This is a genomic window from Bacillus sp. CH140a_4T, assembly GCF_008923725.1.
In the GTDB taxonomy this organism is placed as follows: Bacteria; Bacillota; Bacilli; order Bacillales; family Bacillaceae_G; genus Bacillus_A.
This window is the reverse complement of record NZ_WBPF01000005.1, coordinates 288,358-336,047: the sequence shown is the minus strand read 5'-3', so window position 1 is coordinate 336,047 and position 47,690 is coordinate 288,358. Positions and strand designations below refer to the sequence as shown.

Annotated in this window: 42 protein-coding genes, 4 pseudogenes and 3 other annotated features (1 of these 49 running past the window's edge); of the genes and pseudogenes, 40 read left to right on the top strand and 6 right to left on the bottom strand. The window is 34.3% G+C overall.

The window, feature by feature from the left end; genetic code table 11:
- Together F8162_RS28995 and F8162_RS02755 are read left to right on the top strand one after the other, a co-directional pair.
- Positions 1–492 (top strand): 3D domain-containing protein (locus tag F8162_RS28995; RefSeq protein WP_264158317.1); only part of this gene is annotated, 492 nt, incomplete at its 5' end.
- Positions 493–684: 192 nt separating this feature from the next.
- Positions 685–1,359: a hypothetical protein gene (locus tag F8162_RS02755; protein ID WP_151635115.1), complete on the top strand. Its 675-nt coding sequence runs from the start codon at positions 685–687 to the stop codon at positions 1,357–1,359.
- An 18-nt stretch (positions 1,360–1,377) separates the two neighbouring features.
- On the opposite strand, the gene F8162_RS02750 is transcribed toward F8162_RS02755, so the two are convergent.
- The gene (locus F8162_RS02750) at positions 1,378–1,902 is read right to left on the bottom strand and encodes a kinase (protein WP_151635117.1); all 525 of its coding nucleotides are present in this window, start codon (positions 1,900–1,902) and stop codon (positions 1,378–1,380) included.
- A gap of 100 nt (positions 1,903–2,002) precedes the next feature.
- On the opposite strand from F8162_RS02750, the gene F8162_RS02745 reads away from it, so the two are divergent.
- From F8162_RS02745 to F8162_RS28985, 3 genes and pseudogenes are all read left to right on the top strand, one after another.
- Positions 2,003–2,308, top strand: a complete 306-nt coding sequence (locus F8162_RS02745) for a YfzA family protein (protein ID WP_151635119.1) — start codon at positions 2,003–2,005, stop codon at positions 2,306–2,308.
- Between the two features lie 13 nt (positions 2,309–2,321).
- Positions 2,322–2,855: pseudogene (locus F8162_RS28990) on the top strand (GNAT family N-acetyltransferase); the annotation flags it as partial.
- Positions 2,856–2,870: 15 nt separating this feature from the next.
- Positions 2,871–3,401: a cysteine hydrolase family protein gene (locus F8162_RS28985; protein ID WP_225990145.1), complete on the top strand. Its 531-nt coding sequence runs from the start codon at positions 2,871–2,873 to the stop codon at positions 3,399–3,401.
- Between the two features lie 123 nt (positions 3,402–3,524).
- On the opposite strand, the gene F8162_RS02735 is transcribed toward F8162_RS28985, so the two are convergent.
- The gene (locus F8162_RS02735) at positions 3,525–3,968 is read right to left on the bottom strand and encodes a YndM family protein (protein WP_151635123.1); all 444 of its coding nucleotides are present in this window, start codon (positions 3,966–3,968) and stop codon (positions 3,525–3,527) included.
- Positions 3,969–4,149: 181 nt separating this feature from the next.
- On the opposite strand from F8162_RS02735, the gene F8162_RS02730 reads away from it, so the two are divergent.
- The 9 genes from F8162_RS02730 (at position 4,150) to F8162_RS02690 (ending at position 19,961) form a co-directional block, all read left to right on the top strand.
- A complete protein-coding gene (locus F8162_RS02730) occupies positions 4,150–7,629 on the top strand; it encodes a DUF4020 domain-containing protein (RefSeq protein ID WP_151635125.1) in 3,480 nt (1,159 codons plus the stop codon).
- 107 nt (positions 7,630–7,736) lie between these two features.
- Positions 7,737–7,973 (top strand) — a binding site (T-box leader).
- A gap of 54 nt (positions 7,974–8,027) precedes the next feature.
- Positions 8,028–8,264, top strand: a binding site (T-box leader).
- A 194-nt stretch (positions 8,265–8,458) separates the two neighbouring features.
- Positions 8,459–9,535 carry a bifunctional 3-deoxy-7-phosphoheptulonate synthase/chorismate mutase gene (locus F8162_RS02725; protein ID WP_001273578.1) on the top strand — a complete coding sequence of 359 codons (1,077 nt, stop codon included), beginning with the start codon at positions 8,459–8,461 and terminating at the stop codon, positions 9,533–9,535.
- A gap of 9 nt (positions 9,536–9,544) precedes the next feature.
- Positions 9,545–9,764, top strand: a binding site (T-box leader).
- Positions 9,765–9,817: 53 nt separating this feature from the next.
- Positions 9,818–10,990, top strand: a complete 1,173-nt coding sequence (gene aroC, locus F8162_RS02720) for a chorismate synthase (RefSeq protein ID WP_151635127.1) — start codon at positions 9,818–9,820, stop codon at positions 10,988–10,990.
- A gap of 18 nt (positions 10,991–11,008) precedes the next feature.
- A complete protein-coding gene (gene hisC, locus F8162_RS02715) occupies positions 11,009–12,109 on the top strand; it encodes a histidinol-phosphate transaminase (RefSeq protein ID WP_151635129.1) in 1,101 nt (366 codons plus the stop codon).
- Positions 12,102–13,202 carry a prephenate dehydrogenase gene (gene tyrA / locus F8162_RS02710; protein ID WP_076538399.1) on the top strand — a complete coding sequence of 367 codons (1,101 nt, stop codon included), beginning with the start codon at positions 12,102–12,104 and terminating at the stop codon, positions 13,200–13,202. Before hisC ends, tyrA begins: the two co-directional genes overlap by 8 nt.
- Positions 13,203–13,218: 16 nt before the next feature.
- On the top strand, positions 13,219–14,508 hold the full coding sequence (aroA, locus tag F8162_RS02705; protein ID WP_151635131.1) for a 3-phosphoshikimate 1-carboxyvinyltransferase: 1,290 nt from the start codon (positions 13,219–13,221) through the stop codon (positions 14,506–14,508).
- Positions 14,509–14,643: 135 nt separating this feature from the next.
- Positions 14,644–15,804 (top strand): enhanced intracellular survival protein Eis, encoded by a 1,161-nt coding sequence (gene eis / locus F8162_RS02700; protein ID WP_151635133.1) that lies wholly within the window; start codon positions 14,644–14,646, stop codon positions 15,802–15,804.
- A gap of 229 nt (positions 15,805–16,033) precedes the next feature.
- Positions 16,034–16,600, top strand: a complete 567-nt coding sequence (locus F8162_RS02695) for a TetR/AcrR family transcriptional regulator (protein WP_061666510.1) — start codon at positions 16,034–16,036, stop codon at positions 16,598–16,600.
- A gap of 244 nt (positions 16,601–16,844) precedes the next feature.
- On the top strand, positions 16,845–19,961 hold the full coding sequence (locus F8162_RS02690; protein WP_151635135.1) for an MMPL family transporter: 3,117 nt from the start codon (positions 16,845–16,847) through the stop codon (positions 19,959–19,961).
- A 28-nt stretch (positions 19,962–19,989) separates the two neighbouring features.
- Here the strand turns inward: F8162_RS02690 and F8162_RS02685 are convergent.
- Positions 19,990–20,238, bottom strand: a pseudogene (locus tag F8162_RS02685) (stress protein); the annotation flags it as partial.
- A gap of 309 nt (positions 20,239–20,547) precedes the next feature.
- On the opposite strand from F8162_RS02685, the gene F8162_RS02680 reads away from it, so the two are divergent.
- Positions 20,548–22,173 (top strand): ABC-F family ATP-binding cassette domain-containing protein, encoded by a 1,626-nt coding sequence (locus F8162_RS02680; protein WP_000633871.1) that lies wholly within the window; start codon positions 20,548–20,550, stop codon positions 22,171–22,173.
- 530 nt (positions 22,174–22,703) lie between these two features.
- Positions 22,704–24,677 (top strand): LTA synthase family protein, encoded by a 1,974-nt coding sequence (locus F8162_RS02670; RefSeq protein ID WP_151635137.1) that lies wholly within the window; start codon positions 22,704–22,706, stop codon positions 24,675–24,677.
- Between the two features lie 58 nt (positions 24,678–24,735).
- Here F8162_RS02670 and F8162_RS02665 read toward each other — a convergent pair whose 3' ends face one another.
- Positions 24,736–25,407: a TerC family protein gene (locus tag F8162_RS02665; RefSeq protein WP_064475602.1), complete on the bottom strand. Its 672-nt coding sequence runs from the start codon at positions 25,405–25,407 to the stop codon at positions 24,736–24,738.
- Between the two features lie 338 nt (positions 25,408–25,745).
- Positions 25,746–26,573: a peptidoglycan-N-acetylglucosamine deacetylase gene (locus F8162_RS02660; protein ID WP_151635139.1), complete on the bottom strand. Its 828-nt coding sequence runs from the start codon at positions 26,571–26,573 to the stop codon at positions 25,746–25,748.
- A gap of 215 nt (positions 26,574–26,788) precedes the next feature.
- On the opposite strand from F8162_RS02660, the gene F8162_RS02655 reads away from it, so the two are divergent.
- From F8162_RS02655 to F8162_RS02615, 9 genes and pseudogenes are all read left to right on the top strand, one after another.
- Positions 26,789–27,049, top strand: a complete 261-nt coding sequence (locus F8162_RS02655) for a hypothetical protein (protein WP_120340984.1) — start codon at positions 26,789–26,791, stop codon at positions 27,047–27,049.
- Positions 27,050–27,736: 687 nt separating this feature from the next.
- A complete protein-coding gene (locus tag F8162_RS02650; RefSeq protein WP_088092449.1) occupies positions 27,737–28,558 on the top strand; it encodes a hypothetical protein in 822 nt (273 codons plus the stop codon).
- Between the two features lie 205 nt (positions 28,559–28,763).
- Positions 28,764–29,153 carry a VOC family protein gene (locus F8162_RS02645; protein ID WP_151635141.1) on the top strand — a complete coding sequence of 130 codons (390 nt, stop codon included), beginning with the start codon at positions 28,764–28,766 and terminating at the stop codon, positions 29,151–29,153.
- A 166-nt stretch (positions 29,154–29,319) separates the two neighbouring features.
- A complete protein-coding gene (locus F8162_RS02640; protein ID WP_151635143.1) occupies positions 29,320–30,285 on the top strand; it encodes a PLP-dependent cysteine synthase family protein in 966 nt (321 codons plus the stop codon).
- 222 nt (positions 30,286–30,507) lie between these two features.
- Positions 30,508–31,191, top strand: coding sequence for a DNA alkylation repair protein (locus F8162_RS02635; RefSeq protein WP_151635145.1), 684 nt, complete (start codon positions 30,508–30,510; stop codon positions 31,189–31,191).
- Positions 31,192–31,207: 16 nt separating this feature from the next.
- Positions 31,208–31,909, top strand: a complete 702-nt coding sequence (locus F8162_RS02630; RefSeq protein WP_151635147.1) for a nucleotidyltransferase domain-containing protein — start codon at positions 31,208–31,210, stop codon at positions 31,907–31,909.
- Between the two features lie 15 nt (positions 31,910–31,924).
- Positions 31,925–32,471, top strand: a pseudogene (locus tag F8162_RS02625) (GNAT family N-acetyltransferase).
- Positions 32,472–32,505: 34 nt separating this feature from the next.
- On the top strand, positions 32,506–33,006 hold the full coding sequence (locus F8162_RS02620; protein WP_151635150.1) for a GNAT family N-acetyltransferase: 501 nt from the start codon (positions 32,506–32,508) through the stop codon (positions 33,004–33,006).
- A 15-nt stretch (positions 33,007–33,021) separates the two neighbouring features.
- Entirely contained in the window at positions 33,022–33,546 is a 525-nt protein-coding gene (locus tag F8162_RS02615) for a DinB family protein (RefSeq protein WP_151635152.1), read from the top strand.
- Between the two features lie 34 nt (positions 33,547–33,580).
- On the opposite strand, the gene F8162_RS02610 is transcribed toward F8162_RS02615, so the two are convergent.
- Positions 33,581–34,066, bottom strand: coding sequence for a hypothetical protein (locus F8162_RS02610; RefSeq protein WP_225990136.1), 486 nt, complete (start codon positions 34,064–34,066; stop codon positions 33,581–33,583).
- Between the two features lie 283 nt (positions 34,067–34,349).
- Here F8162_RS02610 and F8162_RS02605 point away from each other — a divergent pair, with 283 nt between their 5' ends.
- From F8162_RS02605 to ssuD, 15 genes and pseudogenes are all read left to right on the top strand, one after another.
- Positions 34,350–35,288, top strand: coding sequence for a multidrug resistance efflux transporter family protein (locus F8162_RS02605; protein WP_151635156.1), 939 nt, complete (start codon positions 34,350–34,352; stop codon positions 35,286–35,288).
- Positions 35,289–35,342: 54 nt separating this feature from the next.
- Positions 35,343–35,753 (top strand): GNAT family N-acetyltransferase, encoded by a 411-nt coding sequence (locus F8162_RS02600; protein WP_151635158.1) that lies wholly within the window; start codon positions 35,343–35,345, stop codon positions 35,751–35,753.
- 311 nt (positions 35,754–36,064) lie between these two features.
- Positions 36,065–37,255, top strand: a complete 1,191-nt coding sequence (locus tag F8162_RS02595) for a DUF418 domain-containing protein (protein WP_151635160.1) — start codon at positions 36,065–36,067, stop codon at positions 37,253–37,255.
- 180 nt (positions 37,256–37,435) lie between these two features.
- Positions 37,436–38,047, top strand: a complete 612-nt coding sequence (locus tag F8162_RS02590; RefSeq protein WP_151635162.1) for a hypothetical protein — start codon at positions 37,436–37,438, stop codon at positions 38,045–38,047.
- Positions 38,048–38,067: 20 nt separating this feature from the next.
- The gene (locus tag F8162_RS02585) at positions 38,068–39,315 is read left to right on the top strand and encodes a glutathionylspermidine synthase family protein (RefSeq protein ID WP_151635164.1); all 1,248 of its coding nucleotides are present in this window, start codon (positions 38,068–38,070) and stop codon (positions 39,313–39,315) included.
- A gap of 203 nt (positions 39,316–39,518) precedes the next feature.
- Entirely contained in the window at positions 39,519–40,319 is an 801-nt protein-coding gene (gene aacC / locus F8162_RS02580) for a BA2930 family N-acetyltransferase (RefSeq protein WP_151635406.1), read from the top strand.
- Positions 40,320–40,331: 12 nt separating this feature from the next.
- On the top strand, positions 40,332–41,021 hold the full coding sequence (locus F8162_RS02575) for a phosphopantothenoylcysteine decarboxylase (protein WP_151635165.1): 690 nt from the start codon (positions 40,332–40,334) through the stop codon (positions 41,019–41,021).
- 137 nt (positions 41,022–41,158) lie between these two features.
- Positions 41,159–41,632 (top strand): tetratricopeptide repeat protein, encoded by a 474-nt coding sequence (locus F8162_RS02570; protein ID WP_151635167.1) that lies wholly within the window; start codon positions 41,159–41,161, stop codon positions 41,630–41,632.
- Between the two features lie 12 nt (positions 41,633–41,644).
- The gene (locus F8162_RS02565) at positions 41,645–42,700 is read left to right on the top strand and encodes a hypothetical protein (protein ID WP_151635169.1); all 1,056 of its coding nucleotides are present in this window, start codon (positions 41,645–41,647) and stop codon (positions 42,698–42,700) included.
- Positions 42,693–43,178: pseudogene (locus tag F8162_RS02560) on the top strand (NUDIX hydrolase). The gene F8162_RS02565 and the pseudogene F8162_RS02560 overlap by 8 nt, the downstream one beginning before the upstream one ends.
- Positions 43,179–43,347: 169 nt before the next feature.
- Entirely contained in the window at positions 43,348–43,860 is a 513-nt protein-coding gene (locus F8162_RS02555; RefSeq protein ID WP_151635171.1) for a DUF402 domain-containing protein, read from the top strand.
- 181 nt (positions 43,861–44,041) lie between these two features.
- Positions 44,042–44,797, top strand: coding sequence for an ABC transporter ATP-binding protein (locus F8162_RS02550; RefSeq protein WP_151635173.1), 756 nt, complete (start codon positions 44,042–44,044; stop codon positions 44,795–44,797).
- Between the two features lie 18 nt (positions 44,798–44,815).
- Positions 44,816–45,802, top strand: coding sequence for an aliphatic sulfonate ABC transporter substrate-binding protein (locus tag F8162_RS02545; protein WP_151635175.1), 987 nt, complete (start codon positions 44,816–44,818; stop codon positions 45,800–45,802).
- 16 nt (positions 45,803–45,818) lie between these two features.
- Complete coding sequence (locus F8162_RS02540) at positions 45,819–46,667, top strand: ABC transporter permease (protein ID WP_151635177.1); 849 nt, start codon at positions 45,819–45,821, stop codon at positions 46,665–46,667.
- Positions 46,668–46,887: 220 nt separating this feature from the next.
- Positions 46,888–47,690: the 5' portion of an FMNH2-dependent alkanesulfonate monooxygenase gene (ssuD, locus tag F8162_RS02535; RefSeq protein WP_151635179.1), read on the top strand. It continues 310 nt past the right edge of the window; the window shows 803 of its 1,113 coding nt (coding positions 1–803); its start codon is at positions 46,888–46,890; its stop codon lies off the right edge, out of view.

Genomic DNA, 47,690 nt, shown 5'->3' with positions numbered 1-47,690 from the left:
GAAGAGAAAGCAAGAGAAATAGCAAAAGCTAAGGAAGAAGAGAAAGCAAGAGAAATAGCAAAAGCTAAGGAAGAAGAGAAAGCAAGAGAAATAGCAAAGGCTAAGGAAGAGGCCAAAGCAAGAGAAATAGCGAAGGCTAAGGAAGAAGCAAAAGTAAAAGAAGAGTCTAAAAATAACATACAGTCTGCTAAACGTGAATTAACGGTAGTAGCGACAGCATATACAGCGGATCCAAGTGAGAATGGTACTTATGGTGGACGTGTTTTAACTGCGATGGGGCATGATTTAACGGCTAATCCGAATATGAGAATTATTGCAGTTGATCCGAAAGTAATCCCATTAGGATCTAAAGTCTGGGTAGAAGGTTATGGAGAAGCTATCGCTGGTGATACGGGAAGTGCTATTAAAGGAAATCGTATTGATGTTTTAATGGGTTCAAAAAGTAAAGCTATGAATTGGGGAAGACAAACTGTTAAAGTTAAAATTCTTTAATAAATATAGTTATATAGAAATAAGTCAGTTCTCTTTATTGAGACTGGCTTTTATTTTTGAGTGAATATGATTGATTGAAAGACTATGCACTTTCACTCGTAATAGTGTAATTAAGTTTAAAGGATAGGTGTATTCTAGTGTTAATTTTTTTATAATGAAGTGGATCAGATTTATATAAAGCGAGGATAGAATATGACAACAAAATTATATGGCGCACATTGCAATGAGTTGAAAGGGTATAGAGTAATTGAAGGGAAAGATTCCTATAATCATTACTTTGGTGGTGAAGATTGCAATTTGCCAGTATGTAAGTTATGTAGTGAGAAGATGCATCAAATTCTCTGTTTTGATTTAAAAGATGGGAGACTTGCTGAACTTAAAAGTAATGAACTAAATATTTTACCATTCGTTTCATGTTTGAACTGCGCGATGGTGTGGGAACCGCAATATTTTCAGTTAAGTGATGGAGGTAAAACAGTTCAAATCATACAGCAGCAAAATACAGAAGAATGGATAATGGAAAAGGAATATAAGTTACCAGTTTCATTACCAAGAACGACGGTAAAGCTTATAAATATGAAAAATGGAGATATACCTACTGATGAAGATAGTTACTGGGAAGCTTTCGACTTGTTCGGTTCTGAATATGTATGTAGATTATTAGGGGCACCATTATATGATGATCTTCCAGAGAATTTGGAGTGTCCAACTTGTTCTAAAGATATGAAGTATGTTGCCACAATTACACAAGATATTGAGGAACGTGGACTTATTTCAGTAGTTGATTTCCAGTTTGGGGAAATGAATATATACTATTATTTATGTAAAGATTGTTCAATTATAAAAACTGAAATACAAAATACATAACAAGACTAACATATTATGTTAGTCTTGTTTTTCGATCGCAACATTAGTAAGAATCGCATTAAATATATCTTTTTGCGTGAAGGTATCTGTAAAAATAGTTTCTCTAGCAACTTCAATTGTATCGTGCGGATTATACCATTTTTCTAGGGAATCTTCACCAAATTCATGGCGCTTTTCTCTTGTATTGTGTCGTCGAATCGTTTCTTTTAACAATAAATCAAAGTAATATGTATACGCGTTTCCTTCAAAAAAATGTATTAATTCTTTCAGCATATCACCGTATCTATGACTGTTTAAAATGCCTTCTAAAATAACAAATTCACATTTTCCTTTTCCGTACTTTGTAATTTCAAATAGTAAATCATGTGATAAATTCCCCATCGTGTCGTCTACTTTCAGCATATCTCTACGTACAACATCCTGTGATACGAAAAGTGTATCTTGTCCGAAATGTTCTTGTAGTTGCTTTGCGATTGTTGTTTTACCACTTGCGGAGTTTCCTCTAAGAATGATTAATGTTGATTTTAGAATAGGATTAGACATAATGTATTCCCCCAGCACGAATGATCATATAGAAAATTTTAACAAATAAACTGTGGAAAGTGTATAATTAATAGGGTGGAAGTAAAAAGGTGGGAGCTAGATGGAACATAAATTAAATAAGGCGCAGTCGATTTTGAAACGGACATGGTTTCGCTATCTAGGGGCATTTATTATTGTTCAATTGTTGTTTATTATTTGTGAGGTTACTGGATGGGCACCAAATTTTAAACCAAGTGGGGAATTTTTAAGTAGAATTTTACATTCCAAATTTTTTACGGAATGGTTCACTCCATATGAAATCCCTCATTTTAATATGTTTACTGCTCTTTTTGCGGTTACATTGTTACCATATGCACTAATAGGTGCAATGAAAGATTTCACAACAAGGAAAAATATAAAAAATTAAAAAGAGGTATTCTATGTTATTTCAAAAAGATAATGTATCGGTACGGTACGTAAAAGAAGAGGATGCACAGATCATTTCAAAATGGTTAACTGACCCAGAAGTCTTACGGTATTACGAAGGGCGAGATAATCCGCAATCTGTAGAGATGGTACTCGATCATTTTATACATAATCCAAATAGTCATGAAAAAAGATGCTTAATAGAGTTTGATAATATGCCAATTGGTTATATTCAAATGTATCCAGTTGATTCTGAGTGGAAAGCATTATATGGCTATGAAGAATCTCAAAATGTATGGGGAATGGATCAATTTATCGGTGAGCCGAATTATTGGGAAAAAGGAATTGGAACGAAACTCGTTCAGGCAGCAATTACATATATTATGGAGAACACGGGAGCAGAAGCAATCGCAATGGATCCGAAAGTAAATAATGGGCGTGCGATAAAATGTTATGAAAAATGCGGATTTAAAAAGGTGAAGATATTAAAGGAACATGAGCTGCATGAGGGGAAATTAGAAGATTGTTGGACGATAGAATACAAACAAAGGGAGCTGCGCGAAATGAAAAAAGCTTTAATAGTAATTGATGTGCAAGCAGGTATGTATACAGCAGGAATGCCAGTACATAATGGGGAAAAGTTTTTAGAAATATTGCAAGAGCTTATTGGGGAATGTCGTTCAAATGATATTCCAGTTATTTTTGTACAGCATAACGGGCCAAAAGATCATCCGTTAGAAAAAGGTACAGCTGGTTGGAAAGTGCATGAGGCAATTGCCCCGCAAGAAGGGGACAGTATCATTGAAAAGACGACGCCAGATTCATTCTATAAGACGAACTTAAATGAAGTATTACAAGAAAAAGGCATTGAACACGTTATTATTTCAGGAATGCAAACAGAGTACTGTGTGGATACGACAACGCGAAGAGCGTTTAGTGAAGGGTATAAAGTAACGTTAGTGAGTGATGCACATAGTACGTTTCATACAGACGTGTTACGTGCGGAAGACATTGTAAAGCATCATAATGTAGTGTTTGGAGCGTTTGCTAATGTTGTTGCGTTAAAAGATTTGAAAGTGACTGCCTCTAAATAAGAGGCAGTTTTTTATTATAAGAACGATATCTTGAAAACATCGTTCTTATAATTTCACGTACCATAATGAATACATAAAAAAGGAGCACCACATAATTAAAAAGGGCGCTCCTGCATCAAAATGTCATTTCTTCTTATTCTTATCTTTATCCAATATATTCTGCTCTTCAGCAAATTCCGTACCATATGCAAAGCGGCGATTAATATGAATGTTATCATTGTTGTGCCTTGTGTGTGAGTTAGAGAAGCGATGAACGATTACTTCAGATAATGTAAAGACAATGGCAGAAAGGATGCTACCCCATGCAATTTGCATATAATTGTCTAATAAAATATTACCGAAAATCCATACGCTTAAATACGTTAGTAAGAAATCCGACATAATGGCACCAGTATTGCCTATTCGGTTTAATATGATTTTATCAACGAACATATAGGATACGATTGTAACAAAAAGACTGAATGAAATAATTTGGACGAACGTTGCAGGGAAAAATAAAGCGAGTCCAATACTAAATGCGATAACGCACGATATAAACTTGATAAGTACTACAGTAAAATCATTCAATATTTACACCTCCGATTTATACATAGTTTTGCAATAAATTCAGGAGTTCATACATTATTACGGATTTATTTACATAAAACTTTTTCATGTTTGAATTGTAGTCTAAATATTATAAAAATAAAGAAAAAATGTTATAGTAAAATGAGAGTATATGACATTTTTAGGTAAGGGGGAATCCTAGGTGTGGATTACTTCAGAAGTAGAAATTCCAGATGAGTTAATCGATCATCTTGAACAAGGAAAGTTAGTACTATTTGTTGGAGCGGGAGTTTCTATGAAAGGGAAATCAAACTTACCGAATTTTGATGATCTAGTTGACGAAATTGCGAAAACCTTATATGTAGAAACGCGTGAAATAACAGAACCTCATGATTATTATCTTGGTAAAATTGCGAAAACAAAAGATGTACATCAAGTTGCAAGAGGTTTAGTTCATAATGAAAAGTCAAAGCCGAATCCGCTTCATTATGCGATTCCAAGGTTGTTTCCTTTAGATACAGACGTCCGCATTGTAACGACAAATTTTGATCGACATTTTACAACTGCGATGAAAGAAATGAATAGAGAATTAAACGTATATTATGCACCTGCGTTACCTACAGGTAGAGCGTTTAAGGGACTCGCTTACATACATGGCAATATAGAACAAGAGAAAGAAGCATTAATTTTAACAGATGGTGATTTTGGAAGGGCTTACTTGACGGAAGGATGGGCAAGAAGATTTTTAGTTGATTTATTCTCGAATTATACCGTTTTATTCGTTGGATATAGCCATAATGACCCGGTAATGAAATATTTAGCTACTGGTTTACCACCAAGTACAAGGCGTTTTGCCTTTGTTGCACAAGGGGAAAATACGTACCATTGGGAGCATTTAGGAATACGACCGATTGTGTATCCGAATAAAGGAAATAATCATCAATCTCTCGTTAAAGCAGTGAAGCGATGGGCGGAATTAATGGGCGATAATTATATTACAAAACGAATGCGAATTCGTGACATAGTAACAGTTCCGCCGTCAGTAGAGCAGGAACAATTATCATACATAAAACAATCCATAAAAAAAATTGAAACAGTCCGTTACTTTGTTGAATTTGCTCATGATTATGAATGGGTGGAATGGCTTGAAGCAGAAGGGAAATTACAAAATTTATTTTTAGTTACATCAAACGATAATGAAGTAGATGAACTACTTGCGGAATGGTTAGTGGAACAATTTCTTTTTAGTCATCAAAAAGAATTATTTCAATTAATTTTTAAAAATCATTCTAAACTATCTCCGTTATTATGGAGAACAATTTGTAGCTACCTAAACGAAACGAAAATTAAAATGAACCCGTTATTGTTTGCAAGATGGACACTTCTTTTATTAGAAACAGCTGAAAAAGGTAGTAAATCAATTGAAAAAATTTCTTATTTACTGCAAAAATGTTCTTTTCCTGAGCATAAAGAAATTGCTTTATTATTACTAACGTTTATTTTGGATGGAAAGCTTAAGTTGAAGCGGGAGAGAAAATGGGGAAATGACACGCAAGAATCAATAGAACTTGAGGAATCGAGTCGATTACCAGTGTCTACATTTTCTTATGTGGAGCAAATTTGGAATGAGAAGATGAAACCGCATATTTCCTATTACGCCGTACCAATTATGATGATGGGAATAGAGAAGATGCGAATGTTATCATTAAGACAAACGGCATTGAAAAAAAAGGATAAAGAAAATGTAGAAAAAGAGTTTCAGCAAAATGATCTTACATTTTTAATTCAAATTGTAAAAGAGTGTTTAGCTTATTTATGTGAAAACAATGAGAAAAAAGCAAATTATTATATTACAGAAATGATAGAAGCAAACAGCATACTGCAACATCGAATTGCAATTGATGCGATGAATAAAAATATATTCTTTAGCGCTGATGAGAAAATGAAATGGTTGTTACAGGAAGGACTTCTTTTAGATGTCACGTATAAACACGAAGTTTTTCAACTTATAAAAAATCATTTCGCATCTTCTTTAGAAAAAACAAAGGAAGAAGTCATTCAAATTGTACTGAAAGACCTTGCAGAGGAGAGGGCATTTGATGTTTGCTTAGTATTAGATTTATTATTCACTTGTGATCCAAATAGTCCATCTACAGCAAAAGGTTATGAGCTAATGAAGCAAAAGCATCCTCACTTTCATTCTGAGCGATACAGTGTACAAAAGAAAGAAACCACAGAACAAAGTATTACTTGTAATGTAACTGCTGATGGATTATTACATCTGAAAGACGATGAAATTATGAAACAAGTTCGGCAATTTTCTCAAGACGGAGTTTTTGAACAACGCCATTTTTTAGAGATGTTATCGAAAGCATGTAAACTGAATACAGAATGGAGTATTTCATTTGCTTACCAATTAGTTAGCATGCACGAAATAAGTAATGAAGTATGGTTTGTTTGTATTAGAGAATGGCGAAATAACCGAGTACTGACAAATGAACAAATTCAAAAAGTTATTCCGCTATTACAGAAATTTGTTAGAAATACTGCTTTTCATTGGTTAATTAGTAGCTTTTTATATGAAATTAGTAATCGATTAGAAGAGTTAGAGGAAAATAGCATACGTAATGTGAAACGGTTTGCTTTTTCAGTATTCCCTCAAGTAATGAAAAGCGATACAGATTTTAAGCTTGGAAAACAAGATTTTTACAATGAATCGATCCAGCATCCTGTTGGGAAAATGACAGCTGTATTATTAAAACTGTTATCATATGATCATTTATACGATCGTAACGTGTATGAATATTTATTTTTATTTGAAGAACAAGTAAGAGTTAGTTCAGAGCGGACAAATTACATGTTAGCTCGTTTAGTAGCAGATATTACATTTCTTAATCACATTGAGAAGCAATGGTGCCGAAAATATTTGTTACCGTATTTAGATTTAAAGAAGGAAAATGAGATTACGAAATATGCATGGGCAGGCTTATGTTACACGCAAATCAATTTACCTTTATTTACAGAGATGAAGCGATTTATTAAATATGCGGTAGAACATTTGGAAGTATTACATCCACATACGAGGGAAGCTTTCTTGAAATGGCTTAGTTTTGTATTTATTAAATGTGTACTATATTGGGAGCAAAAAACAGATTGGTTATCCCCGTTACTTATACAAGAAAATGAAGAAAATAAAATTAAATTTATGCAGTTTTTATGCTATTACGTCAAAACGCTAAGTGCAAAAGAACAACAAAAATTTTGGACATCTTGGCTCAGTGTATTTTTGCGAGAGCGACCGAAAATGGGTGAAATCACAGCTAGAGAATATGTAATGCTTTTGCGTATTATTTTATTTATGGATGAAATAGCAGAAAGAGGATTATCTATAATAAAAACATTTTCAGATGTGATTGGAAAAGGGAATCAAACGGAGTTAAAACAGTTGTTTAATGAAATACTTGAAAAGACAGAGAGTATAAAAATGTATAAAAAATTGTATGCAAATGTATTTTTTACTTTATTACAAACGCTTCAGGAAGCCGATTTACTTGAAACTGAAATTATTCAAATAAAAGAAATATTAATCCAGTATGGAGTAGAAAAATATGTATTAAATGCAATAGATAATGAGATAATTCGCATCGGAATTGTTATGGAGAATTTACAAGAAGAAATGTAGGACGGAAGTGGAATTTTAAAAAATATATAAAAAGTTGTTGACAGTGTTTTGAAAAGCGTTCTATAATACGAATCATACTTATTCAATTTCAAAAACATTTGAATAAACAAAGTGCAATGAAGAGATCACAGTAGTGGTTAGTCTTACTGTAGCAGAGAGCTGGTGGTTGGTGTGAACCAGTACAGGGATAATCATGAATTACAGTCTTGGAGCATCTTTTTCGTAGTAAAGATAGTTTCGTCTTTATGAAGAAAAAGCGGTCAATTGATCGTTAACAGTGAAGAGAGGTAGACGGAAAGTTAGTCTACAACTAGGGTGGTACCGCGATAAATATCGTCCCTACTGATTTATTCAGTAGGGACTTTTTGTATTTTAGTGGTCCAACTTGAAAATTAAATATATATGCGTTGAAAGGAAAAGCAGTAGTTGTTGTTTCCCTGTAACAGAGAGCTGGTGGTTGGTGTGAACCAGTACAAAAACAAGAGCGAATTACAGTCCTAGAGCATCTTTTCCGTAATAAAGATAAATATTGTCTTTATGAAGGGAAAGACGGTCAGATGATCGTTAACAATGAAGAGAGGTAGACGAAAGAAGTCTACAACTAGGGTGGTACCGCGATAAATATCGTCCCTACTGATTGGATCAGTAGGGATTTTTTGTACAAAAAAGTGGGTTTTTATCTAGTCGATAGTGTCCTTATAGTAAATATTCGTTTAAGATAAGAAGAGGTATCGATTCCACTTAAAATTTGTATAATTTATCAGTTCAGAAAATAGAGAATTTTTCATTCTCTTACTATACTTTTAAAACATTAGAGGAGGATTTCCAAATGGCAAATCATGAATTAGATCAATTACGTAAACAGGTAGATGAAATTAACTTACAACTATTACACCTTTTAAACAAACGTGGTGAAATCGTTCAAAAAATTGGGGAACAGAAGCAAGTACAAGGTACGAAACGATTTGATCCAGTACGTGAGCGTGAAGTGCTTGATATGATCGCAGAGCATAACGAAGGACCATTCGAAACGTCAACAGTTCAACACATTTTCAAAACAATCTTCAAAGCTAGCTTAGAATTACAAGAAGATGATAACCGTAAAGCATTACTAGTATCACGTAAAAAGAAACAAGAAAACACAATCGTTAATGTAAAAGGTGAATTGATTGGAAACGGAACACAAACGTTCATCATGGGACCTTGTGCGGTAGAAAGCTTAGAGCAAGTTCGTCAAGTAGGGCAAGCGATGAAAGACCAAGGTCTAAAATTAATGCGCGGTGGTGCTTTCAAACCAAGAACATCTCCATACGATTTCCAAGGTTTAGGAGTAGAAGGATTACAAATTTTACGCCAGGTTGCAGATGAGTTTGACTTAGCGATCATTAGTGAAATTTTAAATCCGAACGATGTTGAAATGGCATTAGACTACGTTGATGTAATTCAAGTTGGTGCACGTAACATGCAAAACTTCGATTTATTACGAGCTGTAGGTAAAGTTAACAAGCCAGTATTATTAAAACGTGGATTAGCAGCAACAATTGATGAGTTCATTAACGCAGCTGAGTACATCATTGCACAGGGTAACGACCAAATTATTCTATGTGAGCGTGGTATCCGCACATACGAAAGAGCGACACGTAACACATTAGACATTTCAGCAGTACCGATTTTAAAGAAAGAAACACATTTACCAGTAATCGTTGACGTAACGCATTCAACTGGACGTAGAGACTTATTATTACCAACAGCGAAAGCAGCACTTGCAATTGGCGCAGATGCAGTAATGGCTGAAGTACATCCAGACCCAGCAGTTGCATTATCAGATTCTGCACAACAAATGGATATTCCAGAATTCCATAGATTCATGGATGAGTTAAAAGGTTTCAAAAATAAATTATCTTAATTCCATATCATATATGCGCTGAAGAGGAAACAGTAGTGCTTATCTCACTGTTAAAGAGAGCTGATGGTCGGTGTGAATCAGTACAAAGATAAGCATGAATTACAGCCTTGGAGCATCTTTTCCGCCAACTTTTGGAGGGAAAGACGGTCAAACGATCGTTACAGAAGAAGAGAGGTAGACGATAGTTGTCTACAACTAGGGTGGTACCGCGATAAACATCGTCCCTACTGAGCGCTCAGTAGGGACTTTTTTGTACAAAAAAATAGTAAAGGGGCAAGAGAAATGAGATACATTACAGCTGGAGAATCACATGGACCGCAGTTAACAGTTATTTTAGAAGGTGTACCAGCAGGTTTAACATTAACAGCGGAACATATTAACAAAGAATTATTAAGAAGACAAAAAGGGCACGGACGCGGAAGACGCATGCAAATAGAAACTGATACAGTTGAAATTGTAAGTGGTGTTCGTCATGGGATGACACTTGGCTCACCAATAACGTTAATCGTTAAAAATGATGATTTCAAACATTGGACGAAAGTAATGGGTGCAGAGCCAATTTCGGAAAAAGAAAGTAAAGATATGAAACGTACAATTACAAAACCACGTCCAGGACATGCGGATTTAAACGGCGCAATTAAATATGGACATCGTGATATAAGAAATGTACTAGAGCGCTCATCTGCAAGAGAAACGACAGTTCGTGTAGCTGCTGGTGCAGTTGCGAAACAAATTTTGAAAGAATTAGGCGTAGAAATTGCAGGGCATGTTCTTGAAATTGGTGGGGTACAAGCGAAACGAATTTCAAACTTACCAATAGAAGAGATACAAACGATTACTGAAAATTCACCAGTTCGATGTTTAGATAAAGAAGTAGAACAAGAGATGATGGATGCGATTGATAACGCAAAAAGTAGCGGAGATTCAATCGGCGGTATTGTTGAAGTCATTGCAGAAGGCATGCCGATTGGCATTGGTAGTTACGTTCATTACGATCGTAAATTAGATGCAAAACTTGCTGGTGCGATTATGAGTATTAATGCATTTAAAGGTGCTGAAATTGGCGTTGGTTTTGAAGCGGCAAGACAGCCGGGAAGTAAAGTGCATGATGAAATATTATGGGATGAAGAAAATGGATACACGAGAAAAACCAATAATGCCGGCGGTTTAGAAGGCGGTATGACAACAGGAATGCCAATTGTCGTAAGAGGTGTTATGAAGCCAATACCTACATTATACAAACCGTTAGCAAGTGTTGACATTGATACGAAAGAAGCATTCCAAGCGAGTATTGAAAGATCTGATAGTTGTGCAGTACCAGCAGCAGGTGTAGTAGCTGAATCTGTTGTAGCATGGGAACTTGCACATGCGCTAGTCGAACAATTCGGAAAAGATCGTATGGATTTAATTCAGCAAAACATCACACAACATAACAACTACGCAAAAGAATTTTAATAAAAAGGTGGTTTTAACATGCAAGTAAAAGATCAACTATCATCATTACAACCATATAAACCAGGTAAATCACCTGAACAAATGAAAGAAGTGTACGGAGATCATGCATTTGTGAAATTAGCATCGAATGAAAATCCATTCGGCTGCTCACCACGTGTTTTAGATGAGTTGCAAAAATCGTGGTTGGAACATGCTTTATATCCTGACGGAGGTGCTACAATGCTCCGTCAAAAAATTGCAGATAAGTTACATGTTCAAATGGAACAAATACTTTGCGGTAGTGGATTAGATGAAGTCATTCAAATAATAAGCCGTGCAGTACTTAAAGCAGGAGATAACATCGTGACGGCTGGTGCAACATTCCCTCAGTACCGTCATCATGCAATTATTGAAGGTTGTGAAGTGAAAGAAATCCCTTTAAATAACGGTGTATACGATTTAGATGAAATTTCGTCAGCAATAAATAATAATACGAAAATCGTATGGATTTGTAATCCGAACAACCCGACAGGCACATATGTGAATGATCGAAAATTGACTCGATTTATTGAAGGTATTAGTGAAAATACGTTAATTGTCATTGATGAAGCGTACTATGAATACGTAACAGCAAAGGATTTCCCAGAGACATTACCGCTTTTAGAAAAACATAAAAACATTCTTGTACTTAGAACATTTTCTAAAGCGTACGGATTAGCTTCTTTCCGCGTTGGATATGCAATTGGACAGGAAGAGCTAATCGAGAAATTAAATGTCGTACGTTTGCCATTTAACGTATCTTCATTAGCGCAAAAAGCAGCGACGATTGCTTTTTGTGATGATGAGTTTATTGAAGAAATAGTTCGTGTGAATACAGAGGGATTACAACAATACGAGAGCTTTTGTAAGGAAAATGAAATTCCATTTTATCCATCGCAAACAAATTTCATCTTCTTGCCAGTTGAGAATGCTGGAGAGATTTATGAAGCTTGTGCACACGCAGGGTTTATTATACGTCCATTCCCGAATGGTGTCCGTATTACCGTCGGAACAAGGGAGCAAAATGAAGGAGTGATTTCAGTGTTAAAACAACACTTTGAAAATAAAAAAAGAAAGTCTCGAGATGAGGCAAATGCGTAAAAAGGTAGTATTAATTGGAACAGGTTTAATAGGAGGCTCTCTCGCATTAGCAATTAAGAAAGAGCACGATGTAACGATAACAGGTTATGATATATTTCAAGAACAAGTAGAGCGTGCAAAAGAGTTACATGTAGTAGATGAAGTAGCGATAGATTTACAGCATGCATGTGAAGAGGCGCATTTAATTGTTTTTGCTTCTCCAGTTGAAGAAACGAAGAAGTTATTACACAAATTAGCGTCATTTCGTTTACGAGAAGATGTTATTGTAACGGATGTTGGTAGTACAAAAGGAACGATTATGAATGAAGCGGAAGCTTTATTTTCAAAGAAAGTATCTTTCATTGGTGGACATCCGATGGCAGGTTCTCATAAGACTGGAGTTGAAAGTGCAAAAGCGCATTTATTTGAAAATGCATTTTACATTTTAACGCCGATGAATCATGTGCCAAATGAACATGTGGAAGAACTAAAGCGTTGGTTACAAGGAACAGGATCTCATTTTCTCGTTTTAAATACGGAAGAACATGATTATGTAACAGGGATCGTTAGTCATTTTCCGCATCTTATCGCAGCAGGATTAGTGAAACAAGTGGAGAAACATGCAGGAGATAATCCACTTATTCATCAACTAGCTGCCGGAGGGTTTAAAGACATTACACGTATTGCATCTAGTAGCCCAAAAATGTGGAGTGATATTGTTAAGCAAAATCGGGAGCATTTAATGGTATTATTAAAAGAGTGGATCTCTGAAATGGAAGATTTATATGATACAGTTTCTACCGGAGATGCGGGCGAGATTCAAAACTATTTTGCAGACGCGAAAGAATACCGTGACTCTTTACCAGTACGAAAGAGAGGGGCAATTCCTGCCTATCACGACTTATACGTCGATGTTTTAGATAAAGTAGGGGCATTGGCTCATATTACGAGTATTTTGGCACGCGAAGAAATTAGTATTACGAACTTGCAAATATTAGAAGCACGTGAAGGGTTGCTTGGGGTATTACGTATTAGTTTCCAAAGAGAAGAAGATCGTATGAAAGCAAAGCTAGCGCTCGGAGAAGAAAAATACCAAACTTATGAAACAATTTAAATGAGAAGGTGAAAACATGAAGGAAAGAACAATAGAACCTGTTAATAACGGATTAAATGGTGTTATTACAATTCCAGGAGATAAATCCATTTCACACCGAGCTGTCATGTTCGGCGCGATTGCAGAAGGAAAAACAACAATTAAAGGTTTCTTGCCCGGTGCAGACTGTTTAAGTACAATTTCTTGCTTTAAAGAAATGGGAGTAGACATCGTGCAAAACGGTGATGAAGTCACTGTAGTTGGTAAAGGATTAGAAGGCTTACAAGAACCGAAAGCTGTATTAGATGTTGGTAATTCTGGTACAACAATACGTTTAATGTCAGGAATTTTGGCAAATACACCATTTTTCTCTTGCGTACAAGGTGATGCATCTATCGCAAAAAGACCGATGAAACGTGTTACAAATCCATTAAAACAAATGGGTGCAAACATTGATGGCCGCGAAGAAGGGACGTTTACACCGTTAACAATACGTGGTGGAGATTTAAAAGCAATCCAATTCACTTCGCCTGTAGCAAGCGCACAAGTAAAATCAGCTATTTTACTTGCAGGACTTCGAGCAGAAGGTGTAACAGCTGTTACAGAACCACATATTTCCCGCGACCATACGGAAAGAATGCTTGAAGCATTTGGCGTTAAAGTAATTCGTGAGGGAAAAACAGTGAAACTTGCAGGTGGACAAAAGCTAACAGCAACAGACGTTCAAGTACCAGGTGACGTATCGTCAGCAGCATTTTTCCTAGTAGCAGGTGCGATTATTCCAAACAGTAAACTAGTATTACAAAATGTAGGAATGAACCCAACTCGTACAGGTATTATTGATGTTTTAGAAAAAATGGGTGCTACGTTTACTGTAGAGCCAATTAACGAAGGATCATCAGAACCAGCTGCAAACATTACGATCGAAACATCTTCATTAAAAGGAATTGAAATTGGCGGAGATATTATCCCAAGATTAATCGATGAAATTCCTGTTATCGCCTTAGCGGCAACGCAAGCAGAAGGAATTACAGTAATTAAAGATGCGCACGAATTAAAAGTAAAAGAAACGAACCGTATTGATACAGTCGTTGCGGAGTTAACGAAACTAGGAGCTCGCATAGAAGCAACTGATGACGGGATGATTATTTACGGAAAATCAGCACTAAAAGGCAATACAGTAAATAGTTACGGTGATCACCGTATCGGAATGATGCTTGCAATTGCCGGCTGTCTAGCCGAAGGAAAAACAACAATTGAAGACGCAGGAGCAGTAGGCGTATCATATCCTACATTCTTCGAAGAACTTCAAAAGTTAGCTAAATAAAGTAATAAAAAGCAGATACGGGATGTATCTGCTTTTTATATTGGATTCGTGTCGTTAAGTCCATATAATTTCATTCACCGCACCGGAATATTGAGAATTATGGTACAATTCAAACAAGGAATGGAGGAGAAATAGATGAACGTTATACAATTAAAAGAAGATAGATTTAGAGAAGCATTACGCTTATCGGAATACGCTTTTCAATATAAAGTTGATGGGGAACGATTGCAGCAACAACTTACAAAGATGAAAGAAATTCATGAAATATACGGTATTATGGAAGGTGAAGATGTAGCAGCAAAACTGCATCTTATTCCGTTTCATATATACATAGGCAAAGAGAAATTTAAAATGGGAGGCGTTGCAGGGGTAGCGACGTATCCAGAGTATAGAAGAAGCGGGTACGTGAAAGAATTGCTTCAACATTCACTTCAAACGATGAAAAAAGACGGATATACAGTATCGATGCTACATCCATTTGCTGTTTCATTTTACCGTAAATACGGCTGGGAACTTTGTGCGAATCTCCTTGTATGTCATATGACAAAGAGTGATTTAGTTATGAAAAAACAAGTGAATGGTACTGTGAAACGTTACAATAAAGAAAATCATCCAGAAGAAGTTGAGAAAATTTATGAAACATTTGCAGAACGTTTTTCCGGTATGCTAGTTCGCGGTGAAAAATGGTGGTTACAGGCTGTATATGATGATTTAACATTAGCGATTTATTACGATAAAAATAAAACGGCAGCTGGCTACATGCTATATAAAATAGAAAACTATAAAATGAAAGTAGAAGAATTTGTTCCGCTGCAAAACGAAGCACGAAATGGCCTGTGGAACTTTATTTGCCAGCATGATTCTATGATTAAAGAACTTGAAATGACAGTAAGTGAAAACGAACCGTTATTATATACACTGCAAGAGCCACGCGTGAAAGCAGAAATAAAGCCATATTTTATGGGCAGAATTGTAGATGTGGAGCAGTTCTTAAAACAATATGAGTTGAATTGGAACAATGCACAGCAAGAAGTAATTTTACATATTACAGATTCATTTGCACCATGGAATAACGTAACAGTGAGACTTGCAAATCATGAAATAACAATTATAGAAGAAGAAATAAAGGATAAAGGAATTAGGCTAGATATAAATGCATTATCTACAATAATGTTTGGATACAAACGTCCGTTACAACTTAATGAACTAGAATTAATTAGCGGAAGTGAAGAGGAAATACGAGCGTTGGAGAATATAGTCCCGGTACGTAAAGCATTTATTTATGATTTCTTTTAAGTTTTAAATAGGAAATTGGGCTGTCCCAAACAAAATTTTGGGACGGCTTCAAATTATACTGTCAGTTTTTGTCGGTAAGTCGATTTATCTTGAAAATCGCTGATATAATGTTTTCACAAACAAGGGATTAAAACCGAACCGATACTGGTCATGCACTTGACTTTTAATCGATGTAATTTATAATTAAAAACGGAATGAATTTTCATTCCTGAAAATAGAGGTGGAAAAAATGGCTAAAAACAAACAAGAGGATATTTTTGATGCTGCGATGCAACTTTTCGCAGAGCGTGGTTACGATGGTACGACAATTCCAATGATCGCTGAAAAAGCAAAGGTCGGTGCGGGTACTATTTATCGCTACTTTGAAAATAAAGAGGCGCTTGTTAACTCATTATTTTCAAAAAGTATGTTAGAGCTTTCTGAAATGATAAAAACGGATTTTCCTGTTGAAGCAAATATTCGTGAACAGTTTAGTCATACGTACAACCGCTTATTTGAATTTGCGAGAAACAATGTGGACGCTTTTTTATTTACAAATTCTCACTGCGATAGTTATTTTCTTGACGAACAGAGTAAGAAAATATTTGATGATTTTATAGGCTTCTTTATGAATATTATTGAAGATGGAATCGCAAAAGGTTTTCTTCGTCCATTGCCTCCAGTTGCTTTAATTATTATTGTATATCAACCGCTAGAAAAACTAACGAAGGTAATTGCAACAGGGCAATTAGAATACTCAAAAGAATTAGTAAAAGAATTGGAAGAAAGTTCTTGGAACGCTATTAGAATCATTTGATTCTATAGCTAATAGGTATAGGAATGAATATTCATTCCTGAATATATTTAAAACATGAGAGTAGGAGAGGATATTTGTGTAACAATAGGAATGAACATTCATTCCGGAAAAGGTAGTTTAATAAAGTTTAAAAAATAATGCAATAGAATGATAGGAATGAACGTTCATTCCGAAAAAAGTATTTTTAAAAGGATAGGAATGAATATTCATTCCCTTTTAATTTTCAAAATGGGAGATGATTAAAATGAGTAAGCTGAAAAATTGGAGAAGTTTATCTTTTCTATTATGGATAGTTATTACTATTGCAATGATCGTAACGATGCCTAATATGGATAAATTAGTGAAAGAAAAAGGGCACATTACGATTCCTAATACAGAACAAAGTAGTATTGCTGATAAAATGATAAGAGAGATGAATAAAGACGGGACTGAAAAGTATGAAATTATAGCTGTTTTTAATAGTGAAAGTAAAGAAGCTTTAACTACTGAGCAAAAAGAAGAGATAATAAAAACAATCCATGCTTTACAAAATGAAAAAGAGCAATTAGGAATTAAGGAAGTTGTTTCACATTTAGATAATAAAGATTTGGAAAAACAGTTGATATCTAAAGACAATACGACCATTTTAACGCAAATCTCAGTAGATAAAAAAAATGGTGAAATATCAAAAGTTGCAAATGATCTTCATAAAAAAGTGCAAACGAAGGGTGTTAAAACGTACTTAACAGGAAGTGATTTAATAGCGGGTGATTTCCTTACATCCTCTCAAGAGGGAGTGAAAAAGACAGAAGTTATTTCTATCATTTTCATTTTAGTTGTATTAATCATTGTATTTCGTTCACCAATTGTTCCAATCGTTTCTCTTCTTACAGTTGGTGTATCCTATTTAGTTTCAATGGGGATTATCGCCCATTTAGTTGATCGATTTAATTTTCCGTTTTCCAACTTTACACAAGTGTTTGTAGTTGTTGTCCTGTTTGGAGTTGGAACAGACTATAACATTTTATTATATACAAGATTTAAAGAAGAATTAAGTAAACAAGAAAATGCATTTTTGGCTACGAAAGAAACGTTTAAATCAGCAGGAAAAACCGTTTTATATAGTGGGATAGCAGTACTAATCGGTTTTGCATCTCTTGCTTTAGCGAGTTTTAAATTATATCAATCTACTTCAGCCGTAGCAATTGGTGTCGCAGTATTATTACTTGTATTAACTACATTAAATCCATTTTTTATGGTGCTTTTAGGAAAAGGAATGTTTTATCCAGTTAAAACATTTAAAGGTCATGAGGATAGTCGCTTATGGGGATTTCTTGCGAAAAACTCAGTAGTAAGACCATTCGCAGCTTTAATCATTGTATTTGTGATATCGATTCCTTTCGTAATGAAATATTCTAACACACTAAATTACAATGATTTATTTGAAGTAGATAATAAATATGATTCGAAAATGGGGATTAACGTTATAGAAGATCATTTTCCACCTGGTTTTTCTTCACCAAGTACGTTAGTCATTCAATCGGATAACAAGTTAGATGAGGCGAGTTCGCTTCAAACTATAGATGAAATAACTGATAAGATTTTGAAAGTGAAAGGTGTTTCAGAAGTATATTCACCGACACGACCAACTGGTGAAAGGATAAAAGAACTATATATAAATAAACAAGCTGGAGAACTAAATACAGGTTTAGGAGACGCCAATGGTGGTATTAAGGAAATTAATGATGGATTGACTACTGCGAAAGATAAAATGGGTAGTAAAGACTCAAATAGTCTTGCAAACGTTCAAAAACTAATAGATGGAACAAACGAAGCGAAAAATGGAGTAACAGCATTAGGAACAGCTTTACATCAACTATCAAATGGCATAAATGACGGAGCACAAGGTGCGCAGCAAATTGAGAGTGGATTAACTTCAGTAAATGAAAATATAAATGTTTTATCTAATGCAACGTCACAACTTCATGCTGGTTATTCGCAGTTAGAAAAAGGCTTAAGTTCTTACAATCAATACTTCGGAAGTATTTCTCAAGCGATTGATGGGGCGAAAAAAGGTTACGAACAAATTGAAATGTTAATGACCAATTTCATTCAAACGAAACCAGAATTAGCAAATGATCCGAACATACTACAAACGATAGGAATTGCTAAAGAGGCTCAAAAGCAATTAAGTGTGCTTTCAAATGAATTAAATCAATTAGCAACACAGCATAAAGCGGCGATGGGCTCATTTAAAGAAGCAAATCAATCGTTATTGAAAGTGGATAACGGCTTAAAAGAAATGAACAATGGAGTTACTAAATTACAAAAAGGAGCAGCTGATCTTAAAAATGGATTAGATGAAGGTGCTTCAGGTTCAAAACAAATTGCAAACAAGTCATCTGAGTTACAAACCGGATTAACGAAAATAAATGATGGGCAAGGCCAGTTATTAACCGGGCTGAAAGACTTGCAAGAACAGATGGGGCAATTACAATCAGGATTATTTAAAAGCACAGAAGGGCTCGAAAAGGTAAGTAACGGACTAGGAGATGCCCAGAAATATTTAGGAGAACTGAATGAATCAAAAAGCTCTGAGAAATTTTATATTCCAAAAGAAGTTTTAGAGGGAGCGGATTTCCAAAAAGCGTTGAATACGTACATGTCACATGATAGAAAGACTGCTAAAATGACAATCATTTTAGACGTAAATCCGTATTCAAAAGAAGCGATGCCAATTATTGAAGAAATTAATAAAACGATAGACGGTACTTTAAATGGTACAGAATTAAATTCGGCGAAAAAAGCAATCGGAGGTACAACGGCTAGAAACGTTGATTTAAAAGAAGTAACAGGTCAAGACTTCTTACGTACAGCTACGATTATGTTAATTGGAATTGCGATTGTATTACTCGTTATTACACGATCATTTTTAAATACACTCTTCATTATTGGATCTTTAATAATAGCTTATTTTGCATCACTTGGTATAAGTGAACAAATTAGTGCACACTTACTAAATGTAGAGTCATTAAGCTGGAATGTACCATTCTTTAGTTTTATTATGATTGTCGCTTTAGGTGTGGATTATAGCATTTTCGTAATGATGCGATACAATGAGCTAGAGGGAGACCCAGCAACGAAAATTGTAAATGCCTCTCGTCACATAGGAGGAGTTGTATTATCGGCCGCGCTTATTTTAGGTGGTACATTTGCTGCATTAATCCCTTCAGGTGTATTGACGCTTATACAAGTAGCATCTGTTGTTGGTGTTGCACTGTTACTATTAGCTATCATTGTAATGCCAATATTGCTACCTGCTTTAATAGGGTTAACGAGTAAAATGAAAAATTATACGAAGAAATTAAGCAAAAGAAAATAAAAGAATCCCCTTTTAAAAGGGGATTCTTTTATTTAATAAACTTGTCCATTACATCTTTATATTTTGCAAACTCTTCATCTTTCATATCGCCATTCATTTGTAAAAGAAAATTGCCTTTTTCGTGTGTATGAGAGAATAACATAGGAGCATAATTTCCTGATTCATCGTAATATTTCTTAACTTTTTCTAGGTCTTCTTTCTTTGTAATTTCGAATAAACGACCACCTTTATCTTCACCAAGAGCAGGTACGATAATACGTTTTCCTTCTTCTCTTATTTTGATTCAGTAGGTGTTTTTACATTGTTATTACTACATGCGGTTAAGGAAGTAAGAGGTAAACATAATGCTCCAATGATAAATATTTTCTCTTTACATTATGAAATTTGCTTCTATATAATATTGTTTCGTTAAAAATATACATTTTATTCAAGGTAGAAAAGGGATGAATAGTAATCAACCGTTGCTATTCATCCTTCTTCTACTATATAATAGCTATAGTCTACAATAATTGAGTCGTAATATGCGATTTTTTAAGACAATCGGTGAGAAAACGCTGAAATAAGCGGTATTAGTAGGAGGACACAAATGATTACAGTAAGTAACGTTAGTTTGCGTTTTGCGGATCGCAAATTATTTGAAGATGTTAACATAAAATTCACGCCAGGTAACTGTTACGGTTTAATCGGAGCAAACGGTGCGGGTAAATCAACATTTCTAAAGATTTTATCTGGAGAAATCGAACAATCAACAGGTGATATACATATTACGCCAGGTGAGCGTCTGGCAGTATTAAAACAGAATCACTTCGAATATGAAGAGTTCCCAGTATTAGAAACAGTAATTATGGGTCACACGCAACTTTATAAAGTAATGCAAGAGAAAAATGCCATTTACATGAAAGAAGACTTTAGTGATGAAGATGGTATGCGTGCTGCTGAACTTGAAGGTGAGTTCGCTGAGCTTAACGGTTGGGAAGCAGAATCAGAAGCTGCAATCCTTCTTAAAGGTTTAGGTATTGGTGAAGATGTTCATGATAAGAAATTGTCAGAATTAACTGGGGCAGAGAAAGTAAAAGTATTACTTGCTCAAGCATTATTTGGTAAACCAGACATTCTATTACTAGATGAGCCTACCAATCACTTGGACTTAAAAGCGATTCAATGGTTAGAAAACTTCTTAATGAACTTTGAAAATACAGTAATCGTTGTATCCCATGACCGTCACTTCTTAAATAAAGTTTGTACGCACATGGCTGATCTTGATTTCGGTAAAATTCAACTTTATGTTGGTAACTATGACTTCTGGTATGAGTCAAGCCAATTAGCTTTAAAATTAACACAAGATGCTAATAAGAAAAAAGAAGAGAAAGTAAAAGAGTTACAAAACTTCATTGCACGCTTTAGCTCAAACGCATCTAAAGCGAAACAAGCAACTTCTCGTAAAAAATTATTAGATAAAATTACATTAGATGATATTAGACCATCATCACGTCGTTACCCATTCGTTGGCTTTACACCTGAGCGTGAAATAGGAAATGACTTATTAACTGTTGAAGGTCTTTCTAAAACAATTGATGGTGAAAAAGTGTTAGATAATGTGTACTTCACTTTAAATAAAGGTGATAAAGTTGCATTTATCGGTCGTAACGATATCGCGATGACAACATTATTTAAAATCCTTATGGGTGAAATGGAGCCAGATAGCGGTTCATTTAAATGGGGCGTTACAACATCTCAATCTTACTTCCCAAGAGATAACTCTAAATACTTTGAGAACAGTGACTCCAACTTAGTTGATTGGTTACGCCAATTCTCTCCACAAGATGAGTCAGAAAGTTTCTTACGTGGTTTCTTAGGCCGTATGTTATTCTCAGGTGAAGAAGTTAAGAAGAACGTTTCTGTATTATCTGGAGGCGAAAAAGTTCGTTGTATGCTATCTAAAATGATGTTAAGTGGTGCGAACGTAATCACACTTGATGATCCAACGAACCACTTAGACCTTGAGTCTATCACTGCATTAAACAACGGTTTAATCGCATTCAAAGGTACAATGTTATTCACATCTCATGACCATCAGTTCGTACAAACAATTGCAAACCGCATTATCGAAGTAACGCCAAACGGTGTAATCGATAAAGAGGCTACTTACGATGAGTTCTTAGAAAATGAAGAACTTCAAAAACAAGTAGATGCAATGTACAAAGGTCAATAATAAATGATGAAAAACCTCGCTCTCTTTATGAGAGTGAGGTTTTTTTATAATCATTGTTTTTATGAATTGTGAATAATTATACAGAAATAACTTTAGCGGTGGAAAGTTATTTTGATGTTGCATATAGAGAAATGGCTACAGCATGAATAAACTATGAAATTCATGAAGGGATGTAATATACACCCAAAAAAACTAATTCTATCTATTATTAAATTCATTATATTACATTAATGTTCCAGAACTGGAGACATATTTATTTGCGAAGCAGTGAATAAAAGTTTATAGTATGTGGTGTCATAATTAGTGGATGGGACATGGGGGAAAACAGAAAATGTTACAAATTTATTTTATTAAATAGAAACCAAGGTCAAAATGTCTAGAAAGAAATAGTTGAATAAATACTAGCTTCAAATTATAATTACTAATATTCTTCATTTAGTTAAACAAACAAAATCTATTTGAAGATAAAAAATTGAATAGAGACAGACTTATAGAAAAATAAGCCTTGGATGATCAAAAGAGGTGGAGAGATGAAACAATTACTATTAAAGAGTAAGCGAGTGTTAAGCAATCACTTTGGATTTTTCGTGTTTGCCATTATTTTATTCTGGTTAAAAACATACGCAGCATATGTGACAGAATTTAATTTAGGGATATCCAACACAATCCAAAAGTTTTTACTGTTTTTCAACCCGTTAAGCTCAGCAGTTTTATTTTTAGGGCTCGCATTATTCGCAAAGGGGAAACGTGCTTACATTTGGTTAATTGTTATTAATTTGTTAATGTCTATACTGTTATACGCAAACGTAGTATATTATCGCTTTTTCAGTGACTTTATTACGTTCCCGACATTAACACAAACGAATAACTTTGGAGATTTAGGTGGTAGTATTTTTGCATTGCTACACGCATATGATCCACTATATTTCTTAGATACAATCATTTTAATTGTTTTAGTTGCAACAAAATTCGCAAACCCAAAACCAATTCGTGTTGCCAAACATAAATTATCACTAGTATTTGTAGCAGGTATTTTATTATTCAGCATTAACTTAGGTCTTGCAGAATCCGATCGTCCTGAATTATTAACAAGAACATTTGACCGTAATTATATTGTGAAATATTTAGGGGCATACAACTATACGATTTATGATGGCATTCAAAGTGCGAAAGCATCAACAGAACGAGCGTTAGCTGATGGAGATAATATGACAGAGGTTAGAAATTATCTTGCATCAACATATGCAAGTCCAAATCCTGAGTACTTTGGTAAAGGAAAAGGAATGAATGTAATTTATATTCATTTAGAATCATTCCAAAACTTTTTAATTGATTATAAATTAAATGGGCAAGAAGTTACACCGTTCTTAAATTCATTTACAAAAGATGCGAATACGTTATACTTTGATAACTTCTTCCATCAAACAGGACAAGGTAAAACATCTGATGCGGAGTTCATGTTAGAAAACTCAATGTTTGGATTACCACAAGGATCTGTTTTTACAAATAAAGCTCATAACACGTTTCAATCAGCACCAGCTATTTTAGGGCAACAAGGATACACATCAGCAGTGTTCCACGGTAACTATAAAACGTTCTGGAACCGTGACGATATTTATAAATCATTTGGTTTTAATAAATTCTTTGATGCGTCATACTATGATATGAATGAAAAAGATGTAGTAAACTATGGATTAAAAGATAAACCGTTCTTTAATGAATCAATTCCGTTATTACAAACATTGAAACAACCGTTCTACACGAAGTTCATTACGTTATCGAACCATTTCCCTTATCCGATTGATAAAGCGGAAGCAACAATTGAACCAGCGACTACAGGTGATTCATCAGTAGATACGTATTTCCAAACGGCACGTTATTTAGATGAGTCTGTAAAAGGTTTCTTGGATTACTTGAAACAATCTGGTTTATACGATAACTCAATTATCGTTATGTACGGTGACCATTATGGTATTTCAGATAATCATGGCGCAGCAATGTCTCAAATAATGGGTAAAGAAATGAACTCATTCGAAAACGCACAGCTGCAACGAGTACCATTAATCATTCGTGTTCCAGGAATGAAGGGTGGCGTACAACATCAATACGGCGGAGAAATTGATGTTCTTCCGACACTATTACACTTACTAGGTACAGATACGAAAAATTATGTCCAGTTCGGATCTGATTTACTATCACCAGAGCATAAACAAGTTGTTCCATTCCGTAACGGAAACTTCGTAAGTCCAACAGTTACTGCATTGAATGGAAAATACTATGATACAGCTACTGGTAACGCTGTAGAATTAACAGACGAAATAAAACAAAATGAACAAATGGTTCAAAAATCACTAAAATACTCTGACCAAGTCGTAAATGGTGACTTATTACGATTCTATACACCGGAAGGATTTACACCGGTCGATCGTTCGAAGTACAACTATAACAATCGTGATAAAAATAAAACGAAGGTAAAGACGACTGAAGACGGAGAAACGAAATAAATAGTAAAAAGCGCTACTCCTATGAGTAGCGCTTTTGTTTGTACATAGAACGTTGTCATTATATAGAAACATCTTTCTTTTTTTGTTTCATCTTTCCAAAGAATACTACACCGGCAATGATAATAATGATAAATGCCCATTTTATGAAAGGGTTACTTTCGAAAAATCCAGCGAACCATTTTTCATCTACAATCATTTTCGCAGCAGTATAAGCTAAAACAGCTGCTCCAATCGTAATAATGACAGGGAATCGGTCCACCCATTTTAATATTAATGTACTGCCCCATACGACTACTGGAATAGATACTAATAGTCCGATGATGACTAAAGAAAAGTTGCCATGCGCAGCTCCTGCAACAGCGAGAACATTATCTATACCCATTAACGCATCAGCAATAATAATGGTTTTAATAGCAGACCAAAACCCTTCTTCGGCCTTAATATCATGATCTTTGCCTTCAGCAATTAATTTGTAAGCGATCCATATAAGGAGTACACCACCAATTAGAAGTAGCCCTGGTATTTTTAATAACCAAACGACAACTAAAGTAGCGAGAGCTCTAATGGCGATTGCCCCGATAGTTCCCCATATAATAACTTTCTTTTGTTGATCTTTCGGTAATCGCCTTGCTGCTAACCCAATTACAATGGCATTATCACCGGCTAATACTAAATCAATTACAATGATGGCAAGTAAGGCAGACAAATATTCGGCTGAAAGAAAATCCATATACACATCACCCCTTAAGAGTAATATGTGCTAAAGTGTTGATAATATAAAAAATAGAATTGAATTTGTATATTCAATCCTAAATTTCCTGATATATTTTAATATGTATATGTATTTTAAATTGGAATCAATCACTCTTGCGATATTTTTTGCTTTTCGTTTCTCTTTCTTAATTTCCGATTCATCTTTTTAATACGATTTTCTCTTCTATTGTCCCAGTTATCACTTTTATTTCTATTGATACAAAGGAAGGAGGGGGGATAGAATTTACGAGAAGTACTGCACAATACGATAAAAAAAGACTCAATAACCTACTAGAGGAAATAGAGTCTTTTTCATTACATACGATTATCGTGCCAGAAGTTTAATGGGAAGTGTTCGTTCTCACTATAACTTTCTAATTCATATCCTTTTTCTTTCAGCCCTTTAATAATTCCTGGTACTGCTTTAACGGATTGTGGATGAATATCGTGCATTAGAATTACTTCTGTTGGCTTGTTAGCTCCATTTACAACGTTTTGTACAATTTTAGCTGATGCAGCATCAACAGGCATTTTGCTGTATGTCCAGTCTAAAGAATCAATTGTCCAATCCCAAACTTTCAACCCATTTTCAACAACTTTGTTACGAAGAGCTTCATTTAATCCTGGCATTGAGCCGTAAGATGGACGAGTTAATACTGGTGATTTACCTAGAACACCAGCGATTAAGCCTTGATCTTCCTTCATTTCATCTACATAACGACCTTCTGTATAAAGTTTCTTGTAATTATGAGTCATACTATGCATCCCAACATAGTGGCCTTCAGCATCTTCACGTTTTACAAGATCAGGGAAAGCTTTTACGTTTGAACCAATTAGGAAAAATGTTGCTTTTGCATTTTCTTTCTTTAACATATCTAAAAGCTCAGCTGTGTATTTTCCAGGACCATCATCAAATGTTAAGTAAGCTACTTTTCTAACTTGCCCATTATATTGTTTTGGAGCTTCTTTCGGTGCAAGAGATGATTGAATTTCACTTACAAGTTGAACAGATTTTGCTTCATCCTCTGTGCTTGCTAGAGCAATATGTGCTGATCCTAAAGCGGCTTCGTATGTAAATAATACCCCCGCGCAAATCAACATAGCCCTTTTTACTAAAGTTGTCATTTGAATTCCATTGTGCATAATTTTCCTTCTCTCTATAAAAGTTCTACTCTACTATATTAGCAATTATAGGGAGGTAATTGCAAAAAAACTTTTTAACTACTGCAAAAAAGTTTGTCCAAAATTATGCAAAATTTAAAAGGAATGACACTTTTAAAGAAATGGAACAAAAGGTGGATAGTTTTAATCTTAAATTGGAACACTACAACGGAAATTAATTTTAGGAGGTGCTTTAATTGAATTATAAAAAAATGCTTTCTATATTTATGATGAGCATATTTACAGTAGGAATGTTATTTGGGTGTAATCCAGCTCCAAAGGATGAACAGGAGCCAGATCCAACGGAGGAACCTTCTGAGCAAAGGCAGGAGGAAAAGAATGAAAAACAAGATCCTTCTATGGAAAAAAATAATGAATTAAACAAGAAGGATGAACAAGAGCCAGATCCAACGGAAGAGCCTTCTGAAGAACAAAAGAAGAAAAAAGAAAATGAGTAGTTGTAGTTTAATAAAATATGTAACGTGATTTTGTAACGAAGAATATTTTCTAAAATATACAACCACTTTTCTTACTTTATAAAAAAGTGGTTGTATAAAATTGTATATGCATTTAAATATTTTATGGATATAAATTTTGTCTTAAGGCTACTTTTTAATTCGTGTAGTTTGTGATGTTTATTTCCCCTAAAATGAAGCTTGAAATCAATATTCATTTATCTTTACAAACTCTTCAATCATCAAATTAAATTCACCCGATAGTTTTATCAACAAACTTTATGTTGCTACCGCTTTCTGTATTACATACTTCGTACAGTATAATTACAATTTTTATTATACTCTCTCCTTAATTTAAATCTACTATCCCCCTGATGTGTATTAGTAAGTATTATAGTGATAAAGTTGTAACAAAATCTTTCAATTGCTTCATGTATTTTATGAAGATTTGCTCTTTCTTTTAACGATTAAAGGGTTAAATATATTAGAAAGTTTTAATATATTAAAAACTCTATTTTCTCGGAAGCAGCAAATAAAAAATTAAAGAAATTAGACTAAAGTGTTAAAAGGAAGGGGGCTAATCATACTTTCGTATTACTTCATTTTCATTCCAATTATTGATTCGAATATTTTTGTTTTCTATTAAAATATTGGTATAAGAACAATTAAATTTAAAAAGGGAGTGGGAATATGGTTAATTATATTTGCACTACATGTGGAGTACAGTATCCCGAAAATGAAGAAGCACCTTCCCGTTGTAATATTTGCAATGAGGAAAGGCAATATGTGAATCCAATTGGGCAGTCATGGACAACATTAGAAACTATGCAAAATAGCAATTTATACAAAAATGAAATAATAAAAGAAGAAAGTGGTTTGTATAGCATTACTACAAAACCTAAATTTGCAATTGGACAAACAGCATTTTTAATACAAAGTAAAACTCTACATGTTATGTGGGATTGCATTAGCTATTTAGATGATAAAACGATCAAGAGTATATATGATTTAGGTGGTATTCAAGCAATAGCACTTTCTCATCCACATTATTACTCTACACAAGTAAAATGGGCGGAAACATTCAATGTACCTATCTATATTCATGAAGATGATAAAGAGTGGGTGGTTCGCCCGAGTAAACAAATTAAATTTTGGTCTGGGGAACATTTGATATTATCGGAAGAACTTACATTGCATCGCTTAGGAGGACATTTTAAGGGCGGGACTGTTATGCATTGGAAAGAAGGTAACGAAGGGAAAGGAATTTTGTTATCAGGTGATATTATACAAGTAGTTTCCGATCAAAAATGGGTAAGTTTTATGTATAGTTATCCAAATCTCATCCCATTACCAGCGAATAAAGTTAGAGATATGGCAGAGAAAGTAAAAGATATCCAGTTTAGTCGACTATATAATGCATTTCATGGTGTGGTGGAAGATGCGAATAAGGCTGTACAAAGATCTGCTGATCGGTATATAAAGGCTCTGCAAGGAGAACTTTTTCATACGTAATAAAATATAAGGAAGAACTATTTATTTCATCTCAATATTCATATAACTACTTTTATATGAATTTAATACTAAAGTCCTACTATTTATAAACTAATAGGTCTTTCAACTTAGGTAGTTCTCACTCCAATGAGGGATATGAAAGGAAATATATGTAACTTATAATAATTACTATAAAGCTTTGGAAAATGAAAAGGAGGAGATTTGCATGAAGAATTGGGTTCAATTTAGAATTGCAAGACCAACAGATAAATTTGAAGAAGTTATAGGTTTTTATGAGATGGGGTTAGGGTTAAAGCGTATAGGAGAATTTCATAATCATGAAGGATATGATGGGGTTATGTTTGGATTACCGGATGCCGAGTATCATTTAGAGTTTACAACGCACGTTAATGGAAGTCCATGTCCGGCACCGACAAAAGATAATTTACTAGTATTTTATATGCCTAATAAAGAAGAAATTGAAAAAATAGTGAATCGATTAAGTAATATGGGCTATCATGAGGTGGAACCAGAAAATCCGTATTGGATAGAGAAAGGGACCACAATAGAGGATCCAGATGGCTGGAGAATTGTGCTTATGAACGCATTTGAATAAAGAAGCTCTTCTCGTATGTAATGGAGTATAACAAAATGATTTAGTCATAAATCCCTACAGCATTTGTAGGGATTTTTATATAAAAAGATTTAGCTAAGAGAGTTATGAAGATGTAGAAAGTATTTTAGCTAAAAATAAATATGATTTATGTAGGAGGAATAGAAGTATGACATTAAAGCATTTTAATGAGTTCGCTAAAAATGTTGGGAATACACCTCTCATTAAATTAGAATGCGAAGAAACGAAGGATCTTTCTGTTTATGCTAAATGTGAATGGCATAACCCTACAGAATCGATTAAGGATAGAGCCGCACTTGGAATGATTAATAAATATTTACAAGAAGCGGACAAAAAACAACCTATTTTAGAGTATAGCGGTGGAAGCTTAGCGAGATCAATTGGCTATATTTGTTATTGTTTAGGAGTTCAATGCACGTTAGTTTTAAGTTCTGGAACTGGTAAATCACTACTAAATGAACTTAAACATTATGGAGCTAACGTGATTTTAGTTGATAAATGTATGGGTTTTTACGCAGTAATTGAAAAGACAATTGAGATTAGCAAACAAAAACCAGAGTTATACTTTTTATTCCAACATTATAATAATGCAAATCTATTAAGTCATATAGAAGGAACAGGACGAGAAATTATTACACAAATGAATGGAAAACCAATACACGCATGGGTAGCATCTGCTGGTACTGGTGGAACTCTAATGGGGGTCTATAAAGCAGTAAAGAATTATACAAAAAAAGTTGAGCTACATTTAGTAATGCCTGCTGAATTGCCTTATGGTTCCGGACAACCACCAAATCATTTAAAGAAATATGCTGGATCAGGTGGGTTCGGCCTAGGAAGGAAACAACATTTCATAGAACAGGAAGACAATTTGATAGAAAAACAATGGACATATTCATATGAAGAAACCTTGTATGAAATGGCACGTTTTTATAATGAAACTGGTATGAAAATAGGAACGTCTGCAGCGGCGAATTTATTAGCTGCTAAACAAATTGGAAAAGGAAAAGGTGCGGATTTTAATGTAGTTACAGTTTTTCCAGACGCAGGTTCTATAGAAGAGTGGTCAGATGTAAAGAGCTTACAAAAAATAAAAAGAGGATCAAACAAATAAAAGTACTTTCAAATTTTATTTCTTACACTATGGGAATTTGATGAAATGAAAACCTGTATATGTTCAATGTACAGGTTTTTCATATTTGTTCTAGTTATTTGTAGTAACTATATAATTTCACATACCGTATTTAAAAAATAAATATAGGAAAACCAAAAAGTAATGTAGAATATATCGTACATACATATATGAAGTCAACAGAAAAGATAAAGAGGTGGGCATATGTTACTTGAAGAAGTAATGCAGCAATTAGAGGAATATGGAACAGAACAAAATCGTAAAACGTATAAAAACCACGGAGCGAAAGAGCCACTATTCGGAGTTAGTTTTGCCAATTTAAAATTGTTAAAAAAGAAGATTAAAAAAGATCATGATTTAGCGACTTTATTATGGGAAACAAAAAATATGGATGCAATGACTTTAGCAACGATGATTGTAGATCCGAAGGAAGTTACGACAGAACAGCTAAATAAATGGGTACAGGAGGTTGATTATTATTGTTTAATGGACGTTTTGATGACGGCTATTTGTACTTCGCCAATCGCGATAGAAAGAATGGAAGAATGGACAAAGTCTGATGATGAATGGATTGGAAGAGCAGGCTGGTCTTTATTAGCAAATATAGCGATTAAAAATAAAACGTTACATGATGATTTCTTCTCTCCGTATTTAGAAGAGGTTAAAACAAATATACATAATGAAAAAAATAGAAAAAAAGAAGCGATGAATAGTGCTTTAATTGCGATAGGAATTCTTAATGAAGACTTGGAGAGAAAAGCGATTGAAATTGCACGTGAAATTGGAAAAGTGCAGGTTGATCATGGGGCAACATCATGCAAAACACCAGATGCAGAGCCGTATATAAAAAAAGCGAGAGAAAGAGTTGAAAAAAAGAAAGTGAAATAAGAAAAGGAGAACGGTTATGAAAGCAAAGGAAGCAGCAAAAAGTATAATTACATCACAATTTCCGAATTGTGATGTAGCTTTACTTGGAGGAAGTGTTGCACGAGGAGAAGCGACAAAAACATCTGATTTGGACATTGTAATTATAGATCGTAATTTGTCATCTTGTTATAGGGAATCTTTTTATAGTAATGGATGGCCCGTTGAGGTGTTTGTACATAATTTTGAAACGTATAAAACCTTTTTTAAAATGGATTGTGATCGCGGAAGACCTTCGTTGCCACAATTAGTTTCAGAGGCTATTGTATTAAAAGGTGAAAATGAAATTGTTGAGGAATTAAAAAGAGAAGCAAATGATTTACTAAATACAGGACCAGCTAAATGGAACGAAGAAATGATGAAACAGAAACGGTATTTTATTACAGATACTTTGGATGATTTTATTGGTGCATCAAAAAGAGAAGAAGAATTGTTTATCGCGAATTTATTAGCTGATCTATTACATGAATATGTATTAAGAGTAAATGGTAGGTGGCTTGGAAATTCAAAATGGTTTATAAGGGTACTTAGAACATATGATGAACAATATGCAAATCAATTTGTAGCGGCGTTTGATCATTTTTATACAACGGGAGAGAAAAGAAAATTAATTACTTTTGTAGAAAAAACGCTAGAACAGTATGGAGGAAGGATGTTCGAAGGGTTTTCTATAGGAAAATAGAAAGGGGATAGCGCAATGAATGTACCATTCGTTCAATTAAGAGAAATGACATTAGATGATGTAGAAGATAGATATCAATGGTCATTAGATAAAGAAGTAACAAAACACTTAGTGGTACCAGATCAATATCCACCATTCACTCGTGAGGATACGAAAAAATGGATTGAAGCATGTATCAATCGAAAAAAATGGTTATGAACAAAGAGCTATCACTGCAGAGAATGGCATACATATTGGATGGGTAGATCTTAAAAACTTTGATAAAACAAATAAAAATGCAGAACTAGGAATCGCGATTGGTAATAAAGAATACTGGAGTAAAGGGTATGGAATAGCGGCCCTATACAGTATGTTACATCTAGCATTCTTTGAATTTGAATTAGAAAAAGTTTGGCTACGTGTAGATGAAGATAACTTTCAAGCTAGAAAGAGTTATGAAAAGGCTAGTTTTGTTTGTGAAGGACTAATGAGAAATGATCGATTACGTCAAGGGAAATTCATTCATCGTTATCGTTATAGTATGTTAAAAGAAGAATACGAATTTTTAAATGGTAGCTTATAAAAATATTATGTTAACTTAAAGGGGCTGGAGAAATATGATCCGATTACTTACGAAAGAAGACGCGAAACAATATTGGGACTTACGTTTACAAGCATTACAAGTAAATCCGGAGGCATTTGTAACAACTTATGAAGAGGCGACTCTTCAGGAAAATCCTATTAAGCGAGTGGAAAGTAATTTAACAGCTACTACTAGTTGTACACTCGGTGCTTTTAATGAGGATCATCAATTAGTTGGAGTTGTTACTTTACTAACAGAAGAAAAAGAGGCGTATAAGCATAAAGGTCATATCGTTGCGATGTATGTAGATGCAAGTAATCGAAGAAGTGGCCTTGCACGTGAACTAATACGTAAGGCAATTGAAAAAGCAAGAGAAATAAACTTGGAACAATTGACATTAGGTGTTGTATCCACAAACGAACCAGCAAAAAAATTGTATGAATCAATGGGCTTTAAAACGTATGGAATCGAAGAAAGAGCTTTAAAAATGAACGGTGTATATAGTGACGATGAATATATGGTGTTGTTCTTTTAAGAAAGGGAGTTTAGTATGAAAGACCTCCATTTAGAAAAAAATATGAACCCGCAAGTTGCGATTTTGTATGCGACGGTTACTGATACATTTAAACGATTGCAAAAGTTAGTAGAAGGTATTGATGAGAAAGAACTGTCTTTTGAAAGTTCGGAAAATAATGAAAATAACATTGGGCAACTACTTCAACATTTAGCAGTTGTCGATTTACACTGGGTGTACCGCTTAAAAGGAGAAGTAGTTCCACTGGCACTTGAAAATATATATGGACCTATGTTAAATGAAGTAGGAGAACTGCCAAGTTTAAGAAAACAGAAGTTGCAACAATTAATGCAAGATTATGAAGCTGTGCAACAAATGTTTTATGAGGAATGTATGAAACTAACAGAAGCTGATTTAACACGAGAAGTTTTTTACGAAAAGGGAGAAAATGCGACTATAAGGTGGGGGATATGGCATATTGCTGATCATAATCGGTACCATCAAGCTCATATTAGTCGGTTGAGAAAATTGTACAAAGAATATCAACTACATATAATCTAAATGTAAGCGTGAGAAACTCCCCGTAATTAATAGATTAGGGGGAGTTCATTTTAAATTGGCTTTTTTTCTTTTCTTCCCAAGTTAACATCAAATTTTTATGGTAGTCTTTTGGTTGCGCCATTAAATACCAGTAAATTATATGCGCAATTGTAGGCTGCCATTTTTTATGGCGTATTCTTATATTTTCGTGATGAGTATAGTGAGTGGAAATGACAGTCGCTTTTGTGTCTGGGAAACCGCTATATACAATATCTTCTATCTCATACCAATAAACTTTATTCCCATCTAAATCAATTATAATACCTTCATCATCCCAATAAAACCCGGTATTCTCTCTTCTTTTTTTCAAAAGATAAAAACCATAGTATATAAAAATGCCTGGGATGATTAAGATTAGAATACCAAGGAAGAAAAATTCATCTATTAAAGCTAAAATACAAATGAATAGAAAAGAAAGTCCTGCAGCTAACATCAATAAGGTGAATACTATGGAAATTTTATATGTTTTATATGTTTTCAATATAATTACATCCAAATAACTAATTTATTTCTTAAGCCAAAACTCTTCATCTGTACGATATGCACCAACAATTATGCATATAGCAGATATAAAATGTATACAGATCTCGATTAGCGGAATCTATGGAACGAATGATGTAGCGATTCCTTCTGATTTTATTTTAATATATTGTATAATAAATGAAAATACTATTATTTTTATAAGTTAATATGCTGTTAAAAAATTTTGCATCCGAATAAATTGAGAGTTATGTAATAAAAAAACTATTATAAGGGGTTTTATAATGAAAGCTATTGTAGTAGGGATATTGGCATCATTTTTCTTTGCCTTTACCTTCGTTTTAAACCGGGCGATGGACTTAGAAGGTGGGAGCTGGATTTGGAGTGCATCATTACGGTACTACTTTATGGTTCCGATGCTGTTACTTATTGTCATGTATAGAGGTAACTTAAAGCAACTCTTTCAATATATGAAAAATAATCCGAAAGAATGGTTAGTGTGGAGTATCGTTGGATTTGGCCTCTTCTATGCACCACTTAGTTTTGCCGGAGCTTTTGGGCCTGGTTGGCTCGTTGCATCAACATGGCAAATTACGATCGTCGCAGGTATTTTGTTAACACCATTTTTTGCAGTAGATCCATTACATAAAAAACTTCCAATGAAGGAATTAGTTATGTCGGGTATTATTTTATGTGGTGTTGTACTTATGCAAGTAGAACATGCTTCTTCATTAGGAATTCGTGAAACCATTTTATGTGTAGTTCCAGTATTTATTGCAGCGTTTGCTTATCCTCTTGGAAACCGAAAGATGATGCAAGTTTGTAAAGGGGAATTAGATGTATTCCAGCGAGTTCTTGGTATGACGTTAGCAAGCTTACCATTTTGGTTTTTATTATCTGGTTATGAAGTATCAACAGGCGGTTTACCTTCAAGTAACCAAGTTTTCCAATGTTTTATTGTAGCAGTTAGTTCTGGTTTAATCGCGACAGTATTATTCTTCTTTGCGACAGATCTTGTAAAAGATGATCCACAAAAACTAGCAACAGTAGAAGCAACACAATCCGGTGAAGTTTTATTTGCGTTAGTAGGAGAGCTCATCTTGCTATCAGCGCCAATTCCGTCATCTTTATCTTGGATTGGTATGAGCCTCGTTATTATTGGAATGATACTACATAGTTATGTAGCGATCGTTGTGAAGAAAGAAGAAAAAATAACGGCGTAATGAGATTAGCTCTTTATATTAAGAGCTAATTTTTTCATTGAAAGGAATGATAAAATGAATTTGCAACGCGTGGAAGAAATTGAGAAAAATCCAATATTAAATGTGCTACAGTATGCAGTCGGGCCAAGTGAAACTAGCTTAAAGAAAGTAGTTTTATATTATCGAAGTAATAAAGGGACTTTGTACAGATATGAAGAAAAGGCTTGCATAGGTATTGAAATAATTGGAGCAAATAAAGCGAGAATATGTCACATAGCAGTCGCTCCACAATATCGTCATAAAGGAATTGCGTTGCAAATGATAAAGGAAGTATTAAGAATACATCAATTGACTTATGTAGAAGCAGAGACAGACAAAGAGGCAGTAGGATTTTATAAAAAAATTGGTTTTCAGGTTAAAAGTTTAGGAGAAAAATATCCGGGGATTGAAAGGTTTCATTTGTATTTTAAAAATAAAACATATTGAATTAATCTTAGAATATAATATCCGGAATAGGATTTGAAGAAATAGTTCGTTTTTTATTTTTCCCGTGCTATTTACGGGCAATAAAACGCTCACCTCAAAACAGCTGGAGTAAGGAAGTTAGATGGCAGCCCTGCAGCCCATAAATGCTCGATTGGTACGGGCTAATAATCAGTGAGGGATGAACAAAACCTCCACTGATTAAAGTTTCACTTTATCTGTTCTAATTTTAATAGCAACTAGCTATTAGTTTTTGACAAAAATGCAAAAGAAAAGCCAGGATATTCAGTTTATTATAAGGAAGGAAGTAAAATATGAGTAAATTAATAAATAATGAAACAATTGAGAAGAAGCGTGCGGTCTCTTTAGATTTAGCAAGAGGCACTATGTTACTGTTAATCGTACTTGCTCATGCACCGCTTTATTTATATGCTGCGGATCCTGGAATTATGCATAGGGTGGAAAGCGGTAGCTTCTTCGATCAAATTGTAAACCTTTTTGGTATATTCATAATTGATAATCGTGCAAGAGCAATGTTTGCCGTATTATTAGGCTACGGTTTGGTTCTAGCATTTGAAGGGCAAATATCAAAAGGGAAAAATGAAAATCATGCTGTAAAAATAGTAAGAAAACGCTCTTGGTATTTAATACTGTTTGGGATTGTGTTAGCGGTCTTAATTGGAGGGCAAGATATTCTAATGGCCTATGGTTTAGCTGGGCTTCTTGTTAGTCCACTATTAAAGTGTAAAATGAAAACATTAATTCGAACATTTATGATTATCACTATATTGTATATCATTTTTATTCCAATAATATGGGGATTTAATATGCAAGCAATAGGCGATTACGGTTTTTCACCAGATGTTTCAGCAAAAGACACGTATCTAAGTACTACAATGTTACGATTACTTTTCTTTCCTGCTATACCTGTTCTCATTCATTTTATGTTCCCGATTCTTCCTTCTGTAATTCTTGGTTTGTGGATTGCTAGATATCAGTTATTAATAAAACCAGAGCAACATTTGAAAAAATTATATTTTATAACAATTATAGGATTAGCAATTTCCTTAATAGGTGCTTTGCCTCTATCTTTTATAGGTACTATATGGTATCCAAGTGTATTTATAGCTGGAATGATAAATGGAATCCATATTTTAACTGGAATTGCTGGAGGATTAGCATATGCAACGGGTTTCGGAATAATAGGGAGTAGATTAAAAAATCCAGGGTACTTTAGCCTTTCATTAATTGCTCTGGGAAAGCGCTCATTAACATTTTTTGTTTTGAATGAGGCACTGCTTGTTATACTATTATCACCTGTAGCATTTGATTTAGGAGGGCATGTAAGTAACGCTCTTGCTGCATTGATAGCAATAAGTATTTGGATATTGTCTGTCCTATTAGCTGCAATAATGGAAAAAAACAATCTGAATGGACCATTAGAGATTTTATTGAGACGTTTAGTATATAAAAATAAAAAAATTGAAAGACGACCCCGATATTAGGGTGTCTTTCAATTTTTTATATTCTATATATAAAATTATAATCTAATGATAGTTCGTTTTTATTCTGGGAATAAAATATGCAAATGTGCATATAGAGTTTAGTTTGAAAAAATTAACATATACATTATATAATAAAGTTATCTGGAAAAATATAGATAAAAGAAATTAGGTGTATAACACATGAGAATGGATAAAAGTAAATTTATAAAAGTGGCTGCTTCAATAGGAGTATCATCATTTTTATTAACTGGGTGTGGTGATTATGAAGAAGAGACTGTACAGAAAGAAAGTACAGCTGTTAAAACGGATGATGCAAAGCAAGGGAATGAACAAGAAGCTTTAAATTGTGATGATAAAATTCCTACCAATGAAAATGTAGAACTTGATAAGTTATGCAAGGAAATTAATCCATCGTTTTCATCATATCATGAAAACTCACATTTACCGATACTTCCATTCGTAGCAGGATATTTATTAGCAAGCAGAACTTCAAATATGAATTATACAGCAAAACCCAATGTAATGAAGAAACCGTATGCAAATAATATTATTCCATATCGTGAAAAAGACCAAAGTAGAACTGGTGGCAGCGGTGGTGGAGGATACTACGGCGGAACTAACAGTAACAACAATAATTCTTCCAATAAAGTTGATTTAAATAAACAACAGCCAAATTCCTCTAATAAAGTGACGCCAGATACGAATACGCCGAAATCATCTACGACACAAACGCCGAAAGTGAATTCTGGCTCCAGTGGAATTGGGAATGCAAAAGCGCCAGCGGGATCATAATACGAAAGGATAATAGGATCATGTATACAGAACAAGAGCAGAAAGAGTATATGAAAGTATGGTTTTCACTTGCGGAAGAGGCTGGTCGGAATGGTTTTACATGGCCGAGTCTATTAGAAGATGAAGAATGGAATCAATATATGGCAACGGGTATGTATCGTATGCCAGCAAAGACTTATACTGCTATTTCAAAAGCGACAGAAGAAATTATGTATGTGTTATATAGAACGTATCAATATATTGTAAATACGACAGAAGATTTTCAAAAACTAGGATTTCCAGCTGAAACGTGGGAAATTACGAGAATGAAACATACTGGTTTGTTTTCATTTTTTACAAGGTTTGACTTTATCGTAAATGGTGAAGATATAAAGTTAATAGAAGTAAATTGTGACACACCAACTGGTTATTTAGAGCCGTCTGTCGCAAATGAAGTGTTATGTCGTTATCATAATGTAAATCACCCAAATCATATAGAAGAGCATATTGTGCAGGCGTGGGAACAAATTAAACATGACTATAATATAAGTCCTATAGAGACAATATATTTTACTAGTTATGATTGGCACGATGAAGACCATCAAACAGTTCAATTTATAAGAAACTATTGTTTAGATCAATCAACGGATTATATAGGTATACAAGATATCGTTGTTGCAGATGATGGTATATATACGCCAAATGGTGAACGAATTTATTATTTATATAGACTATATCCGATTGAATATTTAGTTTCAGATGTTGATAAAAAAGGGAAAAGAATTGGTCTCCAGTTTTTAAATCATATAGCGCAAGGAAGAGTGAAAATCATAAATCCACCGGCTGCCTATCTTATGCAAAATAAAAGTGTACTCGCATTAATTTGGCAACTATTCGAAGAGGAAGTTTTCTTTGAAAAAGAGGAGCGAGAAATCATTCAGAACTACTTCTTACCAACCTATTTTACAAATAAACCATTTATAGAAAGAAATGAATCATATGTTTCTAAACCTTTATATGGCCGTGAAGGCGGAGGGGTATCTATATACGAAAATGATGAGCTTTTAGCAGAAGACAAAACAGCCTATTACTTTGAACAGCGGAAAATATATCAGCGATACATAGAAATGCCTGACTACACAATTGACACATGGGATGGTCCGTATACTGGAAAACTATTAATTGGTTCACACTGCATTAGCGGGAGAGCTGCTGGGATATTTTTACGTGTAGGTGAGAAAATAACGGGAAACTTATCGATGTTTACAGGGGTTACAATTGAAGGATAAATGAAACAAAGAGCCCATCATTTTTGATGGGTTCTTTCGTTTATATATAGTGATTTTTTTCTTGTGATGTAACATATAACTAAGCTCTATGTGAGTGGATTACCATTTTTTATGTTCATAAAAACGATTAAGTTAAAAATTAAGAAAAATATGATAATATATGTATGTAGTAGTTTAATACAAATGGGGGAACAATTGTGAAAATGAATGACATAGTGGCAAGTACACCATTGCCAAATACAATCAAAACAATTACAAATGATTTAAGAAAATTAGGATTAGAAAAAGGAATGACGGTTATTGTGCATTCTTCGCTAAGTTCTATTGGCTGGGTATCTGGCGGAGCAGTTGCGGTAGTAGAGGCGTTAATGAAAGTTATTACGGAAGAGGGAACAATTATTATGCCAACACAATCTTCGGATTTATCTGATCCGAAACATTGGTCAAGGCCACCTGTACCTGAAGAATGGTGGCAAATTATCAGGGATAACGTCCCGGCATTTGAGCCACATATTACACCAACAAGGGCAATGGGAAAAGTAGTTGAATGTTTTCGTACATATCCGAATGTAGTGCGCAGTAACCATCCATTAGGAAGTTTTGCTGCATGGGGAAAGCATGCAGAAGAAATAACGATGAATCAGTCACTATCAATGAGTTTAGGAGAGGAGTCTCCATTAAGAAAAATATATGATTTAGACGGGTACATATTATTAATTGGTGTTGGATATGATTCCAATACGTCTGTACATTTATCTGAAGTACGTACTGGTGCATGTGAGTTATTAAAAGTAGGCGCACCTATTTTAGAAAATGGTGAAAGAGTATGGAAAGAGTTTGTTGATATGGATTACGATTCTGATAAGTTTGTAGAAATCGGTGTAGAGTTTGAGCGAAAAGGAACTGTAACAAATGGAAAAATAGGAAATGCAACGTGCCGTCTTATGAAGCAACGGGATATCGTTGACTTTGGAACAGAATGGTTTCTTAAGAAAAATCAGTAAGGGATGGTTATAATGAAGGGAAAAAAGGTATTAATTACGAGTGGTGGTTGTTTAGAAAAATGGGACCAAGTGCGTGGTCATACGAATATGGCAAAAGGAACAATTGGTAGAATAATCGCCGAAGAGCTTATAAGTAAAGGAGCACATGTTATATATTTACACGGTTATTTTGCTGAGAAACCAAAAGATATAAATAATCAGTTGGAATTACACCCGTTTGAAGGAATTGTTGATTTGCAGGATAAAATGAAAAGTATCATTACACATGAAAAAGTCGATGCGGTCATTATGGCAGCGGCTGGATCCGATTGGATTGTAGATAAAATTTATGATCAAGATGGGAATGTTCTTGATATGAATGGAAAAATTTCAAGTGATATAGCGCCAATCATTCATTTTCAAAAGGCGCCAAAAGTATTAAAACAAATAAAAGAGTGGGATCTAGAAACCGTACTCGTTGGATTTAAACTTGAAAGTGATGTAAATGAAGAAGAACTGTTTGAAAGAGCGAAAAATAGAATGAAAGAAGCTAAAGCGAGTGTAATGATTGCAAATTCACCACATTCTTTATATTCGCGCGGGGCGGAACACCACGTAATTGGAGAAGACGGTAATAGGAAGTTATGTAATGGTAAAGATGAAACAGCAAAAGAAATTGTCAAAAGGTTAGAAGTGCTATGTAATCGTATTACTACTTTATAATTTTAAGTATTTGGATAAGAGTGAATCCGCATAGTATATATAGGTAAGCGAAGCTTTAATTTAAGGGGATTTTACTTTTACACGAACGTTAACCATTCGAGATGGATACATAGAATAATTGGTGAGGGGTGGATTCTATGGAACATTTATTAAAGCAAGCTATTAAACTAAGAAATGAGAAGAAATATGTACAGTCCAAAGAGATACTTATTGGGCTAACAAACTTTACGCGGGATGCAGAAGTGCTTTTTCAATGCGCCTGGATACATGATGTAATGGGACTTGAAACAGAGGCTGTGCCATATTATGAACAGGCGATTGCAAACGGTCTTGAGGGTGAGTCACTTTGCGATGCATATATCGGTCTTGGAAGTACATATCGTTGTATAGGTGAATATGACAAAGCAATTAAAGTTTTAGAAACGGGTTTGCAGCAGTTTCCGGATAATGATGTGATGAAAGTATTTTTGTCATTAGCAAAATATAACGTAAACGATCATGAATCCGCGATGAAATTATTACTTGAAACGGTTATAAAAATAGACGAAGTTAAAGAATTTGAACGTGCCATTACATTTTATAAAGATCATTTAAATAAGGTTATTAAATAGGGGAGTGAACGTATGAATGCCACACTATCGCGAAGGCGAAAAGGTATTTGGATTGGACTCGTATTTTTAATCTTATTATCCAACTATTTATTGTATGCTCTTCCAATTGTACCAGTTGCTCCGAAAGAAGTTGTACTTGGTTCTTTGTTAGATTGTATATTTGCAATTCCGGTTATTACGTATTTCTTTATTATTCGAAAAAGATACTCATTAACGTATATATTACCTGTCGTAATAGCTGGTTATATATTTGCAAGATTTATTATTCCAAGTGACTATTTACAAGATTTTTCATACGTTTCTTATATTATAGTTGCGGGAGAAATTGCTTTTGTATGCGTAGAGTTATTCCTTCTATATAAAATTGTTAAAAAGCTTCCTAACATAATAAAAAAATATAAAGAATATAAAAGAGAGTATTCTTCATTTTCTTATGCAATTGATGCAGCGTTTGATGCGACTATGAATAGAAATAAATTAGTAAATATCATTGTAACAGAATGTAAGTTAATCTATTATGCATTTTTATCATGGCGTGTAAAAATACCAGAAGGTGAATCTGTATACTCATATCACAAAAAGACTGGTGCAATAGGTGTATATATCATGATCATTCATGCAACCTTAATAGAAAGTATCGGTTTTCATTATTTGCTTCATCAATGGAATCCAGTAATAGCATGGATTTTACTTATTTTAAACGTGTATGCAATGTTTTATTTTTTAGCTGAAATACAAGCAATGCGAAAAAATCCAATTATTGTTGCGGAAGAAAAAGTAATTATTCAAATTGGATTAGGAAAGAAAATTGTTATACCCTATATTCAAATTGATAATATTACGTTTTATAAAGGCGAACCTTTAAAGAAAGAAGAAGAGAAAGAGGTTCTTGACGCAACTGTGATGGAATTTATAAAGGAACCTCCAACATTTGAAATAACACTAAATGGGCCAGTAAAGGCGCAATTGTTATATGGATTTTCTAAAACTGTAAGTCGTGTTCATTTAAATGTTGATGAGAAGCGAAAGTTTTATGATGCGGTTATGGAGAAGTTGAAGCATGAATAATGCTACTAATTTTCATCGTGCGTTTGGTGTGTACGGCATTTGTATCGAAAACAATAACTTATTAGTAATTGATAAAATTAAAGGTCCGTATAGAAATCGGTATGATTTACCTGGTGGTAGTTTAGAAGATGAGGAATCATTACTAGCTGGACTTCATAGAGAGATTAAAGAAGAGACGGGGCTGAAAGTGAAGGTAGTAAAACAAATAGGTACAGTTGATTTTCAATTTCCATCAAAATTCAAGGAGTACACACATGTTCATCATATCGCAGTTTTTTAATTTGTAGAAAGGTGCGAAGGTGAATTCAAAGTACCGGAACAATTTGAAGAGCAAGATTCATTAGGAGCTAGATGGATTCCAATAGAAAGTATTACTGAAGATAATTCATCTCCTCTTGTATGTAGTGCTGTGGAGTGGTTAAAAGAATCTAAGTTTCGTTTAGAAGTGAAGGCTTACAAATCATGGGTTATAAAATAATAATACAAATAGAGTTCCTTCTAACTTAGAAGGGGCTTTTTTGTGGAGTAGAAAATGCGATCATATAAATTTTAACTTAAAAACAATGAATGAATTGACTAAACGCTTTTTTAGTGGAAATATAAAGGGATATAATGAAAGAACTAAGATTAAAGGGGAAATTTTAAAAATGAGTTACTTACGTACGTCAGGAATTGAAGTTATTGAAAGAAAAATTCGCTATGATGCTACAACTGTAGATCATGCTTGTTTATTAATAGAAACGCAGCCAGATAAAATTGTTTTATACCATGAAGTACAGTACTCTTTTACAATGGCAGCAAACGATACGAAGTTAACGATCCCGAAAGGAAGTTATACAGTTGCAAATTATTGGAGGAATCGTCCATATAATTTATACGTTTGGAGAGATCATGATGGAGGTTATCTAGGTTCTTATTTTAATATTGTAAAGCATACATATATAACGGACCAAATGGTGTCTTTCGAAGATTTAATCGTTGATATTATGGTACTTCCAAGTGGAGAATTTTTTATTTTGGATGAGGATGAATTACCCGAGTCGTTAGAACAATTTGAAGACGGATATGTAGAAAAAGCTCTTCATACAGTCAAAAATACAATTCAAGAATCGCTTCCAAATATTATTTCAGAAACTGCTACTATTTTTAAAAATAAATAATGTTCATTAAAACCTAGTTGACTTATCGGAAATATTTGTATAGTATGTAGTTAATTCTATAACGTATAGCTGATTGGAGAAACCAAAGGCATTTCATTACAAGATGAAATGCCTTTGGTTTTTTTATTGTACAAATGTTGTATCTATTCATTTAAATGAATCATTTCAAGGAGGGGAAGAAGTGACTGTTTCAATTGATGGGGTATCAAAATATTTTTCGAAACAAACTGGTAGGGTTCAAGTGTTAGAAGATATTAATTTCCAATTAGAGAGAGGCGATTTTGTCACTGTAATCGGACCGAGTGGTTGCGGGAAAAGTACACTTTTGAAAATTGTTGCGGGATTAGATAACGAATTTGAAGGTGAAGTTATCATCGATGGGGAGAAAATCGTAAAACCAAGTAAGAAACAAGGTTTTATTTTTCAAGAACATCGCTTATTTCCGTGGTTAACAGTTGAAGAAAATATCGCTGCAGATTTGTCACTAAAAGATAAGTATGTAAAAGATAAGGTAACGGAATGGGTTGAAATCGTTCGATTAGACGGTTTTGAAACATCTTATCCGAAAGAAATTTCAGGTGGTATGTCGCAACGTGTTGCGATTGCGAGAGCTTTATTAAGAGATCCGAATGTATTACTACTTGATGAACCATTCGGGGCACTTGATGCTTTTACTAGAAGTCATTTGCAAGAAGTGCTTTTAAATATTTGGGAACAGAAGAAAACGACAATGATATTTGTTACTCATGATATAGACGAAGCGATATATCTTTCAAACCGAATTGTTATCATGAGTGCAAAGCCTGGAAAAATACATAAAGTGATTGAAAATAATTTACCTTATCCACGTAGTAAAACTTCGGAATTATTCCAAGAAATTCGTACGAAAGTATTACAGCAGTTTGAACACGGGGGACTGATTCAAACGAGTATATAGGAAGAGGATGGATTATATATGTATAAAAAAGGTAAAGTTCTTTCTTTTGCATTAGCTATATCTATATTTTTATTAGGGTGTGAAAAAAACACAGCAAGTAGCAAGAAAGAAGATGTAACAATTCAAATTGGTATACAGCAAGGGTTAAGCCCGCTATTATTAGCACAGAAAAAAGGATGGTTTGAAGAGGAGTTTAAAAAAGAAGGAGTTAAAGTGAAATGGACAGAGTTTCAAAGCGGACCTCCCTATTTTGAAGCGATCGCATCAAATCGATTAGACTTTGGCGAAGTTGGAAACTCCCCGGTTATTTCAGCGCAAGCAGCTGGTATTGAATTTACCGAAATTGCTAATACAAGTTATGCGAGAAAAGGAACAGGCATTCTTGTACAAAAAGATAGCAAAATTACGAGTGTAAAAGATTTAAAAGGTAAAAAAATCGCAGTAGCAAAAGGAAGTAGCGCATTTAATTTATTGTATCGAGCATTAGAAAAAGAAGGTATCAATGCGAAAGATGTAAACGTCATTCAATTGCAACCAGATGAAGCGCAGCCTGCATTTGAATCAGGATCAGTAGATGCATGGGCCATTTGGGATCCTTTCATTTCATTACATACGTTAAATAAAGGAGCGAAGGTTATTGTAGATGGTGAAATATTAAATGTATCTTCTCCGGAATTTTTAATTGCGAGAACAAAGTTTGCGAAAGAACATCCAGAATTAGTTGAGAAATTCCTTGAAGTTTATGAAAAAGCACGTGTATGGCAAGAGTCAAACATTGATGAAGCAATAAAAATATATACTTCTGCAAAGAAAATAGATGCTGACATTGTAAAAGAAGTGTTTAATCATGACAAACCAATTTTAGTTCCAGTAACGAAAGAAATAATAGAGGAACAGCAAAAGACAGCGGATTTTCAATATAAACTCGGTTCTATAAAGAAAGAAATCAAGACAGATAAAGTTGTAGATAATTCTTTCGTAGAAAAAGCAGTAAAGGCGAAATGAAAAGAGGTTTTGTAAATTGGAGAATACGAAAGCTGTTATGAAAAGAGCGAGTATAACGATTGGCAAAAACAATGTAAAGAAAGTGCGAAAGACGAATGTGAAAGTGATAGTAAGAGCGATTACGATACCGATTATCGTATTAATTATTTGGCAGTTAGCGGGCGTATTCAATCTAGTTTCTAAAACAGTATTACCAACGCCATTGGATATATTTCTAGCTTTTCAAGAGCTTATAAAAACAGGAGAGTTATTCGGCCATTTAAGTATTAGTGTATTCAGGGCTGCGGCTGGCTTCTTTATCGGCGGGAGTTTAGGAATTATTTTAGGAACGATTGTTGGATTTTCAACGAGAAGTGAGCAATATTTAGATCCGTCTGTACAGATGTTAAGAACTGTACCTCATTTAGCAGTTGCACCGCTTTTCGTATTATGGTTCGGTTTTGGAGAAACATCGAAAGTATTATTAATTGCGGACGGTGCATTTTTCCCTTTATATGTAAATGCGTTTTTAGGGATACGGGGTGTAGATTCAAAGCTTTTTGATGTTGCGAGAGTGTTAGAGTTTAGTAAAAGAAAATTAATTACGAAATTGATTTTACCTGCCGCATTGCCGAACCTATTACTTGGAGCAAGATTATCTTTAGGAGTTGCATGGGTAAGTTTAGTAGTAGCAGAACTGATGGGATCTACAGAAGGTATTGGCTATATGATTATGGACGCAAGGCAATTTTCAAATACAGATATTGTATTTGTCGGTATTATTATCTTTGCATTCGTTGGGAAGTTTTCTGATTCACTCGTACGTTTACTTGAAGTGAAGTTTTTAAGGTGGCGAGATAATTTTAAAGGTGAGACAGGGAATTAACATATAAAATGAAACTTTAATCAGTGGGGGCATCCCACACTGATTATTAGTTGAACCAATCGGGCATTAACGGGCAGTTGATCCCCCACCTAATTTCTTTGATTTCGCTGAATTTTGAGGTGGGGATCTTACTGCCCATTAATGCGGGGTAAATTATTAGAGGTAATTTATATAGAGCATTTTAGTATACGTTTTACAATAAAAAGGGGTGTATAAAGTTATGGAATTGTTATGGTTTATTCCGGCTTATGGAGATGGTCGATATTTAGGAACAACAAAACGAGGAAGAGCAGCTGAATATGGTTATTATAAACAAGTCGCACAGGCAGCTGATTATTTAGGATATACTGGTGTGTTACTCCCAACTGGTCAAGGATGTGAAGATCCATGGGTATTGGCATCGGCACTTGCAGCTGAGACAGAGAAATTAAAATTTTTAGTAGCAGTTAGACCAGGACTAATGTCACCAACAGTAGCAGCGAGGATGGCATCGACATTTGATAGAATTTCAGAAGGAAGGTTACTTATTAATGTAGTAGCTGGAGGGGATCCTGTTGAATTGCAAGGAGATGGATTATATCTTGAACATGATGAAAGGTATGAAGCAGCGGATGAATTTTTAAAAGTTTGGAAATCGACCTTGCAAGGTGAAAGTATTTCTTTAGAAGGAAAACATATTAAAGTTACGGATAGTAAAGTTGTATTTCCTCCGGTTCAAACGCCGTATCCACCAATTTATTTTGGCGGATCTTCCGCTGCAGGTAAAGGAGTTGCAGCGGAGCATAGTGATGTGTATTTAACGTGGGGAGAGCCACCAGAGCAAGTAAAAGAGAAAATAGATGAAGTAAAAAAACTTGCGGAAGAGAAGGGGCGTAACGTACGATTTGGTATTAGACTACACGTAATTGTAAGAGAGACAGAAGAAGAAGCATGGGAAGAGGCTGAAAGGTTAATTCAATATGTAGATAATGAAACAATTGAGCTCGCTCAAAAAACATTTGCAAGATACGATTCAGTCGGTCA

Coding starts and splice junctions, on each gene's coding strand:
- F8162_RS02585 (WP_151635164.1), top strand. CDS start 38,068: ATGTATACAGAACAAGAGCAGAAAGAGTATATGAAAGTATGGTTTTCA.
- F8162_RS02665 (WP_064475602.1), bottom strand. CDS start 25,407: ATGGATTTTCTTTCAGCCGAATATTTGTCTGCCTTACTTGCCATCATT.
- F8162_RS02725 (WP_001273578.1), top strand. CDS start 8,459: ATGGCAAATCATGAATTAGATCAATTACGTAAACAGGTAGATGAAATT.
- F8162_RS02600 (WP_151635158.1), top strand. CDS start 35,343: ATGAATTTGCAACGCGTGGAAGAAATTGAGAAAAATCCAATATTAAAT.
- F8162_RS02650 (WP_088092449.1), top strand. CDS start 27,737: ATGGTTAATTATATTTGCACTACATGTGGAGTACAGTATCCCGAAAAT.
- hisC (WP_151635129.1), top strand. CDS start 11,009: ATGCAAGTAAAAGATCAACTATCATCATTACAACCATATAAACCAGGT.
- F8162_RS02750 (WP_151635117.1), bottom strand. CDS start 1,902: ATGTCTAATCCTATTCTAAAATCAACATTAATCATTCTTAGAGGAAAC.
- F8162_RS02640 (WP_151635143.1), top strand. CDS start 29,320: ATGACATTAAAGCATTTTAATGAGTTCGCTAAAAATGTTGGGAATACA.
- tyrA (WP_076538399.1), top strand. CDS start 12,102: ATGCGTAAAAAGGTAGTATTAATTGGAACAGGTTTAATAGGAGGCTCT.
- aroC (WP_151635127.1), top strand. CDS start 9,818: ATGAGATACATTACAGCTGGAGAATCACATGGACCGCAGTTAACAGTT.
- aroA (WP_151635131.1), top strand. CDS start 13,219: ATGAAGGAAAGAACAATAGAACCTGTTAATAACGGATTAAATGGTGTT.
- F8162_RS02635 (WP_151635145.1), top strand. CDS start 30,508: ATGTTACTTGAAGAAGTAATGCAGCAATTAGAGGAATATGGAACAGAA.
- F8162_RS02695 (WP_061666510.1), top strand. CDS start 16,034: ATGGCTAAAAACAAACAAGAGGATATTTTTGATGCTGCGATGCAACTT.
- F8162_RS02630 (WP_151635147.1), top strand. CDS start 31,208: ATGAAAGCAAAGGAAGCAGCAAAAAGTATAATTACATCACAATTTCCG.
- F8162_RS02565 (WP_151635169.1), top strand. CDS start 41,645: ATGAATGCCACACTATCGCGAAGGCGAAAAGGTATTTGGATTGGACTC.
- F8162_RS02620 (WP_151635150.1), top strand. CDS start 32,506: ATGATCCGATTACTTACGAAAGAAGACGCGAAACAATATTGGGACTTA.
- F8162_RS02680 (WP_000633871.1), top strand. CDS start 20,548: ATGATTACAGTAAGTAACGTTAGTTTGCGTTTTGCGGATCGCAAATTA.
- F8162_RS02575 (WP_151635165.1), top strand. CDS start 40,332: ATGAAGGGAAAAAAGGTATTAATTACGAGTGGTGGTTGTTTAGAAAAA.
- F8162_RS02645 (WP_151635141.1), top strand. CDS start 28,764: ATGAAGAATTGGGTTCAATTTAGAATTGCAAGACCAACAGATAAATTT.
- F8162_RS02545 (WP_151635175.1), top strand. CDS start 44,816: ATGTATAAAAAAGGTAAAGTTCTTTCTTTTGCATTAGCTATATCTATA.
- aacC (WP_151635406.1), top strand. CDS start 39,519: ATGAATGACATAGTGGCAAGTACACCATTGCCAAATACAATCAAAACA.
- F8162_RS02755 (WP_151635115.1), top strand. CDS start 685: ATGACAACAAAATTATATGGCGCACATTGCAATGAGTTGAAAGGGTAT.
- F8162_RS02555 (WP_151635171.1), top strand. CDS start 43,348: ATGAGTTACTTACGTACGTCAGGAATTGAAGTTATTGAAAGAAAAATT.
- eis (WP_151635133.1), top strand. CDS start 14,644: ATGAACGTTATACAATTAAAAGAAGATAGATTTAGAGAAGCATTACGC.
- F8162_RS02670 (WP_151635137.1), top strand. CDS start 22,704: ATGAAACAATTACTATTAAAGAGTAAGCGAGTGTTAAGCAATCACTTT.
- F8162_RS28985 (WP_225990145.1), top strand. CDS start 2,871: ATGAAAAAAGCTTTAATAGTAATTGATGTGCAAGCAGGTATGTATACA.
- F8162_RS02745 (WP_151635119.1), top strand. CDS start 2,003: ATGGAACATAAATTAAATAAGGCGCAGTCGATTTTGAAACGGACATGG.
- F8162_RS02590 (WP_151635162.1), top strand. CDS start 37,436: ATGAGAATGGATAAAAGTAAATTTATAAAAGTGGCTGCTTCAATAGGA.
- F8162_RS02595 (WP_151635160.1), top strand. CDS start 36,065: ATGAGTAAATTAATAAATAATGAAACAATTGAGAAGAAGCGTGCGGTC.
- F8162_RS02570 (WP_151635167.1), top strand. CDS start 41,159: ATGGAACATTTATTAAAGCAAGCTATTAAACTAAGAAATGAGAAGAAA.
- F8162_RS02690 (WP_151635135.1), top strand. CDS start 16,845: ATGAGTAAGCTGAAAAATTGGAGAAGTTTATCTTTTCTATTATGGATA.
- F8162_RS02605 (WP_151635156.1), top strand. CDS start 34,350: ATGAAAGCTATTGTAGTAGGGATATTGGCATCATTTTTCTTTGCCTTT.
- F8162_RS02615 (WP_151635152.1), top strand. CDS start 33,022: ATGAAAGACCTCCATTTAGAAAAAAATATGAACCCGCAAGTTGCGATT.
- F8162_RS02660 (WP_151635139.1), bottom strand. CDS start 26,573: ATGCACAATGGAATTCAAATGACAACTTTAGTAAAAAGGGCTATGTTG.